The following is a 53,848-nucleotide window of genomic DNA, read 5'->3' on the forward strand; positions in this document are numbered from 1 at the left end:
CGAAGCCGGCTAGCAACACGCCCCCCCCCAGAATCGACGGAGGAATAAATCGCACCGCGATATACATCTCCGCGATGCCAACCACGATCAAACTCCATCTCATCCATCGAGGAAAATTCCCATCCTCGATTAGCTTAATTTTTCGCACCGCTTCCTCCAGCACTCCCGGCAGCAGCCTTCACGACTCCCTGCCAATAAGAATTTATAATTCCCTGGATCTTATTCGAACGATCGCTGTTATTCATAGTACTGGACACCCCATTGATAACCGGACCTAGAAGAGGATTTTTTTCCGATGCGGCATTCGACACCATGTTGAGCACGCCGCTGACTCCGTACTGTCCGACGTTCGGATTTACCATTTGCCCGAGAGCGTCGGCGCCAACGCCGATGGCGGTTGCGCCAGACGCAATCTGTGTGAACGCCGGAGCGAACGGAGTCGGAGCAGACGCCAACGCGCCGCTCATCGAGCCGACCCATCCGGCGGTCATTGAGGTAGCCGACGCCAGATCGCCTATCGTCGACTTGACGTAATTCAAATCGGACTGGTTCGGCAGCCGCGTGAAAGGCCCGGTCAGCGTAAAGTCGTACCCGGAGCTCGACGGTCGGTCGTAGGTGACCATACTCGGCACACCGCCGGGTGTCACCTTGTTGTAATTGTCCAGGATGTACGCTTGAACCAGTGGATCAGGTTGCGCAGTCTTTTGCGTCAGCACCGTTTGTCCATCGGCCGTCGGCTTCGCACCTATCCACTGCGCCCCGCTATCCGTAGGCACTTGCCCCACCAGTATCGCCGGCGCACCAGATTCATGTTGCATCCCAATCGATGCTCCCATGATTCGCATCTGCTCTTCGATCTGCGCCTGCGTGTATTTGCCCTTGCTCTTCTCCGCCAGTTGCTTCGCCAGCGTCCGCTCCTTCGCCTTGCTGTCCTCGTGCAACTGCCTGTTGTACAGATCGGCATTCAATGCCCCGCCCGCACCGGTCATCGCTCCAGCAGAACCACCGAGCGCCCCGCCTGCAGCCGCGCCGGCCAATCCCGCCGCCACATTCGACAGCACCTTGCCGCCGACCGTGTCGCTCAACGCGCCGGCTGCGGCATTGCCGACAAGGTCGCCAGCAATCGTGCCGCCAACGGCACCCGCCACGTTGCCGCCCCCCATCGCTGCGCCAAGGCCCGAGACGGCCGCATGTGATGCGATGCGGGCTGCGCCGTTCTCACTCCACAATGCCATCTGCTGCTGCGCTGCCGTCATGTCAGCCTGCGCCTGAGCCGCCCCAGCCTCGTCACCGGCGGCCTTTGCGTCCTTGTTTGCCTGATTCGCCTTGTCGAACGCCTTGCTTGCCCGATCTTTCAGCGCAGTCGCCACATCCCCCACCACCTGCATCCCAACCTGGCCAACGCCCTGCTGGACCGCCATGTCGTTCTGCACCTTCTGCGCATCGAAGGTGTTCTGCACCGCGCCATTCGCATGCGCGGTATCGCGGCTCATGCCCGCCGCGCTATCCCGACCGGTGCCCGCATCACCGCGCACCGTGATCATCCCGGGGCTCACCGCCGCATACGTCGTGCCGGACGCGTCGCTGCTCGTACCGGCAACGGAGAAGCCCGTCGGCCCAAGCCCCTGCGAATTCTGCGGCCCTGGAAATTTGTTTGCAATCCGACTTATCGGCGTCTTGAATGTGGCACCGTCCTTCGCGCTCGTACCAAAACCACCGCTCACGCTAAAGCCGATCGTGTCGCCCGAATAACTCGCCTGGTTCTTCAGGTTCGTATAGTCGAAGGTCTGTGTCGACAGGGTGTTCTTGTCCGTGCTGGCCGTGCTCGCGATCACCCCGCCATCCAGCTGGGTGTGATTCCCGACGTTGACATTGAACCCGCCGTTCCCCGCGTAAATCCCGCTCTGCTGATTGACCGACTGGTAGTTGGCCTTGATGTTCTGCTGGCTTGCGCTCGCGCTGCCGCTGACCGTCTGACCGTAGCAGAACGGCGGCACGCAGATGCTCGCCTGGAATCCGCCGCTCGATTGCCTGCTGTCGTATGTGCTCGTATCCTGACGGCTCTGGATGTTCAGGTCACGCCCCACGCTTGCGTCGACCGTGTTACCCGCGACTTCCGCGCCACGCAGATTGGTATCCCGACCGCTTGCCATCGACAGCGTATTGCTGGCGTTGATCTGCGTAGCCAGATCGCACGTATTCGCGCGTACAGAACCCCTGCAGAAGCTTGCCATCGTCGAGAGCCTGCGCCGGCAAGGTCATGTGGTTGCGGTCACAGGCGACGGCGTGAACGATGTTCATGTCCATCGCGACGGCTTCGATCTCTTTGCACCGTTCGACGCCGAGCCAGTCAAAGAACGGGCGAATCGCTTCCCGGCTGCGTCCTTCCCCGACCCACAACACGCGGCGCGTATCGGCGTCCATCACCACGGTGGCGTAACGGTGGCCCTTGTAGAGCGCAAATTCGTCCATCACCAGCCGACTCGGCCGTGCCTCGGGCAACGCATCAAGACGCGCCTGCAAGCGTCGCGTATCGATGCGCCGGACGGTTTCCCAATGCAGCCCCGATAGCTGGCAGACGTGGGCGACCGGCAGTTTCTCGCACCAGTGCCCGACGAATTCGGCCAAGCGCCGGGTGATTCGGGCGTGCCGATCCAGCCAGCTCACGCGCTCGGTGCGTGGCCCGCAGTCGGCGCACCGTACCCGGCGCAGACGCACACGTAGCCAAACCGCATCGCCCAATATCGGCAGGTCGCGAATCGTGCGCCAGCCTTGTTCATGCACGCGCTCGCTGCGCTGGCCGCAGCCCGAGCATCGAGCCGAATTGCCGACTTCGGGCAGCAAGGTGATGCGCGTCACGCCAGGCGTGCGCTCGAGTTCGGTAACGGTAAAACCTTCCCAGAACGGGAGGTCGAGTTTATGATCGGCCATGAAAGCGGTGGTCGTTGGAATTGTCTGATTGGTCGCACAACCAGTCTATTCCTTCGGGCACCGCTTTCCTTTTTGGGCGCCGCCTTCACGCTAATCCGTGAAGAACCTATTTTTTAGAATGTCGCGCTCCTCGGTCACCCGCTTGAGCTCGGCCTTCAGTCGCCGTACCTCGGCGCTTTGGTCCAGCTCTGCTTGCCGCACGACATCCGGCTTCCCGAACTTCGCTCGCCAGGCATACAGGCTATGCGTCGTAATGCCCAATCGCTGGGCCACGTCTGCCACCGAATGACCTCGCTCCGTCACCTGCTTGACTGCCTCGATCTTGAACTCATCCGTGTACCGCTTGCCGCTCATACTGACCTCCTCGGTTGCCATAAATTATGGCTCGAAGATGTCTACGAAAGGCTGGCCGGTCCACTCACTCTGATGCAACTGCCGGTTGTACAAGTCTATCCACACGCGCGTTTCAGTTTGATTGCCCGCTTTTGCGATACTTCCTCACGGCCACTACGCCCCATCCGATGGCTTCGATTGAAAGCGCAATGATGAATGCAACCCTATAAATCGACACGATTGTGCCGTGGCTTGCTACTTGGCGTGCAGACATGGGCGTTAGACCCCAATGTTTAGAACCCCACGCAATGGCATCCGGAAGGTAGACAAGTCCGATATAGACGAGGACCACCAGCGTTACTCGGGCACAAGCTCCTTTCCAGCTTCTGCTCTGCAAGAGTCGGTCAAATCGTGATTGCTTCATTTCATTTTGGTGCTGGTTGGCTGGGAACGAAGGACGTCATGCGCCTCGATCCTTTGGATCGCGCATGCCTGATTGCTTGTCTCGCGGAATGGTCCTGCTTGCGCTACCTGATCGGATGCGCTGCAACGGACGCGGAAAGAGGAACGAGCGCAGGCCTGACGGACTCGACGCTGAACGGTGCGGCGGTCGCGATAACTCTCAGTATCGCGAGCCGCTCAATGGCGTTTGTTTTTGGCATTATTAACCCGGAGCCACGAAGGCTATTTTTTAATATTGACTGCAGCGACGTAATGCATTTGCGTCACAGGTGTTTATCGGTCGCAGGCGGCGCCCTTTCGGGTCTTTGTGCCGTTTCCAATAGTCCATGCAACCTGTTCCGCATGACCCATATTCCGTATTTCGGCAGCCATTCCGAAATCTTTAGGGAAGATCTGCAAAACATTCCTTAACGGCTCTTAGAAGGATCAGACTTCATCTGTTAAGTGTGTTTGCAGCCCGCTCATAAATATCACATTTGAAAGCGGGTTAATAATATCGCCAGACAATGTAGGGTAAGGCTGATAAAAATTACAGGGGCTGCATGATTGGCCAGCCGTCGTGGCTTGCCGCTCGGTTGTCAATCCAGGCGGCATTTCGTCAAATCAGGCGCTGATGGATACCGATCACGCGTCGGTGACCTGGGACGCCCCCGACGCCCCTGATGCACCCTAACCGCGTGCTGCCCCGTAGCCACGGCTGCAGCGTGAAGCGGTAGTTCACTGCATCGCCTCAGGCCCGCAACCACCTCAATGAGACCATCTGGCGAACGATCTCCATTCCGCCCGCGACGCGGCGCCGCAGCGGCGTCAACCGTGGCGCCGGCACACCGGCGGCCGGCCGCAGCCCGAGGCCCCGGATTCCCTCGATTCCCCGGATTGCGCGGGCGGCGTCGCAAACCAGCTCCGCACGGTGTCGTACGAATAGCGGGTCAGGCCGGCGTGGCGCGCGTGCGGCGCGAGCAGCTGCACCGACAGCGGCTCCGCCCAGCCCCAGAAATCGGCGCGCAGCGCATTCGGAAAACCGACGTCGTCGAACGCGTGCCACAGCTGCACCAGCCACAGCTCCCGCCCTTCCTCGTCGAGCAGCAGCGGCAGCCCCGCGCCCGCCGCGAGGTGCGCGTGGCGCTGGCTGTAATAAAGCGGCCCGCCGCACGATTCGACGACGAAGTCCGCGACCCGCTCGACGATGCAGTCGAAACACCCGCCCGCGCGGGCGAACAGCGGCGTCGTCTTCAGGCGGCGCATGTGATGCCGGACCAGATCGCGCAGCCCGGCTTCCGCGCAGATCGCGAGCAGACGATGCGGCGGCGCCGGCAGCGGCGGGCAGACGGCCGGCGCGCCGGACTCGCGTCGTTCGGGGGGGCGATGCGTGACCGGCCACTGCAGCGTCCGGTAGCAGGCGCGCGTGCAGGGCGTCCAGCGCGCGCGGGGCGGCTTGCCTGGGATCGTGTCCATGAGCGTGTCGTGCTCCTTGTTCGGTTTGTCGGTTATATACCGACGTATACAACGGTTCCCATGACAAAGCACGTTCCGTGCCGCGCGCCCCTACTCCGGGCCGAAGCAATGAACGTAATCTGAGCACGCGCCGCAACTGGGCGCGCGGCACACGAACAGCCCCTCGCGCTCGCACAACTGCTTGTAGAAGAACTTCTTCCACTTCATGTCGTGCGCGTTCTTCGCCGCGAGCTGCGGAAACCAGCGTCCGATCAGCGCGGACAGCTCCCGCCGCGACGGCAATCCGAGGTCCTGCCACAAATGGTTGTCGCCGCCGCATGCGCTCGCGAGCAGGCAGGCGACCCAGCCTGCCTCGTCGCGCCGGCCCGCGTGCGGGTCGGCGTGCTCGACGAACAGCGCGACCAGATCGTCGAATTCATCGCCGCGCGCCGCGTCCGGCGGCGACGTGGCGGCGGGCTGCGCGCCGACCGCGAGCGCGAGAGCCGCGCCCGGAAACCAGCGGTCCAGCATGCGGCGCGTGCGCGGCTCGTCGAGCCCGCCGATCGGCCAGGCGCGCGCGCCGCCGCGATCGAGCGCGGGCGCGAGCACGCCGGCGAAGGCGAGCGCCGTCGGATCGCGCGCGTCGAGCGCGCAGCGCATCAGGATCGAGCGGGCGTCCATCGTCGGCGCCCGTCACACCTGCGCCGCCGCGTGCGTGTAGCACTTCTTCGGGCAGATCTTCGCGCACGCGGTGCAGCCGATGCACAGCGCCCGGTGCGCGATCGTCATCACCTTCTTCTCGTACTCGTCGTCTTCGTCGTCGCCGTCGAGCGCGATATGCGCGCCGTCCTCGTCGACGCCGACCAGCTCGAGCACGCCGCGCGGACACACCCGAAAGCACCGCCCGCAGCCGATGCATTTGTCCTCGTCGAGCGTGGACACGAAGGTCGGCGTCCAGGTCTCGCCGCTCGGCAGTGTCACGCTGAAGGTTTCGCTCATGTCGGGTTCCTCCGTCACGCGGCGGCGGCCGCCGCCTTGCGGGCTTCCATCAGCGCGGCGTGCGCGTCGTGGCAGCGCTGCGCGACCGACAGGATCTGCTCCCAGTGGGTCGGCAACTCCTCGGACAGGTCGTGCAGGTCCATCTTCGCCTGCGTCGCCTGCGCGTTGAGCTTCTTCAGGCGCGCCTTGAGTTCGTCTGCGTCGTTCGTCATCGGTTGCTCCCTGTCATGCGCCGTACTGCGCGACGGCCGGATACGCGCGGATCATCTCGACCGCCTCGTTCAGGAATCTGCCGCCCGCGTCGGCGAGCTTCGCGAGCGACGGGAAGCCGAAGCGGTGCACGTCGCGCAACTGCTTGTTGACGACAACGAGCCGCCCCGCGATCAGCACCATCCGGCCGAAGCCCTCGTGGCTCATCTTCATCATCGGCGACACCATCTGCCGCGTCTCGCGCTCGATCGCGACCGCGATCGCGTTGTAGAACAGTTCGAGCCGCCACAGCGTCTCGGGGTCCGGATCGCCGATGATCGGGATCGCGCGGCGCTCGTCGCTCGTCAGGATGTACGGCTTGAGCAGCTGCAGGTCGCTCTTGCGATCCCACGTGCCGTGGGTGTCCTGCGCGCGCAGCTGCTTGACGAGCTGCTGGACGAACGGCGTCGCGAGCAGTGCGTCGTCGCCGTCGTCGCCGGCCGTGTCGGAATGCGTGTCGATGATGGCGTCAGCCATGGGATACCTCGTCGTCTTCGAAATCGAATGACCGCTCGCCGTCCTTCGCGAGCGCCTTGCGCAGCCACGGCGGCGGCGTGCCCTTGAGCACCTGCTGCAGCTTCACGAGGATTTCCTCGATCGGCTCCGGCTGCGGCACCTTGATCGGGTGGATCTTCAGCGCGACGACCCGCGCCGCGCCCGACCCGCCGATGGCGGCCACGTAAAGAATCGCGCAATCCCTGATCGCGTCGAGCTTCGGCGCGAGCTTGTCCTCGTCGCCGTCCTCCTCGAGCTTGCCGTCGAACTCGAAGGCCTCGACGAATGCGTAGCCGGCGGGCGTCACGTCGTACGTGACGATGCTCTTCGCCCAGCCGAAATGCGCGTCGACCTGCTGCTTGTCCTGCGTCGCGAATGCGATCTTCATGCTGTGTGCTCCTTCTCGAATACGGGGGATGCCGCGACGACCGGAATGTCGATCGCGCGGGCCGGGTCGCGCGCGGCGAGATCGACGGCCTCGGGCGGCAGCGGCCAGTCGCCCGGGCCGTGATGCGGAATCCGCTCGATCATCAGGTTCGCGATCTCGAAGATCAGGTTCATCGTGCCGCGATAGCCGACCTGGCAGCGGTGCGCGTTGCCGACGCGGTCGAACACCGGAAAGCCGACGCGCATCAGCGGCCGGTCCAGCCGCGCCGCCATCTGCCGGCCGTGCGAATGGGTGATCAGCAGGTCGCAGCCGGCCGCGCCCTGCTCCATGTCCTCGAGGTCGCCGAGCAGCACCTGTGCCGCGGGCAGCCACGCATGCGCGGGCGATGCGGTCGTGCTCACGCAGCACTGCAGCTCGGCGCCCATCTCGTGCAGCAGGCCGCCGAGCGCCAGCAGGAGATCCGGCTCCGCGCCGATCGCGACCTTGATGCCGCCCGTGTGGAAGTGGCCGTCGAGCATCGCGTCGAGCAGGCGGCTGCGCTGCCGGCGGTACTTGTCCGGCACCGGCCGGCCCGCGAGCTGCGCGAGCCGCACCAGCAGCCGGTCGTTCGGCTCGACGCCCGTGAGCCGCTCGAAGATCTCGAACGGCGCGCCGGTGATCGCGTGCAGCGCGTCGGCCGCCGTGCGGGTCTGCTCGCCGACGCCGATCGTGAACGCCGACGCGCCCGCCGCGCGAATCTGTTCCAGCGTCGTCCCGCCGAGCGTCGTGCCGCGCCAGTCCGGCGGAATGTGGCCGTCGAGCGAGCCCGAGATGTCAGGCAGCACGATCGCGTCGAGCCCGAACGCGCCGACGATCTCGCGCAGCTCGTCGATGTCGGCGGGCGACAGGTGGCTGCCCGGCAGCAGCGTGACCTGCCGCGGGTTCGCGGGCAGCGGCTTCACAAGCGCGCGCACGATCGCCGCGACCGCGTGCCGGTAACCGTCCTCGAAGCCGCCGACGTAGTCCGGCGTCGACACGTAGACGATCTCGGTGCCGTCCAGCTCCGGTTTGCGCTGGCGCACCCGCTTCAGGTAGCCGTCGACGTCGTCGCCCTTGGTCTCGGTGAGCCCCGTCGAGCAGATCGCGATGATTCTCGGCGCGGCGCGCGTGTGGATGTTGAGCAGCGCCGTCTCGATGTTCTCGTAGCCGCCGAGGATCGTCGTGACCTCGTTCATCGCGGTCGTCTGCAGCGGGATCGCCTCCTTGAAGTGGCGCACCAGCAGCACGAGGCCGAACGACGTGCAGCCTTGCGAGCCGTGCATGACCGGCATGCACGCGTCGAGCCCCATGAACGCGAGGCTCGCGCCGAGCGGCTGGCTCATCTTGAGCGGATTGACCGTGCAGGCCTTCTTCGATTCCACGACTTCAGCCATTGCGATTCTCCGGTGGCGGTTCAGGCGGGCACGCCAGGTTCGAGGCCCATCGCCCACGCATGGACGCCGAGCGGCATCGACGCCGGCGCGGCGCCAGCCGGCACGTCGGCGTCCCGCGGCGCGACGGCCACCGCGCCGAGCGTTTCGCCGTCGTCGCCCCACGGCGCGGGAATCCGCACCTGCTGCCACACCGGGTTGTGGATCGCGCGGTCGATCTCGTGCACCAGCTCGACGATGCCTTCGTAGCCGGCGTACGGATGGTGCCGCTCCTGGTTGATGTCGAGCCACGGCATGCGCGCCTTCAGCGCGACGAACTGCGAGCGGCCGCCGGACAGCATGATGTCGGCCTTCGCGTCGCGCAGCATCCGGTACATCTCGCGCGGCGTCATGTCGTCGATCATGTGCGCGTCGTCGCCCATGATCTCCTTGATCCGTTCCTTGTCTTCCTTCGTGCTTTTCTTGACGCTCGTGCCGACGATCTCGAGCCCCGCCTCCTGCAGCGCGGCGACCACCGACCACGACTTCACGCCGCCCGTGATGAGCAGCACGCGCTTGCCCGCGAGACGTTCGCGATAGCGCGCGATGCGCTGCCACGCGCGCGCTTCCTCGGCTGCGATCAGGCGCTCGGTCCGCTCGATCAGGCCGGCGTCCGCGCCTTGCCGCACCAGCAGCGTCGCGATCTGCCGCAGGGTGTCGCTCATGTCGCCGATGCCGTAGAACGAGCCTTCGAAGTACGGGATGCCGTAGCGCGACTCCATGCGCGTCGCGATGTTGATCATCGACTTCGAGCACACCATCATGTTGACCTTCGCGCGATGCGCGCTCGCGATCTCGTCGTAGCGGCCGTCGCCGGAGATGCACGACAGGACGCGGATGCCGAGCGCGTCGAGCAGCGGCTTCGTCTGCCACAGCTCGCCCGACAGGTTGTATTCGCCGATGATGTTGATGTCGTACGGCGTCGTGCGCCCGGGCTCGCGCGTGCCGATCACGTAGTCGAGGATCGCCTCGCCGCCGAGCTTGTTGCCGAGGTTTTTCGGCCCCGCGAAGCCGGGCGCGTTGACGGGGATCACCGGCTTGCCGAACTTCTCGGTCGCGCGCTTGCAGACGGCTTCGATGTCGTCGCCGATCAGCGCGGTCACGCAGGTCTGGTAGACGAACACCGCGGGCGGATCGTATTTCTCGATGATCTCGCGCACGCTCCGGAACAGCCGCTTCTCGCCGCCGTAGATCACGTCCAGCTCGTTGATGTCGGTCGTGAAGCCGGTGCGGTACAGCTGCGAGCCGGACGACGCCGCGTGCCGGTTGTCCCACGAATTGCCTTCGCAGGCGATCGGCCCGTGCACCAGGTGCGCGACGTCGACGATCGGCTGCAGCGCGATCTTCGCGCCGTCGAATGCGCAGCCGCCGGCGGCAGCGCCCGGCGACAGCTGCTTCGTGCAACCTTTCTTGCGCGCCTTGTCGCTCTTGCCCTGGTTCTTGTCGCAACCGGGCTCGTCGAATACCTCGGCGATCTTGGCTTTCAGCGATGCGGACATGTCGGGCTCCTCGCGGTGTCGGGTATCTGCTCAGTCGCAAGTTCCGTACCATTCGCGCCAACCCCGCCGGCGCCGCGCGGCGCGGCGCGTTCGACGCTTGCGGCTGTCGGCATCGAGACGCGCGTTGAACGGTTTGAACGGATTGCGACAATCGGCGGGCGGCGGAACGGGCGCTCGTCCTGACGAGCCCCCGTTCCGTCATGGCTGCCGCCGCTTCAGCGGATGATGTCGAAGCTGTAGTCGGTCTCCGCCGGCACGATGGTGTTCGCATCGAGCGTCTCGAAGAATTCGTCGAGCAGCATCACGAGAATCCGCAGCGCGCCGGCATAGCCCCAGGTCGGATAGCGGTGGTAATGGTGGCGATCGAAGATCGGGAACACCAGGCGCACGAGCGGCGTCTTCGTGTCGCGCTCGAGATACTTGCCGTAGGTGTTGCCGATCAGGAAATCCACCGGCTCCGTGTACAGCAGCGAACGCATGTGCCACAGGTCGCGCTTCGGATACACCTTGCAGCCCACGCCGTACGGCGACGCGTCGAACAGCGCCTGCACCTTCGCCGCCCAGGCGTCGTTGCCGTTGGTCGCGAGCACGTGCGCCGGCTCGGCGCCCAGCTCGAGCAGGAACTGCGTGTAGCCGAGCATCTGGTCCGGGTCGCCGTACAGCGCGAAGCGCTTGCCGTGCAGGTGCGCCTGGCTGTCGGCCATCGCGTCGACGAGCTGGCCGCGCTCCTTCTCGAGCTCGGCCGGGATCGGCTTGCCGGTCACGCGCGAGATCTCCATCAGGAACTGGTCGGTGCCGGCGACGCCGACCGGCGCGTTCAGCACCACGACTTCCTGGCCGTGCTCGGCGATGAACTTGCTGGTCTTCTCGCTGCAGTATTCCTGGAACACGAAGGTCGCCTTCGCATGCAGCGCGCGCTCGACCTCCTCCTTCGTCGTGCCGCCCTCGTACATCCGGAACTCGCCGTCGGTCGGCGTGTTCCAGGTCTCGGACGGGTCGCAGAGGACGTTGACCGTCACGCCGAACAAATCGAAGATCCGGCGGATTTCCTGCATGTTGCCGACCACGAAGCCGTCGAAGCCGCCGATGAAGTTCACGCTGTCGTCCGGCACGCGCACGAGCGGCGCCGTGGTGCCGGCCTTGCCGTCCCAGAAGTGCTTGAGGATGCCGAGCAGCGCGTTGTCGTAGCCGGTCACGTGGCTGCCGACGAACGCCGGCGTGTGCGCGAACGGCACGTCGTAGTCTTCCGGCACGCTGCCCTTCTGCTTGCTGTTCTTGATGAACGCGTCGAGGTCGTCGCCGATCACCTCGGCCATGCAGGTCGTCGACACCGCGATCATCTCGGGCTTGTACAGGTTATAGGCGTTGGCGAGGCCGTCGATCATGTTGTTCAGGCCGCCGAACACCGCGGCGTCTTCCGTCATCGACGAGCTGACGCACGACGTCGGCTCCTTGAAGTGGCGCGAGAAGTGCGACCGGTAATACGCGACGCAGCCCTGCGAGCCGTGCACGAACGACAGGGTCTTGTGAAAGCCGTTCGCGACGTACACCGCGCCGAGCGGCTGGCAGGCCTTCGCCGGGTTCACCGTGAGCGAATCGCGCGCGAAGTTCTTCTGCTTGTAGTCTTCCGTCTTGGTCCACTCGACGATCTGCTTGACCGTCTCGTCCGGGTGGTTGAACTCGAAGTTTTCCTTCTTCGACTGGAAAATGGCCTGATACTCGGGCTCGCGGAACAGCAGTTCGTGATCGAGAATCTTGTCGGCGGATTGAGGCATGGCGTACTCCTGATTCGATAATCCAATGGGGCGGCGGCCGGCGCGGCGCTCGTCGGGCGCCGGCCGCGGTCGTGCAGTGCGATGCGGCGCGCAACGCTCAGGCGGCTTGCTTCCACGGCGTCTTCGCGAGGCCCCAGATCGGGCTCGAGATCGCCATGTCCATGTCGCGCGCGAAGATCGCGAAGCCGTCGTAGCCGTGGTACGGGCCGGAGTAGTCCCAGCTGTGCATCTGGCGGAACGGCACGCCCATCTTCTGGAACACGTACTTCTCCTTGATCCCGGAGCCGACGAGGTCCGGCTGCACCTGCTCGACGAACTTCTCGAACTCGTAACCCGTCACGTCGTCGTAGATCAGCGTGCCGTCCTTCACGTAGTGCGTCGTGCGCTGGTAGTCGTCGTTGTGGCCGAACTCGTAGCCGGTGCCGACCACCTCCATGCCGAGGTCCTCGTAGGCGCCGATCACGTGGCGCGGCCGCAGCCCGCCGACGAACAGCATCACTTTCTTGCCCTGCAGGCGGGGCTTGTATTTCGCGATCACCGCGTCCACCAGCGGACGGTACTTCGCGATCACCTTCTCGGCATTCGCCTTGATGGTGTCGTCGAAGTGGCTCGCGATTTCTCTCAGGCTCTTCTCGATCATGCTCGGGCCGAAGAAGTTGTATTCGACCCAGGGGATGCCGTACTTCTCTTCCATGTGGCGGCTGATGTAGTTCATCGAGCGGTAGCAATGCAGCACGTTGAGCTTCGCCTTCGGCGTGTTCTCCAGCTCGGCGATCGTGCCGTCGCCCGACCACTGCGCGATCACGCGCAGGCCGATCTCCTCGAGCAGGATGCGGCTCGACCAGGCGTCGCCGCCGATGTTGTAGTCGCCGATGATCGCGACGTCATACGGCGTCGACACGAATTCGGGGCGCTTGGCCGGATCGGTCTTGTCGAACACCCAGTCGCGGATCGCGTCGTTCGCGAGATGGTGGCCGAGCGACTGCGACACGCCGCGAAAGCCCTCGCAGCGCACCGGCACGATCGTGTGGTTGCCGTACTGCTGGCTCTTGCGCTTGGACACCGCCTCGATGTCGTCGCCGATCAGGCCGATCGGGCATTCGCTCTGGATCGAGATGCCCTTGTTGAGCGGGAACAGCTCCTGGATCTCGTCGATGATCTTGTCGAGCTTCTTGTCGCCGCCGAACACGATGTCCTTTTCCTGGAAGTCGGACGTGAACTGCATCGTGACGAAGGTGTCGATGCCGGTGGTGCCGATGTAGTAGTTGCGGCGCGCGGCCCACGAATACTGGCCGCAGCCGACCGGGCCGTGGCTGATGTGGATCATGTCCTTGATCGGCCCCCAGACGACGCCCTTCGAGCCGGCGTACGCGCAGCCCCGGATCGTCATCACGCCGGGCAGCGACTTGATGTTGGATTTCACGCCACAGTCGGGCTTGCCTTCCTCGAAGGTGCCCAAATGCTTGGCGCGCCGCTTGGCCATCTTCTCCGGATAGGCCTTCAGCACTTCGTCGATCAGGGCCTTGTTCGCGGCCTTGCGCTCTTCAACCGTGGCGGTCATGGGATGCTCCATAGGTGAGAAATGTCATCGCCTGGGACGGGCCGCCGCCCGCGTGGCGCGGCGGCCCGTCGCCGGGCGCTCGTCAGGCAGTCAGCTCCGAGGCTGTCTTGCCGACTTGCGTTTCGTCGATCGCCTGCATGATCCCGTGCTCCATCAGCAGGTCTTCGAGCTGGTCCATCGTGATCGGCGTCGGGATCGTGCCGTTGCCGGCGTTGTTGTGGACCTTGCTCGCGAGCTGGCGATACTCGTTCGCCTGCTTCGAATCGGGCGCGAATTCGATCACGGTCATGCGGCGCAGCTCCGCGTGCTGCACGATGTTGTCGCGCGGCACGAAGTGGATCAGCCGGGTGCCGAGCATGCCGGCGAGCGCTTCGGCGAGCTCGAGCTCCTTGTCGGTCTGGCGCTCGTTGCAGACGAGGCCGCCGAGTCGGACGCCGCCGCTGTTCGCGTACTTCAGGATGCCCTTCGAGATGTTGTTGGCCGCGTACATCGCCATCATCTCGCCCGACATCACGATGTAGATTTCCTGCGCCTTGTTCTCGCGGATCGGCATCGCGAAACCGCCGCAGACCACGTCGCCGAGCACGTCGTACGACACGTAGTCGACGCCGTCATACGCGCCGTTTTCCTCGAGGAAGTTGATCGACGTGATGACGCCGCGCCCCGCGCAGCCGACGCCCGGTTCCGGGCCGCCCGACTCGACGCAGCGAATGTCCTTGTAGCCGATCTTCATCACGTCCTCGAGCTCGAGATCCTCGACCGAGCCGGCTTCCGCCGCGAGCGACAGGATCGTGTCCTGCGCCTTCGCGTGCAGGATCAGGCGGGTCGAGTCGGCTTTCGGATCGCAGCCGACGATCAGGATTTTCTGGCCGAGCTCGGTCAGTGCCGCGAGCGTGTTCTGCGACGTGGTGGATTTGCCGATGCCGCCTTTGCCGTAGAAGGCGATTTGCCGAAGTTGAGACATTGCGTGCTCCATTGAGGAAAAAGGTTGAAACCAGGGTTGCGAAGTCGCGACCATGTCAGCCTGCCGTGTTCGTATCGCCGTTGGTCTTCTTCTGTCGAACCACGCATCGGCCAGTGAGTGTCCGCGCCGAGCCATCAGTGCAGCTTTCGTGCCAAGCCGGCCCGGTTGCGCCGAAACGCCCGCCGGCAAGGGATTCGCGCGCATTTTCCCGGGGCGTTCGCGGTGTCGCCGAAGGCCCTCGAGTCGTGTCGGCTTCCTGACAATCGCTGCGCGCTTCGTCGCAAACGGCACGCGCCGCGCAGGCGATCGAAGCGGTTTTGTCGCGTTCTTCCACGCCGCGCGAGGCGGTGTTCGCCTGGTACGGTTGTTGCACGAAGGTGCGATGCGCAGGCCCCGTTCAACATTGACGACACCAAGGACTCACCATGACCGAAACGCTCACCCGCAAGGCGCTCGACGACACCGCATTCGCCCGTCTCGAAGCGGAAGGCCGGCTGCTCAACCCCGTGCTCAAGGGGCTCACGAACACGCCCGGCCGGGTCGGGTTTCGCGGCGAGCTTGCGTTGCGCTTCGCGCCGCACCTCGCCGACGAGGCCCGCCCGCCGGAACTGTCCTGCGAGCAGGCGATGGCGATCGCGACGGGCGGCGACGCGCATCTGCCGTTCTTCGCGGGCTTCCTGCTGAGCTTCGAGTACCTGAAGGACGTCGCCGACGTGCTCGGCGACACGCTGACGGCCGGCGGCAAGTACTTTCTGTTCTGCGACAACATCGACCTGAGCAAGCGCTACCAGGTGCCGTACAAGGGCGCGATGTTCTACGTGCTGCCGATCCTCGAATCGACGGTCTACAACGAGATGCTCGACCTGCTGTACCTGGAGAAGGGCGAGCTGAAGAAGAAGGACACGGCAGGCAAGCTCGACGCGGTCGCCGACGCGGCGCTCAAGTTCGACGTCACGTTCGACACCCTCACCTACGCCGAAGGGCTCGAACTGATGGGGCCGGTGCGCAACCCGAACGAGAACCGGCCCGTCTGAACGGACAGGCCCGCACCGCCGCCGCGCGGCCGATGCGGCGCGCGGCGGCCGGTTCCACGCATGCCCGTCATCCCGGGCCGGAGTATCGACATGTCCCTGCACTCTCATTCCGTTCCCGTCGCGCGCGAGCGCAGCGTGCGACGCGCGGCGCGCGACGACGACGCACCGCGCGCCGGGATGCCGGCCGCGCTCGCCACCTGGCTCGCGTGGCACGACTTCCCCGATCCGTATTCGCGCGGCGTCGACGGCCTCACGCCGCTGATGCTCGCGGCGCTTCAGGGCGAGGACAGCGTGGTGAACGCGCTGCTCGCGGACGGCGCGCGGGTCGATGCGCTCGACGACGCCGGCAACAACGCGCTGTGGTACGCGTGCGTCGGCGGCGCGCCCGCGCCGGTCCTGCGCCTGATCGGCGCGGGGATCGACGTCGATCACGCGAATGACGACGACATCACGTGCCTGATGCAGGCTGCCGCGAGCGGGCGTGTCGAAGTGATGCAGCTGCTGCTGGCGCAGGGCGCGTGCGACACGCTGTGCGCGCCGGACGGCCGCACCGCGCTCGACATGGCCGCCGACCGCGGCCTGCAATTGCTGCATGCCGCGCGGCGGCTCGGCGGACGCGGAACCGGCGCAGCCGGAGAGGAACACGCCCGATGAAAGGTCAGCGCGTTTTCCGGCGCCTGACGGTCAACGAGCTCGACGCATGGCGCGGCCGCCATCCGGACGCGCTGGTGCTCGACGCGCGCGACGCCGACAGCCATGCGCGAACCGGCTGGCCGGGCGCCGTGCTGCTGTCGCGCGACAACCAGGACGCGCTGCTGCTGCGCACGATGCGCCGCCGGCCGATCCTGATCTACTGCTACCACGGCAATGCGAGCCAGACCTGGGCGCGCATGTTCGCGGACTTCGGCTTCACCGAGGTGTGCGACCTGATCGGCGGCCATGCGGCGTGGGCCGCGCGCGTCGCCGGCGCGGACCCGGGCGGCCAGCCGCCTGATCCTGAGCCTGAGCCTGGAAAGGAACACCCATGACCCATGTCACGTTTTACGAAAAGCCCGGCTGCGGCGGCAACGCGAAGCAGCAAGCGATGCTCGTTGCGGCCGGCCACACGCTCGACGTGCGGAACCTGCTGCGCTGGCCGTGGACGCCGAAGACACTGTTCGCGTTTCTCGAGCCGCTGCCGGTGGCCGAGTGGTTCAACCGCGCGGCGCCGGACGTGAAGTCCGGGCGGCTCGTGCCCGAGTCGTTCGACGCGGCGAGCGCGTTGGCGCGGCTGCTCGCCGAGCCGCTGCTGATCCGCCGGCCGCTGATGGAGGCGAACGACGCGCGGATGGTCGGTTTCGACGTCGATCGCGTGCACGAATGGATCGGGCTCGATCCGGCGCTGCGCGCCGGCGTCGCGCACGGCCGGCTCGAGGGCTGCGCGGCCGCGACCGCGGGTTGCGCCGCCGCGTCGTCACACTGAGAGGAGGATCGGCAATGCCGCTATACGACTATCTGTGCCGGGACTGTGGCCGGCCTTTCGAGGCGCTCGTCAGAACGGGCACGACGCCGGTTTGTCCGCACTGCGGCAGCACCGCGCTCGACAAGCAGGTGAGCGCGCCGGCCGCGCCGGGACGCAGCAAGGAGATCATCGCCGCCGCGCGGAAGCAGGCGGCGAAAGAAGGCCACATGAGCCATTACTCGGCCGCGGAGCGGGCGAAGTTGTTGCGTTAGGGGGCCGTTGCCGCCGGCCTCCGCCAGCGGCGCTCTCCTCCGTCAGACGAAGCTCAGCAGCTCGACCGTCACCGGTTCCTCGCCGAGCACGGCCTGGCACGCGAGTCGCGACTTCGAGCCGACGCCGACGATCGAGTCGAGCTTTTCGTTTTCCGTGCGCTGGGTTTTCGACAGGCTCTTGCGCCCGTCCTGGACGAACAGATGGCAGGCGCCGCATTCGGCCTTGCCGTCGCACTTGTGCGCGATCGGCTCGCCGGCGCCGAGCAGCGCCTGAAGCAGCGTCGCGCCTGCCGCGACGTCGTAGGTGTGGCCCGAAGGCAGGACAGTCAGTTTGGTCATGGTGTGGTTCTCTCAACGGAAAAAAACATCGAATGGGTACGGACGCCCGGCGCGACGCGCGCGGCTTCGCGCCACCGTCACGCGGCCAGCGCCGGCCGCAACGCGCCGGCCAGCGCATCGGCGAACGCATCGAGCGGCATCGCGATCCGCTCGATGCGCTGCTCGTCGAGAAAGCGCGCCTCCATGCGCGTCGGCTCGTCGGGCAGGACGGCCCAGTGCGTGTCGGACGAGCGCTTCATGATCTGCCGCGCGAAGCTGCGCGTGAGCTGGTCGTCGAAGCGGCAGCCGATGAACAGGAAGCTGCGGCCGCTGCGCCAGGCCTGCACCGCGGGCGGGATCGGCGTCTGGATGTCGATTTCGGTCAGCACCTCGACGAAGTCGCTGTCGGACACCAGATAGTTCGCCGCGGGCGAATGCGAGCCGATCGGCTTGTAGAGCAGCGTGCCGGCGGCCGGCACGTCGGGCAGCGGCGCGCCGTGCGCGTCGTACGCGCCGAACCACTGGCCGAAGTGCTCGGACTGCGACAGCCCCTGCACCTGCGCCCAGCCGCCCGGCCGCATGCGCGCGAGCGCCGCGGCGAAGGTGTCGTCGTACCACGCGTCGACATACAGGCCCGCGCCGCTTGCCGCGAGCGCGAGATGCAGGCGGGACGGCGCGGGCGTCGCGGCGAACGCGTCGTTCATCAGGCCGACGACCGACTTGCGATGCTTGAAATTCTCGATGAACTGCGCGGCCTGCGTGAGCCGCCGGCGGATCTTGTGCGGCACGGTGACCTTCTCGGTCAGGATCACGGCGAGCGCGTCCGGGGTCGCCGGCACGCGCGCGTCCGCGCACAGCGAGAGCAGCCCGGGGCCGAGATAGGGAATGACGCCGCCTTCCTCAATCAGGCTGGCGAGATGCTGAACCGACATGCTCATGGACGATTTCCTCACAGATAGATCGCGGCCCCCGCGCCGACATTCGTCGCGGTGTCCTTCAGGGTCTTGACGATGTACTTCACCTGGTCCGCGTCGAGCCGCGTATGCAGCGGCAGCGCGAGCGCGCGGTCGCCGATGCGCTCGGTATCGGGCAGCAGGCCGCGCTTGCGGCCGATCGCGTCGCCCGCATGCATGTAATGGAACTGCTCGTGCAGCGGATGGCTGTATGCGGCGGTTTCGATCCCGCACGCCTTCATGTCGTCGATCATCTGCGTGCGCGCGCTTTGCGTGAAGCGCTTGCCGAGATGGACGACGTACAGCATCCAGTGCACCTCGTCGACGTCCTCGGCCAGGTAAGGCGGCTTGATCCCTTCGAAGCTCTGCATCTGCTCGTGGTACCAGGCCTCGACTTCCTTGCGCCGCGCGAGGCGCTCGTCGAGGCTCGCGAGCTGCGCGAGGCCGAGCGCGGCGGTCAGCTCGCTCATGCCGGCCTGCAGCGGCACGCGTGCGCCGACCGATACCGAGCCGCGATCCGCTACCCGCCGCGCGCGCAGGTAGCGCAGTTCGCGTGCGAGCGCGTCGTCGTCGGTGACGAGCATCCCGCCCTCGCCCGCGCACAGCACGGACGGCGCGGAGAAGTCGAAAATCGCGACGTCGCCGAACGTGCCGACGCTGTGCCCGCGGTAGCGCGAGCCGACCGCCTCGGTGCTGTCTTCGAGCAGCGCGAGCCGGTGCGCGCCGGCCAGCTCGCGCAGCGGACCCCACGCGGCCGGATGGCCGTTGGTGTTGCCGGCGAGGATCGCGCGCGTGCGCGGGCCGATCCGCTGCGCGGCCTTGGCGGCGCTCAGGCAGCCGCTCCAGTAGTCGATGTCGGCGAACACGGGCGTCGCGCCCGCGAGCGTGACCGCCTGCGCGACCTGGTGCCACGCATGCGATGCGCAGATCACCTCGTCGCCCGCGCCGATGCCGAGCGCGCGCAGCGTGATCCATGCGCCGAGCGTGCCGCTCGCGACCGCCACCGCATGCGCGCGGCCCGCCCAGCCGGCGAACGCGCGCTCGAACGATTCGCCCATCGGCCCGTCGCTCCAGCGCGACGCGTTCAGCACCGCATTGACCAGCGCGGTCTCGTGCGCGCCGCACGCCGGCTCGGCCAGCGCGATCTCGTCAAGCTCCATGTCGACCTCCGTCTTCGGTCAGGATCAGCGCGTTCGCTTCGTCCGCATGCGGCGTGATCGACAGGCACATGCCGGCCATGCGCACGAAGTAGACGTTGCGCGCGCCGACCCGCAGCGCGGGCGTCTCGCCGTGCATGTCGGCCGGGCTGAGCTGCATCGTCCGCACGCCCGGAAAGCGCGCGCGCCAGCGCTCGGCCGCGTCGTGCAGCGTCGGCGCGGCACCGATCACGTCGGCGACGGCCTGGACTTGCTCGGTGGACAGGCTCATGTCATTCCTCCGCTGCGGCGATGCGCCGGGCCTCGACCGTCACGGGCAGCGTCGTGGCGGCGTCCATCTCCGGCAGCTCGAGCTGCCAGCCGTTCGCGAGCGTGACGCGCCCGCCCCAGATCCCGGGGTCCGTCATCGCGACGATCGGCTCCTCGAGATCCTTCTTCGGCACATATGCGCTCAGCGTGCCCTTGCTGTCCCTGCGGATCATGACTTTCATGGTTCTGGACTCCGAAGATTCAATGGTTTCAGGTCGGTTGCACGGCCGATTCGGCCAGCAACGGCAACAATAGCGGGGGCAGCGCGGCGAGCAGGTATTCGATGTCGCGCGCCGTGGTGGCCGCGCCGAGCGAGAAGCGCACGGCGCACAGCGCTTCGTCGCGCGGCACGCCCATCGCGACCAGCACGTGCGACGGCGCGCTGCCGCCCGACGAGCACGCCGAGCCGGACGACGCCGACACCCCGATCTGCTCGCACCGCTGCAGCACGGTGTCGGCTGCCAGCAGGCCGACCCGCAGGTAGCTCGTGCCCGGCAGGCGCGGCGCGGCCGCGCCGTACACGTGCACGCCGGGCAGCGCGCGGCGCAGGCCGTCTTCGAGCGTGTCGCGCAGCGCGCCGATGCGCGCGGCCTCGGCCGCGACGTCGGGCAGGCGCTCGAGCGCCGCGGCGAAGCCGGCGATCGCGGGCAGGTTCTCGGTGCCGCCGCGGCGATGGCGTTCCTGGCTGCCGAGGAACTGCGGCGAGACCGGCACGCCGTCGCGCACGAGCAGCACGCCGACGCCCTTCGGGCCATGCAGCTTGTGCGCGGACAGCGACACGGCGTCCGCGCCGAAGGCGGCGAAATCGAACGGCCGCTTGCCGACCCACTGGGTCGCATCGACATGCAGCAGCGCGCCCGCCGCGTGCGCCAGCGCGCGCACCCCGGCGACGGGCATCAGCACGCCGGTCTCGTTGTTCGCGGCCATCAGCGACACGAGCGCGACGTCCGGGCCGATCGCGCGGGCGGCGCTGTCGGGATCGAGCGTGCCGTCCGCGCGCACCGCGATGAAATCGACCGGATGGCCCTGCCCGGCGAGCGCGTGCGCGAGCTTCAGGTGCGCCGCGTGCTCGACCGCGCCGAACACGAGCCGCCGCCGCTCCGGCGCCGCATGCGCGGACAGGCCGAGCACCGCGAGATGGTTCGCCTCGGTCGCGCCGCTCGTGAAGATCACTTCCTTCGGCTTGCAGCCGAGCGCGCCCGCGACCGTCGCGCGCGACGCGGCGAGCGTGCGCTTCGCCTGTTGCCCGGACGGATGCTGGGACGACGGGTTCGCCCACACGTCGGTCAGCACGGCGAGCATCGCCTGGATCGCCGCCGGCGCGGGCGCGGTCGTCGCGTTGTGGTCGAGATAGATCATCGCAGGCTCCTTCGTGCTCGCATCACGGCCAGAACACGCGCTCGGCGTCGACGCACAGCGTGTCGAGCAGCGCGTCGAGATCGGCGCTTTCCTGCCACCAGCTCCAGCGGCGCGCATGATGGTCGCGCGCGTAGAGCCGCCAGATGCCGGCCGCGCCCAGCGCGAGGCGCGCGATGTCGATCACGCCGCCCGCCGCATCGACGTTGCGCGAGCAGCACGGGCTCTCGATCCGGAAGCCGTCAGCGTCGCGCAGCACGCGCGGGCTCACGTAACGGTAGCGCGCGCGCCGGCTCAGCGCCCGCTCGATGCGCCGCAGCGTGAGGTCGACGACGGCCGCCCCGAGCGGGCCGCCGCGCGAGGCCGCGCGCGCCGTCGTCATCGCGCGGCCTCCTCTTCGTGCACCGGCAGCAGGCCGGCGGGCGCGGGCGCGATCTCGTCCTCCGTGCAGCCGATCACCTGCCGTCCGTCGAATTCGACGAGATAGACGGGCTCGCCGGTGTCGACGACGCGCCCGACGTTGACGATCTCGCCGACCGTGCCGGCTTCGACGAGGCACGCGTCGGCCGCGCGGTCGGGATAGCTGCCGTCGTTGACGAGATCGTCGAGCGCGACGACGCGCATGCCCCACGCATAAGCGGGTTGAACCGGTTCGATGCTCACGATGCCGCCTCCTGTTCGTCGCGCGGCGCGTGCGCGCCGCCCCGGCCGAGATCGGCGAGCCGCGCCGCGCGCTCGCCGAGTTGCGCGAGCACGTCGTCAGGCAGGTTGTCGAGCGTGCACAGCTCTTTCGCGCGCATCCCGACCCGGTGGCCGGTCTCGATGAACTCGACCGCATAGATGTAGAACTGCTGCAGGAACGTGCCGATGCTCGTCACGTAGCCGATGTCGCCCTTGCCGACCAGCACCTCGCCGATGTCCTTGCCGGTGTAGGTGCCGTCGTTGCGGATCACCGTGCGCGAGATCACCCGCTCGCCGAACGCGAAGCGCGGCGGGCCGGCGATTTCGACGACGTCGTTGTCGCGATTGATGTCAGTCATGGTCGGCTCCGGTGTCGAGTTCAATCTGTTGCGACGGATCGTCGGAATGCAGCCGCCGCCGCGCGAGCGCGCGTACTTCATCGTCGGCGTCGTCGAGCAGCAGCACCACGACGCCCGGATGCGCGCGCCGCGCGAGCTCCCAGCGCACGCGCCAGTCCGTATCGCCGAGCAGGCGCCCGAGCAGCGCGGCGGGCAGGCGCCTCGCGACGATGCGGCGCACGTCCGCTTCGGCGTCGTCGGCCATCCGCAGCAGCGCCGGCATCTCGATCCGCTCGGCGACGCGCGTGCGCACGCCGCGATCGGCATCGCGCGCCATCGACGCCAGCAGCGGCGCCGGCAGGCGACGCGCGACGCACTCGCGCACGCCGTAGTCCGGATCGTCGCGCATGCCCGCGAGCGCGGCGGGCTCGAGGCGCTGCGCGACGCGAATCCGCACCTCGCGATGCGGGTCGGCGGCGAGCCGCGCGAGGTACGCATGCGGCAGCCGCAGCGCGAGCTGCAGGCGCACCGTCTCGTCGGGATCGTCGATCATCGCGGGCAGGCGGAACACGTCCGCGTAACGCGCGGCGATCGCCCGCACCTCGAAGTACGGATGCGCGAGCTGTTCGTTGGCAAGCGCCGGATGCCAGCGGAAAAACCGGTCGATGCGGCGCGCGTATGCGTCCTGCATGCACGCGTGGCCCGGCTCGCAGCCGTCGCGTCCCGGCGCGGCGCGCAGCTGCGCGTACGCGCAGCGCGCGCAGTCCACCGGCCCGCCCTGCCAGAAACGCGGCGGGATGTCGCCCGCGGGCGAGCGCGGCGCATCGGGCCCGCTCATGGCCGCGTCTCCGTCCAGCCGCGCGCCGGATGCGCGATCAGCGTCGCGTCGTCATCGTCGTCCGCGTGGCGCTCGTGGCGCGTCAGCACGTGCATCAGCACCGCGCCGCCCACCCGGTCGTCCGGATCGAGGCGGCGCAGCTCGTGCAGCAGCGCGCGTGCCGCGCGCGGCTCGCCGAGCCGCAGGTTCAGGTACGCGAGCCCCTTCAGCGCGAACAGCAGGAACCGCACCGCCGCGTCGTGGCGCACCGCGTCGCTGTCCGGCCGCGCATCGGCGTAGCGCGGGGCGAGCGCCGTACGCGCGAGCGCCAGCGCCGCCTCGCCCGCCGCGCGCGCCTGCGCGAGCCGATGGCCGTAGAAATGAAAGCGGTACAGCGCGATCAGCGGCGCGGGATGCCCGGGCGCCGCGCCGCGCGCCCGTTCGAGCAACGCGAGCGCGTCGTCCGGCCGGTCGCGCAGGCGGCCGGCCGCCTCGATCCAGCCGGCGACGTCGTCCGGCAGGCCAGCGCCGAGCGCCGAACCGCCGAAGTCGGCGAGGCCGTCGTCGAGTGCGCTGGAGTCGGCGGGCATGGCGGGCCTCCACCGGTCACGACAGCGCGGGCGGACGGCCGCGCCCGATCGCGTCGATGCCGATCTTCGCGACGCCGGGCTCGACCGGGCCGCTGCTGCTGCACGCGCACGGCGCCTGGTTCGGGTTGACGAACGTGAGGCCCGACTGCGTCGGCGTGTCGACGAAATCGATCGTCACGCCGTCGAGCAGCATGCGGCTCTCGGCGGCCAGGAACAGGCGCAGGCCGTCGACCTCCAGGACCTGCTCGGTCGGCCCGGGCGCCGCCTCGGCGCTGAATTCGGCCTGATAGCCCGAGCAGCCGCCCGGGCTGACCGCGAGACGGAAGCCTGCGCCGGCCGGCAGCCCGGAGAAGCGGACGATGCGGCGCATGAACTTGTCGGCCGCGGCGGTGATGGTGACATTGGGCAGCATGATCCCGACTCACTCCTTGTCGTTGGACTCGATCGCGACGCGCGAGGCGCGCGTCACACGTGGACGATGCAGCCGTCGACCGGGCACACCGCGATGCATTGGGGGCTGTCGAAATGCCCTTCGCATTCGGTGCATTTCTTCGGGTCGATCGCGAACACGCCGCCTTTCTCGCCGATGGCGACGTTCGGGCATTCCGGCTCGCAGGCCGAGCAGCCGGTGCAGGTCGAGGCGATGATCTTCAGGGCCATGGTGATGCTCCTTAGGGATGAGGGTTGTGTGTTGAGGGCCGCGCGTCAGGCCGCCGCCGCGCCGCCGGTGAACGCGCCCTGCCGGATCGCCGCGTCGCCGCGGTCCGCATGCGCGATCGCGCCGGACGCGACGCGGCCGCGGTAATCGTCGAACCACGCGAGCGCGGCCTTCTCGATGAAGTCGCCCGCGTACTGGTCGACCGGTTCGATGCCCGCTTGCGACAGCTCGTCGCGCGGGCACGCGCCGATCTTCGCGACGAGCACCGCATGGCAGTCGTTGATCGCGCGGACCACGGACGGCAGCTGCTCGTCGTCGCCGTAGCCGCCCTGGCAATACAGGTCGACGCGGCGGTGGCCGACGAAGATCGCCTCGGCGGCCGACACTTCGAAGATCTGGAATTCGGTCACGTGGCCGAAGTGCTCGTTGACGCGCCCGCCGCCCTTGGTCGCGACGGCGACCAGCACCTTCAGGCCGTCGGCGGCGCCGAGCGCGCGCGAGGCCTCGAGCGCTTCCTGCTTCGCCGCGTGCTGCGCGTGGCGCTCGGCCTCGACCTGGCTCTGGTATTCGCGGCGGCGCTCGAGGTCGTAGACCACTTCTATCTGGTCGATCCTGTCGAGCGTGAATTCCTCGCTGCGGTCCTCGCCGAGCAGGCCGACGGCGTCCGCGCGGCACTGCCGGCAATGGCGCATCAGGTTCGCGCCGCCCATGCACGCGTCCTGCACCGCCTTCAGCTCCTGCGCGGTCGGCCCGCGCTGGCCGGTCAGACCGAAATGGGTGCCGTGCTCCGCCTCGGAAATCAGCGGCATGATGTTGTGCAGGAACGCGCCGCGCTTCTTCACCTCGCGGTTCACGTCGATCAGGTGCGTGTCGTTGACGCCCGGGATCAGCACCGAGTTGATCTTGGTCAGCACGCCGCGCGCGGTCAGCATCTCGAGGCCCAGCATCTGCCGCTCGTGCAGGATCTTCGCGGCCTCGTAGCCGGTCACGCGGCGGTGATCCCAGAAGATCCACGGATAGATCTTCGCGCCGACGGCCGGGTCGACCATGTTGATCGTGATCGTCACGTGGTCGATGTTGTACCGGCAGATCTCGTCGACCAGGTCGGGCAGCGCGAGGCCGTTCGTCGACAGGCACAGCTTGATGTCGGGCGCCTGCTCCTGCAGCATCCGGAACGTGTCGAAAGTCTTCTTCGGGTTCGCGAGCGAATCGCCGGGGCCGGCGATGCCGAGCACCGTCATCTGCGGGATCTCGCTGGCGACCGCCACCACTTTCTTCACCGCCTGCTCGGGCGTGAGCTTCTGCGACACGACGCCGGGGCGCGACTCGTTCGAGCAGTCGTACTTGCGGTTGCAGTAGTTGCACTGGATGTTGCAGGCGGGCGCGACCGCGACGTGCATGCGCGCATAGTGGTGATGCGCCTCTTCCGAATAGCACGGGTGGTTCTTGACCTTCTCCCAGATTTCCGGGGGCATGTCGTCCGGGCCGTCCGACGAGCCGCAGCTCGCGCGGCCGTCGCCGCCTTGCGTACCGCAACCACCGCCCGCGGCCGGCACGTCGAGCGGCGCGCCGAGCGGTTTGATCTGGCCGATGCCGATATAGGCCGACGACGGGGGCGCGCTTGCGTTCTCGTGACTTTGCATGAATCTCTCCTGGAAACCGGCAGGGATGACATGCGAAGTTAAAAGCCAGAACCGTGCCACGCGCGAAAACACGTGCAGGAAGGGGCACGTGGCGCGCCGGATGTCCGGTTTGTCGGGGATCGCCGGCATGCGAAGGCGACAACGCGGGCGAAGGCTGTCAAGGTTGCGACAAAGTGCACACTGCGCATGCGGCGTGCGAGGGATAGACGGACGGAGCGGGGACACGCGGGCGCGACGGTGCGAGTACGGCAGGCCGCGAGAGCATTGGCGTCAGGACATGAACCGCATGCTTCGCCCGATTCGCATCGCGTGAATCCTCTGCATTTGATTCGTCATGCAGAGCATTTCAGGAGGGAAAAGACCGGATCGTTGCGGAAGGAAGTAGATCGACGCCCGGGCGGTGGAACCCGCCCCCGGCGGCTCAGAACCGCCGCACTTCGATCCCGTACTTGTGCAGCGCGTATCCGATCTGGCGTGGCGTGATCTTCAGCAGGCGCGCGGCCTTCGCCTGCACCCAGCCGCACCGCTCCATCGCCCAGATGAGCCGTTCGCGCTCGCCATCCGGCTTGCCGTCGTCGCTCACGTCGTCGTGCATCGCGAACGGGTCGTCGTGATCGAACGCGTAGTCGCCTGCCGGCAGGCCGGCCGGGTCGTCGTGCGGCGCGGCGGCATGATCGCCGCCACGCGTCCCCGGCACCTCGCAGACGGGGATGTCCGCCAGGCGCGCGGGCCGCACCGCGTCCTCCCGCTCAATGTGATGCAGCACCTTCGTCAGGCAGCGATCCTCCTGGCACAGGAACGCGAGGCGGTCGATCGTGTCGTGATGCGTCATCGTCGCGGTGCGCTCGACGCAGTTCTCCAGCTCGCGCACGTTGCCGGGCCAGTAGCAGCTCGTCAGCACGCGCATCGCATCGGGGCTGAAGCGCAGCGCGCGCTCGTTGTCGCGGTTGAAGCGGTCGAGAAAGAACTGCGCCATCGCCGGGATGTCGTCGCGGCGCTCGCGCAGCGGCGGCAGCTGGATGCTGACGACGTTGATCCGGTAATAGAGGTCCGCGCGAAACTCGCCCTCCTTCACCATCCGTTCGAGATTGCGGTTGGTGGCGAGAATCAGCCGCACGTCGACCTTCACCGGCGCCGTGCCGCCGACCCGCTCGAATTCGCGCTCCTGCAGCACGCGCAGCAGCTTCGCCTGGAACGACGGCGAGATGTCGCCGATCTCGTCGAGAAACAGCGTGCCGCCGTGCGCCAGTTCGAAACGCCCCTTGCGCAGCCCCTGCGCGCCGGTGAACGCGCCCTTTTCATGGCCGAACAGCTCGCTTTCGAGCAGCGTCTCGGTCAGCGCCGCGCAGTTCACCGAGATGAACGCGTGCTCGCGGCGCGTCGAGCGCCCGTGAATCGCGCGCGCAATCACCTCCTTGCCGGTGCCGCTCTCGCCGCGCAGCAGCACCGTGGTGCGCGCGGGGGCGACCTGATGCACCTGCGAGAACACCTCCTGCATCGCCGCCGACACGCCGACGACCTGATCGAGCTGCTGCACCGGCCGGATCGCCTTCTGCATCCGGCGCACCTCGTCCTGCAGCCGGTCGTGCGCGGAGCTGACGCTGCGATGGAGCAGCAGCGCCTGGCCCATCAGCGTCGCGACGATCTTCATCAGATGCAGGTCGTTCGCGAACACCCGCTTGCCGTCCGGATTCGGGCAGAACGCGACCAGCACGCCCAGCGTGCGCTGCTCGTGCCGGATCGGCATGCCGAGCAGCGCGACCGGCCCGTCCTCCGGCTCGCCGGCGCCGCCGGTGCGGTCGAGGAACAGCGGCTCGTCGCGCACTTCCGGCACGATCACCGGCGAGCCGCTCGTATAGATGCGCCCGACGATGCCCTCGCCGGGCAGGAAGCGCACGCGCTCGCGCCAGTCGTCCGGCAGCCGCACGCTGCAGAGGCCGCGCAGGCAGCCGCCCGGCTCGGTGACCGCGACGAACGCGGAGCGCCAGCCGAGCGTGTACACGAGGTAACGCAACGACGTGTAGAACGTCTGCGTGACGTCCAGCGACGAGATCAGCGTCTTTCCCACTTCATAGACCACGTCGAGATCGCTTGGACTCTCGCTGGCATGGGTATTCGGCATGGCATTCGCTCCTGCGATGGCTCGCCCGCACTGGCAACGCGCCGGCACGACACTATGGCGAAGCAATATCTGCGCCCGAGCCAGCCCGCTCCGGTGCGCGCCGGAGCCCGCGTGTCGACAAAGCCGACAAAGGCGACAAGACCGCGGCGTCGATGCCGGCATCGACCGACAAAGACAACAACGCAGCCTCGCCATCCACGATATCAAGCGAAAAAAAACCGTGGCACGGATGTTGCGAAATCCTCGACGTCAATCACGCCGTCGAGGAGCCCGCGATGCCGTACGCCAGCCACGATCAGGACCGCCGGAGCCAGCCCGTCTATCTGGATTACGCCGCGACCACGCCGGTCGATCCGCGCGTCGCCCACCGGATGCTGCCCTACATGACGCGCATCTACGGCAACCCCGCGAGCCGCTCGCACGTGTACGGCTGGGCCGCCGAGGAAGCGGTCGAGCTGGCGCGCGAGCAGGTCGCGAGCCTCGTCAACGCCGATCCGCGCGAGATCGTCTGGACCTCCGGCGCGACCGAATCGAACAACCTGGCGCTCAAGGGCGCCGCGCAGTTCTACGCGTCGCGCGGCCGCCGCATCGTCACGGTCGCGACCGAGCACAAGGCGGTGCTCGACACGGCCCGCGAGCTCGAACGCGACGGATTCGAGGTCGTCGTGCTGCCGGTGCGCGCGAACGGCCTCGTCGATCCGGAAGCGTTCGCGGCCGCGCTGACGCCGGGAACCGTGCTCGCGTCGGTGATGCACGTGAACAACGAGACGGGCGTCGTGCAGGACATCGCGGCCCTCGGCGCGCTGTGCCGCGCGCGCGGCGTGCTGTTCCACGTCGACGCCGCGCAGGCGGCCGGCAAGGTGCCGATCGACCTCGACGCGCTGCCGGTCGACCTGATGTCGTTTTCCGCGCACAAGGCGTACGGCCCCAAGGGCATCGGCGCGCTGTACGTGCGGCGCCGGCCGCGCGTGCGGCTGGCCTGCCAGATGCACGGCGGCGGCCACGAGCGCGGGATGCGCTCGGGCACGCTGCCGACCCACCAGATCGTCGGCATGGGCCATGCGTTCTGGCTCGCGCGCGAGAACATGACGCACGACAACGAACGCATCCGCGCGTTGCGCGCGCGGCTTTGGGCCGGCATCGCGGCGATCGACGCGGTCGCGCTGAACACCGATCTCGAATGCAGCGCCCCGCACTACCTGAACGTGAGTTTCCACTACGTCGAAGGCGAATCGCTGCTGATGGGGCTGAAGGACGTCGCCGTGTCGTCCGGCTCCGCGTGCACGTCCGCGAGCCTCGAGCCGAGCTACGTGCTGCGCGCGATGGGCCGCCCCGACGAACTGGCGCACAGCTCGATCCGCTTCTCGCTCGGCCGCTTCACGACCGAAGACGAAATCGACCTGACGATCGCCCGGCTCGCGGGAACCGTCGGCCGCCTGCGCGCGATGAGCCCGCTGTGGGACCTCGCCCGCGCGGGCGTCGACCTGCAGTCGATCCAGTGGGCCGCGCACTGAGCGCCGCCCTCCTCGTTTTCCCGCAAGGAGTCCGCGATGGCATACAGCGACAAGGTCCTCGACCACTATGAAAACCCCCGCAACGTCGGCGGGTTCGACGCAAACACGGAGGGCGTGGGTACCGGCATGGTCGGCGCGCCCGCGTGCGGCGACGTGATGCGGCTGCAGATCCGCGTCAACCGCGACGGCGTGATCGAGGACGCGAAGTTCAAGACCTACGGTTGCGGCTCGGCGATCGCGTCGAGCTCGCTCGTGACCGAATGGGTGCGCGGCCGCACGCTCGACGAGGCGCTCGCGATCAAGAACACCGACATCGCGGATGAGCTCGCGCTGCCGCCCGTGAAGATTCACTGCTCGATCCTCGCCGAGGACGCGATCAAGGCGGCGGTGGCCGACTTCCGCGCGCGCCATTCGGCGGCCGGCCGCGACGCGAGCGCGGCCGGCGCGGACACGCTCGCCGAACAGCCGGTCTGCAAGTCCGGCGCATAACCGACCGTTTCATTCATCTGAGGAGCGCCCCATGGAAATCCTGTCACCGATGCCCGCCGAGCCGTCCGAACCGATGCCCGCCTTTCTCGATTTCACGACCCGCGCCGCCGCGAAGGTCGCGTCGCTGATCGAGGCAGAAGGCAACCCGCAGCTCAAGCTGCGGCTTTACGTGTCGGGCGGCGGCTGCTCGGGCTTCCAGTACGGCTTCGCATTCGACGACCAGCCCGCCGAGGACGACCTGCAGATCGTCACCGACGGCGTCGCGCTGCTGATCGACGCGATGAGCCAGCAGTATCTCGGCGGCGCCCGCGTCGACTACGAGGAAGGGCTCGAAGGCTCGCGCTTCGTGATCCAGAACCCGAACGCGCAGAGCACGTGCGGCTGCGGCAGTTCTTTTTCCGTGTGAGGGCGCGATGGCCATCTCCCTGACTCCGGCCGCCGCGCGCCACGTCGAGAAAGCGCTGCTCAAGCGCGGCGGCGGCATCGGCCTGCGCGTCGCGGTCACGACGAGCGGCTGCTCGGGCTTCGCGTACGCGCTCGAATTCGTCGATGCGCCGAATCCCGACGACCATTGCTACGACGCGCATGGCGTGACCGTCGTGGTCGATCCGCGCAGCCTGCCGATGCTCGACGGCACCGAGCTCGACTTCGTCCGCGAGGGCCTCAACGAAGGCTTCAAGTTCCACAACCCGAACGCGACCGCGAACTGCGGCTGCGGCGAGAGCTTCGCCGTCTGAGCGCGGCGGCGCTCCCGCGCCCACAGAACGAACCGACCGAACGAGGACCGACCATGGCCCTGCTGCAGATCGCCGAACCCGGCCGCGCCGCCGCGCCGCACCAGCACCGGCTCGCCGCCGGCATCGACCTCGGCACGACGAACTCGCTCGTCGCGACCGTGCAGAGCGCGCTCGCGCGCGTGCTGCCGGACGCGGCGGGCGACGCGCTGCTGCCGTCGATCGTCCGCTACCTGCCGTCCGGCGGCGTCGAGGTCGGACGCGACGCGCATGCGTGCCAGGTCGACGATCCGCAGAACACGATCGTGTCGGTGAAGCGCCTGATGGGCCGCAGCCTGCCGGACGTCGCCGGCGCCGACGCGCTGCCGTACCGCTTCGTCGACCGCCCCGGCATGGTCGCGCTCGACACCGCCGCCGGCGAGCGCTCGCCGGTCGAGGTGTCGGCCGAGATCCTGCGCACGCTGCGGGTGCGCGCGGAGGCGTCGCTCGGCGGCGAGCTGGCCGGCGTCGTGATCACGGTGCCCGCGTATTTCGACGATGCGCAGCGCCAGGCGACCAAGGACGCGGCGCGGCTCGCCGGCCTCACCGTGCTGCGCCTGCTGAACGAGCCGACCGCCGCCGCCGTCGCGTACGGCCTCGATCGCGGCGCGCAAGGCGCGTTCGTCGTCTACGACCTTGGCGGCGGCACGTTCGACGTGTCGGTGCTGAAGCTCGCGAGCGGCGTGTTCGAAGTGCTCGCGACGGGCGGCGACTCCGCGCTCGGCGGCGACGACTTCGACCACGCGATCGCCGAATGGCTGTGCCGCGCGCACGGCATCGCGGGCGTCGCGGCGCTCGCCCCCGGCGACCGGCGCGCGGTGCTGGCGGCCGCGCGCGCCGCGAAGGAAGCGCTGTCGCGCGGCCCGACGGCGGACATCGCGCTCAGGCTCGCGAGCGGCGACGCGTTGCGGCAGACGCTGTCGCGCGCGGCGTTCGCCGGGCTCGCGGAGCCGCTCGTCGCCCGCACGCTCGCGGCGACGCGGCGCGCGCTGCGCGACGCGCAGCTCGGCATCGGCGACGTGGACGGCGTGATCCTCGTCGGCGGTTCGACGCGGATGCCCGTCGTGCGCGACGCGGTGCGCGGATGCTTCGGCCGCGACCCGCTCGACGACATCGATCCCGACCAGGTCGTCGCGCTCGGCGCGGCGAAGCAGGCGGACGCGCTTGCCGGCAACGCCGGCGGCGACGGCTGGCTGCTGCTCGACGTGTGCCCGCTGTCGCTCGGCATCGAGACGATGGGCGGGCTGGTCGAGAAGATCATTCCGCGCAACTCGACGCTGCCGGTCGCGCGCGCGCAGGAATTCACGACCTTCAAGGACGGCCAGGCCGCGATGTCGATCCATGTCGTGCAGGGCGAGCGCGAGGCGGTGGCCGACTGCCGCTCGCTCGCGCAATTCGCGCTGCGCGGCATCCCGCCCGCCGTGGCCGGCGCCGCGCGCATCCGCGTCACGTTCCAGATCGACGCCGACGGCCTGCTCGCCGTCACCGCGCGCGAGCAGCGCACCGGCGTCGAGGCGCGCGTCGAGGTCAAGCCGTCGTACGGGCTCAGCGACGCGCAGGTCGCGTCGATGCTGCGCGACGCGATCGACACGTCGCGCGACGACATGCAGCTGCGTGCGCTGCGCGAAGCGCAGGTCGACGCGCGGCGGCTGCTCGACGCGACCGAGGCCGCGCTGGAGGACGACGCGGCGCTGCTGTCCGCCGACGAGCTGGCGGCGATCCGGCAGCGCACGTTTCATGTCGCCGACGCGCTCGGCACCGGTGCGCCGCTCGACGCGCTGCGCGACGCGGCCGGCGCGCTGTCGCGCGCGACCGAGGCGTTCGCCGCGCGCCGGATGGACGCGTCGGTCCGCCACGCGCTCGCCGGGCGCGCGCTCGACAGTCTCGCCTGACACACGCGATGCCGCGCATCAGCATCCTGCCCCATCCGTCGCTCTGCCCTGACGGCCGCGTGTTCGACGCGCCGCGCGGCGCGTCGCTGTGCGAGAGCCTGCTTGCCAACGGCATCGCGATCGAACACGCGTGCGAGATGGTCGCCGCGTGCGCGACCTGCCATGTCCATGTCCGCGCCGGCGGCGCGTCGCTCGCGCCGCCCGACGATGAAGAGAGCGACCAGCTCGACCATGCGTGGGGGCTCGACGCGCAGTCGCGTCTCGCCTGCTGCGTGAAGCTGCGCGACGCGGACCTGACGGTCGAGTTGCCGCTGCATACCCGCAACCTCGCGCGGGAACGCTGAAGGCCGCTGCTGCGCGGCCGGTTTGCGATCCCGCGTACACAACACGCATGGGTTTCGCTCGTCGCGATCCGTCCGTCATTTCCGGCCTCGCCTCGTTCACGGGGCTTGCGCGCCGCTCGCATCCGGTGAGAGGCGTCGCCGCATCGCCCTCCTCCACTCAACGACCCTGCGCGTGCTGCCAGAACATCGCGCGCACGGCCGACGCGGCACTGCATATGCGGCCACTGTGGCGCTCGCCGAGCGGCAGACACGACAAAACGCCCACGATCGTCCGACCGTCCGCTGTCCGAAACAGGACATTCACGACAAGCCCGCGAGCCGATGCCGCCACGCGCGCGACCCGAGCGCCGCGCGCGCGCGCGCTGCGGCGCGGTTTCGCGGCCTGGCCAGCGGTTGGCACGGCCCTTGCGATCAAGCATCGCAACGACCCGAGGAATCGCACCATGTCCACTCCGATCATCAACGACACGACCCTGCGCGACGGCGAGCAGACTGCCGGCGTCGCGTTTACGGTCGCCGAGAAATGCGCGATCGCGACCGCCCTGTCGCGCGCCGGCGTCCCCGAGCTCGAAATCGGCATTCCGTCGATGGGCGACGACGAGATCGCCGGCATCCAGGCGGTCGTCGACCTGAATCTCGATGCCGGGCTGATGGTCTGGGGGCGGCTCACGCCCGCCGACCTGTCCGCCGCGCTGCGCTGCAATCCGGACATCGTCCACCTGTCGGTGCCGGTGTCGGACATCCATCTGCAATACAAGCTGCGGCAGCCGCGCACCTGGGTGTTCGCGCAGATCAAGCGCGTGATCGGCGAGGCGGTCAGGAGCGACCGCAAGATCTCGCTCGGCGCGGAAGACGCGTCGCGCGCGGACCCGGCGTTTCTCGCCGAGGTCGCGCTGCTCGCGCAGCAGTGCGGCGCGCAGCGGATCCGCTTCGCGGACACGCTCGGCGTGCTCGATCCGTTCTCGACCTACGAGGCGATCGCGCGCCTGCGCGACGCGGTCGACATGGAGATCGAGATCCACGCGCACAACGATCTCGGGCTGGCGACCGCGAACACGCTGGCCGCGCTGCGCGCGGGCGCAACCCACGCGAACACGACCGTCAACGGCCTCGGCGAGCGCGCGGGCAACGCCGCGCTCGAAGAGGTCGTCATGTGCTCGCGCCATCTGCTCGGCTCGGACGCCGGCATCGACACCACCGCGCTCGTCAGCATCTCGCGACTGGTCGAGCACGCGTCCGGCCGGCATGTACCGTTCAACAAGTGCATCGTCGGCAGCGGCGTGTTCACGCACGAATCGGGCATCCACACCGATGGCCTCGCGAAGAACCCGTCCACCTACGAGAGCTTCGATCCGGCCGAGCTGGGCCGCGCGCGCTCGCTCGTGCTCGGCAAGCATTCGGGCTCGCAGAGCGTGCGCCAGGCCTACGACGCGCTGGGCCTGCCGGTCAGCGAACGGCTCGTGCCGGTGCTGCTCACGCGCATTCGCGACCATGCGACCCAGCACAAGCAGGCGCCGAGCGCGAGCGACCTGTACCGCTTCCTGATCGAGGCGCGCGACCTGCTCGGGGAGCTGTCATGAGCGACATCCAGCGGGCGGCGTCGCCCGCCTCGAACCGTCGGCTCACGCGCGCGCCGCTGCCGTCAGCCCCCTTCCGTCCGGAGTGAATCGCCATGAACAGCTTCGTCGAACGATTGAAAACCCTGTCCTCGGCCGAGGATTTCCTGCAGTTCTTCGGCATCCCGTTCGACCAGAAAGTGGTCGACGTGAGCCGCCTGCACATCCTCAAGCGCTTCTTCCAGTACATCCGCCAGGCGGCACCGCCGCAGGACAACGAACTGGCGATGTTTACCGCCTATCACGACCTGCTCGCGCAGGCGTACGCCGACTTCGTCGCGTCGACGCCCGCCGAGGAAAAGGTCTTCAAGGTGTTCCAGGACGTCGACGGCCGCCAGCACGTGTCCGTCGACAGCCTGCGCGCCTCGCTGCCGGCCCGCAACGCCGCCTGACGAGCCCAGCCTCAAGGAGACTGTCCATCATGCACATCGTCGTCTGCATCAAGCAGGTGCCCGATTCGGCCCAGATCCGTGTCCATCCGGTCACGAACACGATCATGCGCCAGGGCGTGCCTGCCATTCCGAACCCCTACGACCTGTTCTCGCTCGAAGAGGCGCTGCGCCTGAAGGACCGCTTCGGCGGCAAGGTCACCGCGCTCTGCATGGGGCCGCCGCAGGCCGAGGACGCGCTGCGCAAGTGCATCAGCTACGGCGCCGACGACGCGGTGCTCGTCACCGACCGCGCGTTCGCCGGCGCGGACACGCTCGCCACGTCGTATGCGCTCGCGGCCGGCATCCGCCAGATCGCGCGCGAGCAGGCGGTCGACATCGTCTTCACCGGCAAGCAGACCATCGACGGCGACACCGCGCAGGTCGGCCCCGGCATCGCGAAGCGCCTCGGCATGCAACTGCTGACCTACGTGTCGCGCATCGTCGAGACCGATCCGGACGCGCGCACGATCGTCGTCGAGCGGCGCGCCGAAGGCGGCGTGCAGGTGCTGAAGACGAAGCTGCCGTGCCTGATCACGATGCTCGAGAACACCAACGAGCTGCGCTTCGCGGCGCTGCCCGCGATGATCCACGCGGCCGGCTACCCGGTGCGCAAGTGGAACAAGGAGCAGGCCGGCATCGAGGACCTGACGAAGATCGGCCTGAAAGGGTCGCCCACCGTCGTCAGCAAGGTGTTCGGCCCGACGCCGCGCAGCGAGAAGGCGGAAATGCTCGACGTCGACACGTCCACGCTGCGCGACGTGTCGCTGAACCTGCTGCAGAAGATCTTCACGCGTCACCCGACGCTCGAAGCCGACCTGTCGACGAAGGAAGCATCATGACCACGACGTCCGCCGCCCCCGATGGCAAGCCCGCCGCGCCCGTGAAGAAGGCCGGCGGCCGCAATCTCGAACTGCCCGAGCACCTGAAGGCCTACAAGGGCGTCTGGGTGTTCGTCGAGCACGACCGCGGGCACGTGCACGGCGTGTCGTGGGAACTGGTCGGCGAGGCGCGCAAGCTCGCGGACAAGCTCGGCAGCGACGTGTCGGTCGCCGTGCTCGGCGGCCCCGACGAGCCGCTCGAGCGATTTGCCGCGGAAGCGTTCCACTACGGCGCCGACAAGGCCTACGTGGTCCACGATCCGGTGCTGCTCGGCTACCGCAACGAGCCGTTCACGAAGGCGCTGAACGATCTCGTCAACCAGCACCAGCCCGAGATCCTGCTGCTCGGCGCGACCTCGATGGGCCGCGACCTCGCCGGCTCGGTCGCGACGACGCTGCTCACCGGCCTCACCGCCGACTGCACCGAGCTCAACATCGACCCCGCGACGCGCGCGCTCGCGGCGACCCGGCCGACCTTCGGCGGCTCGCTGCTCTGCACGATCATGACGCTCGCGTACCGGCCGCAGATGGCGACCGTGCGGCCACGCGTGATGGCGATGCCGCGCGCGCAGCCCGAGCGCACCGGCGAGATCGTGCAGGAGACGCTCGGCATGGTCGAGACCGACATCGTCACGAAGCTGCTCGACTTCATCGCCGATGCGAACAGCAACCGGATCAACCTGCCCTACGCGGACGTGATCGTCAGCGGCGGCAAGGGGCTCAAGCACCCCGAGAACTTTCGCCTGGTGTTCGAGCTCGCCCGCGTGCTCGGCGGCGAGGTCGGCGCGACGCGCCCGTGCGTGCAGGCCGGCTGGGTCGAGGCGGACCGCCAGGTCGGCCAGACCGGCAAGACGGTGCGGCCGAAGCTGTACATCGCGGCGGGGATCTCCGGCGCGATCCAGCACCGGGTCGGGATGGAGAGCGCGGACGTGATCGTCGCGATCAACACCGATCCGAACGCGCCGATCTTCGACTTCGCGCATTACGGAATCGTCGGCAACGCGATGCAGGTGCTGCCCGCGCTGACGCAGGCATTCGCCGAACACCTGTCGGTACGCGGCAAAGCGGCCGCGTAAGGAGAATCGAGATGAGAAAACCGTCGCAATTCGATGCGATCGTCGTCGGCGCGGGGCCGTCCGGCAACGCGGCCGCCTACGTGATGGCCAGGGCGGGGCTGAAGGTGCTGCAGATCGAGCGCGGAGAATATCCGGGCAGCAAGAACGTGCAGGGCGCGATCCTCTACGCGAACGCGCTCGAGGAGATCATCCCCGAGTTTCGCGACGACGCGCCGCTCGAGCGTCACATCGTCGAGCAGCGGATGTGGATGCTCGACGACACGTCGTTCGTCGGCACCCACATGCGCAGCGACGACTACAACACACCGCCGTACAACCGCTACACGATCATCCGCGCGCAGTTCGACAAATGGTTCTCGTCGAAGGTGCGCGAAGCCGGCGCGCTGCTCATCTGCGAGACCACCGTCAGGCACCTGATCCTCGACGGCGACCAGGTGGTCGGCGTGCAGTGCGACCGCGAGCAGGGCGACGTGTACGCGGACGTGGTCATCCTCGCGGACGGCGTGAATTCGACGCTGGCGAAGAAGGCCGGCTTTCACGGCGAGATCGAGGCCGGCAACGTCGCGCTCGCGGTCAAGGAGATCCTGTTCATGCCGGAGGACACGATCCGCCAGCGCTTCAACATCGGCGAGGAAGAAGGCGTGGTGATCGAGATGGTCGGCCGCATCACCGACGGGATGATGGGCACCGGCTTCCTGTACACCAACAAGGAGTCGCTGACGATCGGCGTCGGCTGCATGCTCGCCGATTTCAAGCGCAACGCGAACCGCACGAGCCCGTACACGCTGCTCGAACAGATGAAGCGCCACCCGGCGATCGCGCCGCTGATCCAGGGCGGCGAGATGAAGGAGTATTGCGCGCACCTGATCCCGGAAGGCGGCTTCCACGCGGTGCCGCAGGTCTACGGCAACGGCTGGATGATCGTCGGCGACTCGGGCGGCTTCGTCAACGCGGCGCACCGCGAGGGCTCGAACCTCGCGATGACGACCGGGCGCCTCGCCGCCGAGACCGCGATCGCCGCGAAGGCGGCGGGACGCGGGTATCGCGCGGGCGACCTGAAGGCGTACAAGACGGCGCTCGACGCGAGCTTCGTGATGAAGGACCTGCACAAGTACCGCGACATGCCGGGCGTGCTGCATCGCAATCCGCAGTTCTTCACGACGTACCCGGATCTCGTCGCGAACGCCGCGCGCACGATGATGACCGTCGACGGCGTGGACAAGAAGAGCAAGGAGCGCGCGATCCTGTCGAGCTTCCGCAAGAGCCGCTCGCTCACCGGCCTGGTGGGCGACGCCTACAAACTTTGGAGGGCATTCCGATGAACGCCATCGCCGTCAATGTCGAGGAAAAGCTGTTCCAGAACCGCTACCGCGTCGATGCGGGGCGGCCGCACATCCGCATCAAGGACGCCGACATCTGCGTCAACGCGTGCGAGCAGAAGAGCTGCACGTTCGTCTGCCCAGCATCGTGCTACAAGGCCGAAGGCAACGGCTCGGTGACGCTCATCACCGATGGCTGCCTTGAATGCGGCAGCTGCCGCATCCTGTGCTCCGACCATGAAAACATCGACTGGGACTACCCGCGCGGCGGCCACGGGATCCTGTTCAAGTTCGGTTGAAGGAGGCGCTTGCGATGTCACGTCCTGTCCGACATGTATTCGTCTGTACGCAAAACCGGCCACCGCAGCATCCGCGCGGCTCGTGCGCGGGCGGCAAGGGCTCGACCGCGCTGCTGCAGGCGTTCTGGGCCGAGCAGCAGAAGCGCCAGGCGTTCGACACCGTCGCGATCACCTACGCGGGCTGCCTCGGCCCGTGCGATCGCGGCGCGAACGTCGTCGTCTATCCCGAGGCCGTTCTCTACAGCGGCGTCACGCCGGCCGACGTCGAGGAGATCTTCACGCGCCACCTGGAGGGCGGCGAGCCCGTGGCGCGCCTCGTCGCGCCGAAGGAGATCTGGTGAACCTGCTGACCGGCACCGAATCGGCCGAGCTGTTCGGCGGCGACGCGCCGCCGTCGGTCCGGCACCTGATCGACTCCGTGCGCGGCGCGGCGCGCGACGAAATCGGCGCGGCACTGTGGACCGCCGTGCTGAGCGCGCCGCGCAGCCTGCCCGCGTATTACCTGCTCTACAAGTTCCATGCGGGCGCGGGCGAGCTCAACGAAGCGCATCAGGTCGCCAGCAAGGCGCTCGCGGTCGCCGCCGAGCAGGCCCGGCTCGCGCGCGACTGGCGCATGGTACGCGCGGACGACGCCGATTTCTCGCGCCCCGGCCCTGCCCGCTTCTGGCTGTTCACGCTGAAGGCGCTCGCGTTCATCCACTTGCGGCTCGACGAGCGGGACGAAGCCCGCGCGCTGCTCGGCAAGCTGCGCGCGATCGACCCGCTTGACCGGGTGGGATTCGGCGTCGTCGAGGCGCTGCTCGCGCGCGTTGGCGGCGGATAACGACAACAACAAGAAACGGGTGCCATACGGGCAACTGGAGGAGCGCGTCGCGGAGCCTGCACCGTGCCGCACGCACGGGCATGACCGCCGGGTCAGTCGTCTTTTGTCGCCATGAGGAAAGGAAGCCAATGAAAGCAACGATCAAACATACGGGGAAGGGCATCGCGGTGCTGCTGGCGGGCGCACTGCACGCGGGGGCCGGTCATGCGCAGAGCAGCGTCACGCTGTACGGGCTGATCGATGCGTCGATCACTTACGCGAACAACCAGACCAGCACCGGCAAGGCGCCCGGCTCGAGCGGCTGGGCGATGAACTCCGGCAACCTGAGCAGCTCGCGCTGGGGCATTCGCGGCAACGAGGATCTCGGCGGCGGGCTGGCGGCCGTCTTTACCCTCGAAAACGGCTTCTCGGTGAACAACGGCACCTTCAACAACGGCGGCGACCTGTTCGGCCGGCAGGCGTACGTCGGCCTCTCGTCGTCGCAGTACGGCGCGGTCACGTTCGGCCGCCAGTACGACTTCATCATCAACTTCGTGACGCCGCTCGGCGCATCGGGGCCCGGCTGGGGCGGCAACCTCGCGATGCATCCGTTCGACAACGACGACTCGATCCAGAACCTGCGCGTCAACAACGCGGTCAAGTACGTGAGCCCGAACTATCACGGCGTGACCGTCGGCGCGATGTACGGCTTCTCGAACGCGCCGGGGCAATTCTCGAACAACAACGCGTTCAGCGCCGGCATCTCGTACGCGAACGGCCCGCTCGCGCTGGCCGCCGCGTACCTGCAGGTCAACCGCGACTCGAACCCGAACAACGTGAACACGACCGGCGCGTTCAGCACCGTGGACGGCGACTCCACGATCAACGGCGGCCGCGAGCGCGTGTGGGCGCTGGGCGGCCGCTACACGCTCGGCGCGGCCTCGTTCGGGCTCGCGTGGTCGCACTCGACGACCGACGACGTGACCGGCGTCTGGCAGGGCGGCAAGACCGTCGGGCTGAGCGGCCGGACGCTGACGCTGGACAACTACTCGATCGACGGCCGCTACTTCTTCACGCCGGCGCTGAGCGCCGCCGTCGCCTACACGTTCACCGACGGCCGCTTCGACGCCGGCAAGCAGTCCGCGCGGCCGAAGTGGAACCAGGTCGTGCTGCAGGGCGACTACGCGTTCACGAAGCGCACCGACGTCTACGTCGAAGGCGCGTACAAGCGCGTGAACGGCGGCAACGGCATCACGGCGTTCAACGCGTCGACGTACAGCCTCGCGCCGTCCGCGACCAACACCCAGGTCGTCGTCTCCGCCGGGCTGCGACACCGCTTCTGATCGCGCACGGCGTCCCGTCGCGCCGCCACCGCCTGACGCGACCGTGTCAGGCGGTGGCGGGCCGGGATGCGGGTGACACAAACTATTCACAAAAAATCATTTGCCCGTTACAATGGCGACCCTCGTGCTCAGGTGGCGAAATTGGTAGACGCACTATCTTGAGGGGGTAGCGCCGCGAGGCGTGGGGGTTCAAATCCCCCCCTGAGCACCATCCTTCAGCGGCCGTCGCGCCGCGATCTCCCCGAAAGCCGTCATCCGCCCATCGCCGGCTGTCTTCAGCCTGGCGCGAGGTGCGCGTGTATTTCCGCCCTGTTGTCGTCAGCCCCCCGTGCGCGCCAGTTCGCAGTGCAGAGCACCGACCTCTTCGGCGCGCTCAAGATTTCGTGCGACGGCGGCCCTTCAACGCGCGCAGCACGCCGTCGAGCAGCGACAGCGGCACATCGAGCGGGCCCGCAACGCGTCGTTCCAGGTCGGTACCGGCGCATGCGGGGCACTCGAGAGGCACGATCAGCACATCGCTGCGCGGCCGGTACACGTGATGCCAGCCGCACGCACGGCACGTGACCTTGACGGGGGAAGCAGGGACGGGCATGAGCGCACCGGCTCCAGGCGCGACGTCAGACTGCGTGTGACGCGCCGTTGGCGGCGTCACGACGCACCTTTTCGATGTACTTGCCCATCGCGACCGTCGATACGATGCCGACCACGAAGGTAATCGCAAATGCGGCAAGACTCTCGAGCGGCGAATTGTTGTTCAGCATGACGATGATCTCCGAAAGGGGGTGAGGCGAATGCCGGTTCCGGACGAACCGGCGTCTCACATCTGAACCCGTGGCGACTATAGGCAGCCATCGGGACATTTCATGTCTCGATCCGCATCCGGTGCGTAGCGGCCGTTCACCGGCCGGCTTGATCCGATGCGGCGACATTCATCGTCGCCAGTCAAACATCCGTTTGCCGGACACGCGCCGCCATCCGGGCGACCGTGCCACTCGCTCCCGCCGTGCGTGTTACGTTACATCCTTGAATGATTTCGATACGGCGCGCATGCGCGAGCTGACGCGACACGGGCCGGAACACCCGTCAGCATGATCGCCCGGCTCCCCCGAAACCGCCTGCGGGCGGGCCTGAGCGGTCATCGCCAAGACATCCGCCGGTCGTTGCGCGGCCATGCCCGTCGACGCTGGTACGGAATCTGCATTGCATCGGGCACAAGAGCCGCGCCGCCGACCGGTGCGGATACAGGCCAACCGCCGCGCGCGTCCACCGGACACGCTCGCCCAACCGCAGAACGGGGCAGAAAAACATGGATGCGCTCCCGAACCAGTCCGACGTGCAATTCAAGCTCTTCCTGGCCCGGCTGCTCGAGCAGCCGCGGTCGGTCTGGAGCGAAAAACAGCAGATCGAGCTCGACATGGCGCGTGCGCTGTCTGTCGAGATGCTGCACCTCGCGGAGCGCATGCGCGCGAACACGGCGGATCTCGAATCCTGCCTGGTGCTGCTCAAGTACGCGAAGGTGCTGGAGTTCATCCTGGCGTCGCTGTCTGCGCGCCGGGACATCAATCCCAGGACGCTGCGCACCATCTTCAGGCTCGCCGACATCAAGGTCCACGACGGCTATCCGGACTGAGCCGGCACCGAACGACGCCGGCAGGCATTAGCGGCCGGCGTCGCCTGGAGACGGGCTCGCTGCGACGGCCGCCGCGCGCGAAGGAACGTTTCACGGTCGAAACAATGGCGCCGGCACCGCTGGCAGCCGATCAGGCAAACGGGCCAGAGCGGCGGCCGCCCGATCCGGCGCGGCAAGCCGCGTTCATGCGACAGGCTGTGCGCCAATCAGGGCGCCGGCGTGCCGCCCCACGCCGGCGCATGGATCGAATCCGCCGCTGGCGCCGTTTCATTCCCGATACATGAAACGATGGTGCGAGCACGCAGCGGCACCGCGCGCGTCACGGCACGCGCCCCCCCGAGCGCGGCCGCCGCGCGCACGCGCACGCCCGCGCACGCCCGCGCACGCCCGCGCACGCCCGCGCACGCGCACGCCCGAGCGCGCTCAGTCCGCCACGTCCCCGCCCTTCGGCACCTGCTTCAGCGCCTTTCTCCCCGGCAGCGGCGACCACGCCGGACGGGTCTTGCGCTGCGAGTCGATCACGACGATATAGCGTCCCGCAAGCGGCGTGACTTCACGCCCCGGATGCAGCACCCAAAGCGATCGCCCGGACGCGACGAGCGCCTCGTATTCCGCGTCGAGGATCCCGTGGCGATCGATGAACTCGTTCAGCGACGCGGCGATCCGCACGCAGCCCTTCGAGTGGCGGATGCCGAGCAGCGGCTCGAGCCGATCGGGATCCGTCGCGTGCATCTGGAAGCGCATCTTCGATGTGCCGCCCTTGCCCCAACCGCGTTCGCCGTCCACCCAGCCGAGATCGTAGATACGCATGTCGTGCCGCCCGTAGCCGCGAATGCCGTTCTGGTTCATCGTGCCTTCGGCGCGGAAGTCCATGTTGCTGGGCGTATGCTCGAACACGCCGAGCGGCGTCAGGAAGTGGTCATACGTGCCCGGCAGGCCCGTCGCGACCGGCGACGCGCCGATCAGGGTCCACGCATTGCCGCGCGTCGTGCGGAAATAGATGAACAGCGCCTGCACGGTCGCGGCACGGTCGACCAGCACCACGTATTCCCCGGCGAGACCGGCGAGATCGTACTCGGCGAGCGTCTGCTGCAGGCGCACACCGTACGCGTGCTGCACGTCGGCGGGAATCGTCAGCCGGCGCGTGACCTCCTGCGCGAAGGTCTGGCGCAGCGCGACCGCGCGCAGCATCGCGCTCGCGGCCTCCTCCGCTGACAACGGCGGTCGACGCGGCGGTGTAACGGCTGCGGCCGGGCTGGCCGGTTCGCCAGTCCCGGCGCTCCCGGCGTTCACGCTGGCCGGCGCGGCGGACGCGTCCCAATCCAGTTGTTCCGCATGGAGCGGATTCGCGGCGCAAGCGATCAGCAGCGCCGCAATGCGCGCGCGAGCACCGGCGCGATCGAACGCCGGCCACCCCAATACGGGCACCCAGGTTTTCTGTCTGTTTTTCATTCTGCGCGCGTGCCCGAATACCGGCCGGACAACGGCGCATATCCCTGCGAACACAAGCCCGCGCCGATCAGGCGGAGCGAAACACGGAAACGGATGCGGCACGTGCCGCGATGCTGACAGTCCAGACTCATTGATCGATGCGGCCAAAACGACGAAGCCGATATTGTAGAGACAGCGGACTGGCTGAAGCGACGCAATCGTCAATCCGCGTACATCTCCCCGCGCATCAGCTGACGCACGCGCGACATGTCGGCCTCGACGTGGCCGGTCCGCTCGAACAGCTCCGCGAGCCAGTCGACGAACGCGCGGACGCGCGGCGACACGTGACGCCCCTTCACGTACGCGACCGACACCGGCATCGCGACCGGCTTCCACTGCGGCAGCACCTCGCGCAGCAGCCCCGCGTCGAGAAGCGGCTGCGCGGCGATGCGCGCGGGCTGAATCAGGCCGAGCCCTTCGAGCCCGCAGGCCAGGTACGCGTGCTCGTCGTTGACCCGCACGAAACCGTCCACCTTCACGGTCAGCGCACGGCCGCCCACGTCGAAATCGAAGTCGACCGCGCGCCCGTTGTGCGACGACATGCAATTCACCGCGACGTGGCCCGCCAGATCGTCGAAGCGCTGCGGCACGCCGTGCCGCTCGAGATAGGCGGGACTCGCGCAGGTGACGTGCTCGATCATGCCGACGCGGCGCGCGGCCAGCCCCGAATCGGGAAGCGGACCGAGCCGGATGCTGCAATCGACCGCCTCGCCGACGAGATCGACGACGCGATGGCTCACGCCGATCGCAAGATCGATGCCCGGATAGCGCGCATGGAAATCGCCGAGCGCCGGCAGGACGATCGACGTCGCGACCGCGCCCGGCATCTCGACGCGCAGCGGCCCGCTCGGCGTGCCGCCGCCTTTGCGCAGGCTGGTTTCGAGCTCGTCGATGTCGGCGAGAATCTGCGCGCACCGCTCGTAATACGCGGCGCCTTCCGGCGTCAGGCTGACACGGCGTGTCGTGCGCGCGAGCAGCGTCGTGCCGAGCATCCCCTCGAGCTGCTGGATGACGGTCGTCGCGGTCGCGCGCGGCATGTCGAGCGATTCCGCGGCGCGGGTAAAGCTGCTGGTCTCGACGATACGCATGAACGTGCGCATCGCCTGAATACGGTCAATCACGGAATCCTCCTGCGCGAACGAAGCGATCGCGCCACAGCGCCGGCACGGACGCGCGGTGCGCGCCCTTGCTCCGGCAGCGCGCGATGCAATGCATGGACGATGCGGAATTTACCGGCCAGGATGGCCATTGACTAGGTGGCTGAATCGGCAAGGGTCTATGAACCCGATTCATGAATGCCGCGCGAGGTCGCGCATGCCCTGCGAGAACATCAACGATTCGGACAGGCAGATGGCGGTCGCCGGCGCACCGGCCGGCTTCGCGAAGCGCGCGGTCGCATGCGGCATCACGCGGCGCGCGCACGCGCGCCGCCGCCCGCCGTCACCGCGAGATCGCTTCGAGCGCGATGCCCTTCGTGCGCGGCCCCATCAGGCCGATTGCCGCAATCACGATCACCATCGCGCCGGCGATGAACATGAACACGCCGGTCGTGCCGAAGCCCTTCAGCACGGCGGCGATCACGAACGACGTGAAGATCGCCGAGAAGCGGCTCCACGAATAGACGAAGCCGACGGCCCGCGCGCGGATCGCGGTCGGGAACAGCTCGGCCTGGTACGCGTGATAGCTGTACGACATGATGTTGTTCGCGAGCGTGAGTCCGATGCCGAGCACGATCAGGAGCGCCGCCGCCGAGGTCTGGCTGAACAGCAGCCCGCAGACGATCGCCATGCCCGCCATCGCGACGATCACGGTCTTGCGCTCGAAGCGGTCGGCGATCGCGAGGCCGATCAGCGGGCCGACCGGCGCCGCGAGCGCGATCACGCTCGAATACATCAGGCTCGTCGTGACCGTGATGCCCTGCTTGATCAGCAGCGTCGGCACCCAGTTCGCGAAGCCGTAGAAGCCGACCGTCTGGAACACGTTGAAGATCGTCATCATCACCGCGCGCTTGCGGTACGGCGGCACCCACATGTCGGTGAAGCTGCCGCGCGCGGGCACCGGCTCGGCGGGCGCGGGCGGCGGCAGTGGCCGGCCGTATTCGGCCACGACCTTCGCTTCCAGCCCACGCACGATGCGGTCGGCCTCGTCGAGCCGGCCCTGCTGCGCGAGCCAGCGCGGGCTTTCCGGCAGCGCGCGGCGAATCCACCAGACGAAGATCGCGCCATGCGCGCCGATCAGCACGACCCAGCGCCAGCCGTCGAGGCCGAACAGCGCGCGCGGCACGAGCAGGTACGCGAGGAACGCGACCACCGGCACCGCGAGAAAGCCGACGGCCTGCTCGCACGCGAACGCGCGTCCGCGAATCTGCTTCGGCACCAGTTCGGAGATGTAGGTGCCGATCGTCACCATCTCGACGCCGAGCCCAAGCCCGACGACGAAGCGCCAGAAATTCAGACCGGCCGCGGTGTCCTGAAACGCCATCACGACGTTCGCGGCGGTGTACCACAGCAGGGAATACGTGAAGATCGCACGGCGTCCGAAGCGATCGGCGAGGAAGCCGCACGCGATCGTGCCGATGAACAGCCCCGCGAACAACGCGGCGATGAAGCTCGCGACGCCCGTCGTGCCGAACAGGCCGTGCGTCGTCGCGGTGAGGATGCCGCTCTTGACGAGGCCGGGCGCGACATAGCCGCTGTACAGCAGGTCGTAGAGTTCGAAGAAGAAGCCGAGGCTCAGCAGCACGACGAGCTTCCAGATGCTGCGGGTGGGCGGAAGGCGGTCGAGGCGGGCCGAGATCGCGCCTGCGTCGAGCGGCGCGGCGGATGCGGGCGGGGAATACGAGGGAATGTCCATCGAGGCCATGAGGTGCGCGTCTCCGAATGTGTTTTTTCGTTCTTGCTCGCCCGGTGCGGCGCGGGCGAGTCCGCGCAATTGTACGGCGCATGCGCGCGCCGCGCACGCGCAGGCTCCGGAGTGGCGCATCGACGATCGGGTGGATCGCCGCGCATCGCACGAACGCGTCCCGGCATGGCCACCGGGACGACGGAAGCCGCCAGTCGGCGGCCTCCGTACACGCGTCAGACGTCGAACTTCACGCCCTGCGCGAGCGGCAGTTCGCGGCTGTAATTGATCGTGTTGGTCGCGCGACGCATATACGACTTCCACGCGTCCGAGCCCGACTCGCGGCCGCCGCCCGTTTCCTTCTCGCCGCCGAACGCGCCGCCGATCTCCGCGCCGCTCGTGCCGATGTTGACGTTGACGATCCCGCAGTCGCTGCCCGCCGCCGACATGAACTGCTCGGCCTCGCGCATGTCGTTCGTGAAGATCGCCGACGACAGGCCCTGCGGCACCGCGTTGTGCACCGCGAGCGCATCCTCGAAATCGTCGTAGACGAGCACGTAGAGGATCGGCGCGAACGTCTCGCGCTCGACGACGGCCGTCTGCTTCGGCATCCGAACGATCGCCGGGCGCACGTAATACGCATCCGCGTGGCCCATCTCGACCCGCTCGCCGCCCTTCACGTCGCCGCCCTGCTCGCGCGCGTCGGCGAGCGCCTTTTGCATGGCGTCGAACGACGCGCGATCGACCAGCGGGCCGACCAGCGTGCCGGCTTCGAGCGGATCGCCGACCTTCACCGACGCGAACGCCTTCTCGAGACGCGGCAGCAGCTGATCCGCGACGCTGCGATGGACGATCAGGCGGCGCAGCGTCGTGCAGCGCTGGCCGGCCGTGCCGACCGCGGCAAACGTCACCGCGCGCACGACGAGATCGAGATCCGCGCTCGGCGCGACGATCATGCCGTTGTTGCCGCCGAGTTCGAGGATGCTGCGCGCGAGGCGCTGGCTCAGCACCTTCGCGACTTCGATGCCCATCCGCACGCTGCCCGTCGCGCTGACGAGCGGCACCTTCTTCGACGAGGTCATCACCTCGCCGACGTCGCGCGCGCCGAGCACGAGCTGGTGCAGGCCTTCGGGCACGACGCCCGGATGCGTCTTGTCGAATTCGCGCACCGCCTTCGCGAGCAGCGCGTGGCACGCGATCGCCGTGAGCGGGGTTTTCTCGGACGGCTTCCAGACGACGGGGTCGCCGCAGACGAACGCGAGCGCGGCATTCCACGCCCACACCGCGACCGGGAAATTGAACGCGGAGATCACGCCGCACACGCCGAGCGGGTGCCAGGTCTCCATCATCCGGTGGCCCGGCCGCTCGGACGCGATCGTCAGGCCGTACAGCTGGCGCGACAGGCCGACCGCGAAATCGCAGATGTCGATCATTTCCTGCACTTCGCCGAGCCCTTCCGACGCGATCTTGCCCGCCTCCAGCGTGACGAGGCGGCCGAGCGCGGCCTTGTGCTCGCGCAGCACGTTGCCGAACACGCGCACCAGCTCGCCCCGCACCGGCGCGGGCACCGTGCGCCACTTGAGGAACGCCGCGTGCGCGGCGTCGATCTTGCGCTCGGCGTCGGCGGGGCCGTCGACGGCGAGCGTCGCGAGCGTTGCGCCGTCGAGCGGCGAGCGGGCGGTCAGCGCATGGCCTTTCCACTGGTCGAGATCGACGCCGAGCTCGGCGAGAATGTCGTTGAATTGCATCACTTCCTCTCAGGGACAGGTTGATCGGTGCGGCAAGGCCGCTCTCATGATTCGATTGGAGCGCGTTCGCAGGCTGCGCGCAAGCGCGGCACGCAGTCGATGCGAGGGTGGCAAGCGTTGCATTGTCGGCGGCCGAAAGCCGTGCGGCTATTGATATTAACTCACGACTTCATTCCGGAAACGCATCAACTGGCGCCGGCGGCAATATCGCCCCCGCGGTGCGCCGATGGTTCGCGCATGGCTTGCGCGTCGCCGCGTGCCCGTCAGACAGGCCGCGCGCTCGCCAACCCGTGCTCATCGTCATACTTAATGAGTCGAATGCATGATGTAATTCATAAAACTCGTTTGCGACGAGAGTTTTGACTCACCACAATGCGCCTGACGCCTAGGTGTGCTAAATGCGCATCCGGCAAACTCACGGTACGCACCGCGTCACGCGCGTGCAGCCGGATGACAGACGAAGTCGACGCGACATGCGCACCGGCCGGGCCGGCGCTCACCGCATGCGTCGACGCCGCGATTCCGACGGCGGGCGGATGGTGCCGCGCTTCGTATTCCAACCATCATGGAGATAGCGCCCAGCCCCCGTCATGCGTTCAACTGCCCAACCCGATTCGGCGAGCCCCTCCGGCGCGCCCGTCCCAACGCCCTCCCTCCACCGCGCGCTGCAGGCGCGCCACCTGCGCATGATCGCGATCGGCGGCTCGATCGGCACCGGCCTGTTCGTCGCGTCCGGCGCGTCGATCTCGCAGGCCGGCCCCGGCGGCGCGATGCTCGCTTACGTGGTGATCGGCATGATGGTCTATTTCCTGATGACGAGCCTCGGCGAGATGGCCGCGTTCATGCCGGTGTCGGGCTCGTTCGCGACCTATGGCGCGAAATACGTCGACGAAGGCTTCGGCTTCGCGCTCGGCTGGAACTACTGGTACAGCTGGGCGGTGACGCTCGCGGTCGAGCTGGTCGCCGCGCAGCTCGTGATGCATTACTGGCTTCCGGACGTGCCCGGAATCTGGTGGAGCGCGCTCTTCCTCGCGCTGATCTTCGCGCTCAACGCGCTGTCGGTGCGCGGCTTCGGCGAGGCGGAATACTGGTTCGCGCTGATCAAGGTGCTGACGGTGCTCGCGTTCGTCGCGGTCGGCCTGCTGATGATCTTCGGCATCCTGAGAGGCGGGCCGAGCACCGGCTTGAGCAACTTCACGATCGGCGACGCGCCATTCGCGGGCGGCTGGCCCGCGATGCTCGGCGTCGCGATGATCGCGGGCTTCTCGTTCCAGGGCACCGAGATGATCGGCATCGCGGCCGGCGAGTCGGAGAATCCGCGCACGACGATCCCGCGCGCGGTGAGCCAGATCTTCTGGCGCATCCTGCTGTTCTACGTGCTGGCGATCTTCGTGATCGGCATGCTGATTCCCTATACCGACCCGAACCTGCTGAAGAGCGACGTGACCGACATCGGCGTCAGCCCGTTCACGCTGGTGTTCCGTCACGCCGGCCTCGCGTTCGCGGCGGGCGTGATGAATGCGGTGATCCTGACGGCGGTGCTGTCGGCGGGCAACTCCGGCATGTATGCGTCGACGCGCATGCTCTACAACCTCGCGGTGGAAGGCCGCGCGCCGAAGCTGTTCGCGAAGCTGTCGCCAGGCGGCGTGCCGCGCAACGCGCTGTATGCGACGACGGCGATTGGTGCGCTGTGTTTCCTGACCTCGCTGTACGGCGACAAGACGGTCTACCTGTGGCTGCTGAACACGTCGGGCATGGCAGGCTTCATCACGTGGCTCGGCATCGCGGTCACCCACTACCGCTTCCGCAAGGGCTTCATCAGGCAGGGCTACCGTCTCGAGCAGCTACCGTACCGCTCGAAGTGGTTTCCGTATGGCCCGTTCTTCGCGTTCGCGCTGTGCATGGTCGTCGCGCTCGGCCAGGACTACCAGGCGTTCGCCGCGGACAGGATCGACTGGGTCGGCGTAGCGGCAACCTACATCGGCATCCCGTTCTTCCTTGCGATCTGGATCGGCTATGCGGTGGTCCGCAAGTGCCGGCTCGTCCGCTATGAGGACATGGAGATCGCGCCGTGGATCGAGCGCGGCGCGATGCCGGAGCCGGCCGCCACGCACGGCGCCGGCCATCCGTCCTACGCTGTCCGGCGCGCGAATTCGGCGCCGGCGACGCCGGGCGCGTGACCCGGCGTGCCGCGCCGCCGCGCACCGAGGCCGGCGGCCGGCACCTTGCCGTAGATTCGACGCGACGCGCGCGTTCTGGCAGGATCGACGCGCGTCGCATGTTTTTCCGTCTTCATGAGTGATCGAACCGCATGCAGAACTACTACGAAGCCACCGTTTCCCGCCAACCCTACCCGCAGCTGTCCGGCACGACCGACACGCAGGTCTGCATCGTCGGCGGCGGGCTCGCGGGCCTGTGCACGGCGCTCGGGCTGGTCGAGCGCGGCGTGCGCGACGTCGTCGTGCTCGACAGCGAGCGGGTCGGCTTCGGCGCATCGGGCCGCAACGGCGGTTTCGTGTTCGGCGGCTACAGCCTCGACAACGCCGACCTGCTGCGCACGCTCGGCCCGACCGAGGCGCGCCGCCTGTACGGGCTGACGGTCGACGCGGTCGACCTGATCCGCGCGCGGATCGCGCGCTACGGCATCGCATGCGACATCGTCGATCGCGGCGTGATGCTCGCGAACTGGTTCGACGATCCCGCGCGGCTCGACGACGCGCGGCAATTGATGAAACGGGAATTCGGCGTCGAATGGGAGCCGGTCGATGCCGCCGCACTGCGCGAGCGCCTGAAGACCGCGCGCTACCACGGCGGCCTGTTCGAGCCCAACGCGTTCCATTTCCATCCGCTCAAGTACGTGCTCGGCGTCGCGGACGCCGCGACGCGCGGCGGCGCGCGCATCTTCGAGCAATCCGCCGCGCGCGCGATCGAGCGCGACGGCGCCGCGTTCGTCGTGCGCACGCCGCACGGAGCCGTGCGCGCGAAGGACGTCGTGTTCGCGGGCGGCGGCTATGCGCGCGGCGTGTCGCCCCGCATCGAGCGCGCGGTGCTGCCGATCGCAACCTACGTGATCGCGACTGAGCCGCTCGGCGCACGCCTCGCGGACGCGATCGACGCGCCGTATGCGGTCTACGACACGCGCTTCGCGTTCGACTATTACCGCCCGCTGCAGGACACGCGCGTGCTGTGGGGCGGCCGGATCTCGGTGCTCGACCGCGGCCCGGACGCGATCGCGCGGCTGCTCAAGCGCGACCTGGCGCGCGTGTATCCGCAACTGGCGGACGTGAAGGTCGACTATGCGTGGGGCGGGCTGATGAGCTACGCGCGGCACAAGATGCCGCAGATCGGACGCGATGCCGACGGCGTCTGGCACGCGATCGCGTTCGGCGGACACGGAATGGCGCCGACCACGGTGGCCGGCGAAGCGCTCGCCGCCGCGCTCGCCGAAAGCCGGCCCGTGCCGCAAGGCTTCGCGGCGTTCGGCCTGACCCGCACGTTCGGGCTTGCCGGGCTCGCCGCCGCGCAGCTCACCTACAGCGCGTACCAGGCCCGGGACGCCCTCGCCGCGCACCGCTGCAAAGCGGCCTGACACGGCCGTTCCGGCCTGCGGAATCGGGCCGGAACGGCACGCCCCACATGCTAGAATGCGCTGTCCAAGCCGCCGCGAAGAGCCACAATAACATCAGATGAAAACAGGAAGCAGGGGTGTCGCGCCCGACAGCCGCGCGGTTCCGTCCGATACGCGGCGCAAGTACGATCCCGAACAAACCAAGCGCAACATCCTCGACGTCGCCACGCAGGAATTTTCCGCGATGGGGCTCGCCGGCGCGCGTGTCGACGCGATCGCCGAGCGCACCAATACGACGAAGCGGATGCTCTACTACTACTTCGACAGCAAGGAAGGCCTGTACGAGGCCGTGCTGGAGAAGGTGTACGGCGACATCCGCGCACTGGAGCAGGAGCTGCACATCGGCGAGCTGGAGCCGGGCGCGGGCCTGCGCCGGCTGGTCGAGTTCACGTTTGACTATCACGACAAGCACCGCGATTTCGTTCGCCTCGTGTCGATCGAGAACATCCACGGCGCGAAGTATCTCGAACAGCTCAAGTCGTTCAAGAACCGCAACGTCAGCATCCTCAAGACCATCGAGGAACTGCTCGAGCGCGGCGCGGCCAGCGGCGCGTTCCGCAAGGACGTCGACGCGTACGACCTGCACCTGCTGATCAGCTCCTTCTGCTTCCACCGCGTGTCCAACCGCTACACGTTCGGCGCGGCGTTCGGCCGCGATCCGTCGTCGCCGCGCCTGCGCACGCGGCACCGCGACACGATCGTCGAAGCCGTGCTGCGGTACGTCGCGGCCTGAGCACCGCCATGCGGGCGATGCTTCATCAAGCGTGCGTCGCTGGCGAGCGCGTAGCAGGCATGGTTCAAGCCGTCACCTCCGGGCCAGGGCCAAACAGTGGCCTCGTGGCGTAGTAGCGGGCCCGGTCACAATAGACGCCGCGCGGGTCGTGCAGCGCGCATGGCCACGAAGTAAAGTGCGCGACCGAGTCGTGAACGTGTTCAGACAGCAGACCGTCGACCGCAGGCGGTAGGGCGGAGGGGATGTCCCACGCAGACAGGATGAGATCTTCATACGCAGTCCGCTTGCGTGGTTCGGGAGGCGGCCAGTCGCGATGACCATGACTGCCTTCGACCGGATGGCGCAGAAAGGCAACCCTTTGCACCAGCCGTCGCTGCTCGCCCAGTAACTGAATTGCCTGCTTCTCCGGGCTGGGCGGGACGGCATACGTCCATTCGCTCGGGTCACATTCGGGGTGATCCTGGTCAGTGGCCGCCGCGATGGCCTGACAAGCCGCCGCGGACACGCCGCGCTTGCCGTACAATTGTCCGAGCACGCGGGTGTCGTCGCCCCTTCGCGCGAGTCCGCCGCGCCACTGGAACAGCAGGCGCCGATGTGCCTGAATCAGTGCTTCGACTTCGGGCTTCACCGGGGGCAGGCTGTCCATGTAGTCCTGATACAGCGTCACTAGCGGCTCGTCCTCCGCGAGGAGAAAATGAATTTTCCGGTTTGCAAGAATTCTGTCGAGCGACCACAGCGGCACGCCGACCTCAAGCGCCGCCGCGTACATGTGAC

60 protein-coding genes, 1 tRNA gene and 2 pseudogenes (2 of these 63 cut by a window edge) are annotated in these 53,848 nt (G+C 68.0%); 26 read left to right on the forward strand and 37 right to left on the reverse strand.

The window, feature by feature from the left end:
* From LIG30_RS16475 to LIG30_RS16490, 4 genes and pseudogenes are all read right to left on the reverse strand, one after another.
* Positions 1-85, reverse strand: partial view of a hypothetical protein gene (locus LIG30_RS16475; protein ID WP_152986122.1) — the 5' portion only. It extends 128 nt beyond the left edge of the window; only the first 85 of its 213 coding nucleotides appear in the window; it begins with the start codon at positions 83-85; the stop codon falls past the left edge of the window.
* Positions 86-134: 49 nt separating this feature from the next.
* Positions 135-2,183, reverse strand: a pseudogene (locus LIG30_RS27295) (hemagglutinin repeat-containing protein); the annotation flags it as partial.
* Positions 2,104-2,931 (reverse strand): transposase, encoded by an 828-nt coding sequence (locus LIG30_RS25430; protein WP_235510322.1) that lies wholly within the window; start codon positions 2,929-2,931, stop codon positions 2,104-2,106. The gene LIG30_RS25430 and the pseudogene LIG30_RS27295, both read right to left, overlap by 80 nt.
* Before the next feature lie 111 nt (positions 2,932-3,042).
* Positions 3,043-3,285, reverse strand: a pseudogene (locus LIG30_RS16490) (transposase); the annotation flags it as partial.
* 390 nt (positions 3,286-3,675) lie between these two features.
* On the opposite strand from LIG30_RS16490, the gene LIG30_RS26450 reads away from it, so the two are divergent.
* Positions 3,676-4,137: a hypothetical protein gene (locus tag LIG30_RS26450; protein WP_152986123.1), complete on the forward strand. Its 462-nt coding sequence runs from the start codon at positions 3,676-3,678 to the stop codon at positions 4,135-4,137.
* Between the two features lie 396 nt (positions 4,138-4,533).
* Here LIG30_RS26450 and LIG30_RS16495 read toward each other — a convergent pair whose 3' ends face one another.
* The 11 genes from LIG30_RS16495 to nifH form a co-directional block, all read right to left on the reverse strand.
* Positions 4,534-5,181 (reverse strand): oxygen-binding protein, encoded by a 648-nt coding sequence (locus tag LIG30_RS16495; protein WP_051995054.1) that lies wholly within the window; start codon positions 5,179-5,181, stop codon positions 4,534-4,536.
* A 90-nt stretch (positions 5,182-5,271) separates the two neighbouring features.
* The gene (locus LIG30_RS16500; protein WP_038713667.1) at positions 5,272-5,841 is read right to left on the reverse strand and encodes a nitrogen fixation protein NifQ; all 570 of its coding nucleotides are present in this window, start codon (positions 5,839-5,841) and stop codon (positions 5,272-5,274) included.
* A gap of 12 nt (positions 5,842-5,853) precedes the next feature.
* On the reverse strand, positions 5,854-6,159 hold the full coding sequence (fdxB, locus tag LIG30_RS16505) for a ferredoxin III, nif-specific (RefSeq protein ID WP_038713743.1): 306 nt from the start codon (positions 6,157-6,159) through the stop codon (positions 5,854-5,856).
* A 14-nt stretch (positions 6,160-6,173) separates the two neighbouring features.
* Entirely contained in the window at positions 6,174-6,371 is a 198-nt protein-coding gene (locus tag LIG30_RS16510; protein WP_038713668.1) for a CCE_0567 family metalloprotein, read from the reverse strand.
* A gap of 13 nt (positions 6,372-6,384) precedes the next feature.
* On the reverse strand, positions 6,385-6,885 hold the full coding sequence (locus LIG30_RS16515; RefSeq protein WP_038713669.1) for a NifX-associated nitrogen fixation protein: 501 nt from the start codon (positions 6,883-6,885) through the stop codon (positions 6,385-6,387).
* Complete coding sequence (gene nifX, locus LIG30_RS16520; RefSeq protein ID WP_038713670.1) at positions 6,878-7,291, reverse strand: nitrogen fixation protein NifX; 414 nt, start codon at positions 7,289-7,291, stop codon at positions 6,878-6,880. Before nifX ends, LIG30_RS16515 begins: the two co-directional genes overlap by 8 nt.
* Positions 7,288-8,703, reverse strand: coding sequence for a nitrogenase iron-molybdenum cofactor biosynthesis protein NifN (gene nifN, locus LIG30_RS16525; RefSeq protein WP_038713671.1), 1,416 nt, complete (start codon positions 8,701-8,703; stop codon positions 7,288-7,290). The genes nifX and nifN overlap by 4 nt, the downstream gene beginning before the upstream one ends.
* Positions 8,704-8,723: 20 nt before the next feature.
* Positions 8,724-10,238 carry a nitrogenase iron-molybdenum cofactor biosynthesis protein NifE gene (gene nifE, locus LIG30_RS16530; RefSeq protein ID WP_038713672.1) on the reverse strand — a complete coding sequence of 505 codons (1,515 nt, stop codon included), beginning with the start codon at positions 10,236-10,238 and terminating at the stop codon, positions 8,724-8,726.
* Positions 10,239-10,453: 215 nt separating this feature from the next.
* A complete protein-coding gene (nifK, locus tag LIG30_RS16535) occupies positions 10,454-12,013 on the reverse strand; it encodes a nitrogenase molybdenum-iron protein subunit beta (protein ID WP_038713673.1) in 1,560 nt (519 codons plus the stop codon).
* Between the two features lie 97 nt (positions 12,014-12,110).
* A complete protein-coding gene (gene nifD / locus LIG30_RS16540; protein ID WP_038713674.1) occupies positions 12,111-13,574 on the reverse strand; it encodes a nitrogenase molybdenum-iron protein alpha chain in 1,464 nt (487 codons plus the stop codon).
* Positions 13,575-13,656: 82 nt separating this feature from the next.
* On the reverse strand, positions 13,657-14,538 hold the full coding sequence (gene nifH, locus LIG30_RS16545) for a nitrogenase iron protein (RefSeq protein WP_038713744.1): 882 nt from the start codon (positions 14,536-14,538) through the stop codon (positions 13,657-13,659).
* A gap of 425 nt (positions 14,539-14,963) precedes the next feature.
* Between nifH and LIG30_RS16550 the strand changes: the two genes are divergently transcribed.
* The 5 genes from LIG30_RS16550 to LIG30_RS16570 all read left to right on the forward strand — a co-directional run bounded on the left by LIG30_RS16550 (position 14,964) and on the right by LIG30_RS16570 (position 17,285).
* Complete coding sequence (locus LIG30_RS16550) at positions 14,964-15,572, forward strand: hypothetical protein (RefSeq protein WP_038713675.1); 609 nt, start codon at positions 14,964-14,966, stop codon at positions 15,570-15,572.
* A 90-nt stretch (positions 15,573-15,662) separates the two neighbouring features.
* Positions 15,663-16,226 carry an ankyrin repeat domain-containing protein gene (locus LIG30_RS16555; RefSeq protein WP_051995055.1) on the forward strand — a complete coding sequence of 188 codons (564 nt, stop codon included), beginning with the start codon at positions 15,663-15,665 and terminating at the stop codon, positions 16,224-16,226.
* Positions 16,223-16,600, forward strand: coding sequence for a thiosulfate sulfurtransferase GlpE (locus tag LIG30_RS16560; protein ID WP_083494066.1), 378 nt, complete (start codon positions 16,223-16,225; stop codon positions 16,598-16,600). The genes LIG30_RS16555 and LIG30_RS16560 overlap by 4 nt, the downstream gene beginning before the upstream one ends.
* Positions 16,597-17,034, forward strand: a complete 438-nt coding sequence (locus LIG30_RS16565; protein ID WP_038713676.1) for an ArsC/Spx/MgsR family protein — start codon at positions 16,597-16,599, stop codon at positions 17,032-17,034. Before LIG30_RS16560 ends, LIG30_RS16565 begins: the two co-directional genes overlap by 4 nt.
* A 14-nt stretch (positions 17,035-17,048) precedes the next feature.
* Positions 17,049-17,285, forward strand: coding sequence for an FmdB family zinc ribbon protein (locus LIG30_RS16570; RefSeq protein ID WP_038713677.1), 237 nt, complete (start codon positions 17,049-17,051; stop codon positions 17,283-17,285).
* A gap of 42 nt (positions 17,286-17,327) precedes the next feature.
* On the opposite strand, the gene LIG30_RS16575 is transcribed toward LIG30_RS16570, so the two are convergent.
* The 15 genes from LIG30_RS16575 to nifA form a co-directional block, all read right to left on the reverse strand.
* A complete protein-coding gene (locus tag LIG30_RS16575; RefSeq protein WP_038713678.1) occupies positions 17,328-17,624 on the reverse strand; it encodes a 2Fe-2S iron-sulfur cluster-binding protein in 297 nt (98 codons plus the stop codon).
* Positions 17,625-17,701: 77 nt separating this feature from the next.
* Positions 17,702-18,541, reverse strand: a complete 840-nt coding sequence (locus LIG30_RS16580; RefSeq protein ID WP_038713679.1) for an SIR2 family NAD-dependent protein deacylase — start codon at positions 18,539-18,541, stop codon at positions 17,702-17,704.
* An 11-nt stretch (positions 18,542-18,552) separates the two neighbouring features.
* Entirely contained in the window at positions 18,553-19,716 is a 1,164-nt protein-coding gene (locus LIG30_RS16585; protein WP_038713680.1) for a DegT/DnrJ/EryC1/StrS family aminotransferase, read from the reverse strand.
* A complete protein-coding gene (locus tag LIG30_RS16590; protein ID WP_038713681.1) occupies positions 19,706-19,984 on the reverse strand; it encodes a hypothetical protein in 279 nt (92 codons plus the stop codon). Before LIG30_RS16590 ends, LIG30_RS16585 begins: the two co-directional genes overlap by 11 nt.
* Position 19,985: 1 nt before the next feature.
* Positions 19,986-20,204 (reverse strand): putative nitrogen fixation protein NifT, encoded by a 219-nt coding sequence (gene nifT / locus LIG30_RS16595; protein WP_038713682.1) that lies wholly within the window; start codon positions 20,202-20,204, stop codon positions 19,986-19,988.
* 28 nt (positions 20,205-20,232) lie between these two features.
* Positions 20,233-21,381, reverse strand: coding sequence for a cysteine desulfurase family protein (locus LIG30_RS16600; protein ID WP_038713683.1), 1,149 nt, complete (start codon positions 21,379-21,381; stop codon positions 20,233-20,235).
* 22 nt (positions 21,382-21,403) lie between these two features.
* Positions 21,404-21,760 (reverse strand): DUF3024 domain-containing protein, encoded by a 357-nt coding sequence (locus LIG30_RS16605; protein WP_038713684.1) that lies wholly within the window; start codon positions 21,758-21,760, stop codon positions 21,404-21,406.
* The gene (locus LIG30_RS16610; protein ID WP_038713685.1) at positions 21,757-22,041 is read right to left on the reverse strand and encodes a nitrogen fixation protein NifZ; all 285 of its coding nucleotides are present in this window, start codon (positions 22,039-22,041) and stop codon (positions 21,757-21,759) included. The genes LIG30_RS16605 and LIG30_RS16610 overlap by 4 nt, the downstream gene beginning before the upstream one ends.
* On the reverse strand, positions 22,038-22,418 hold the full coding sequence (locus LIG30_RS16615) for a nitrogen fixation protein NifZ (protein ID WP_038713686.1): 381 nt from the start codon (positions 22,416-22,418) through the stop codon (positions 22,038-22,040). The genes LIG30_RS16610 and LIG30_RS16615 overlap by 4 nt, the downstream gene beginning before the upstream one ends.
* On the reverse strand, positions 22,411-23,235 hold the full coding sequence (locus tag LIG30_RS16620; protein WP_038713687.1) for a 4Fe4S-binding leucine-rich repeat protein: 825 nt from the start codon (positions 23,233-23,235) through the stop codon (positions 22,411-22,413). The genes LIG30_RS16615 and LIG30_RS16620 overlap by 8 nt, the downstream gene beginning before the upstream one ends.
* Complete coding sequence (locus LIG30_RS16625; protein WP_038713688.1) at positions 23,232-23,804, reverse strand: hypothetical protein; 573 nt, start codon at positions 23,802-23,804, stop codon at positions 23,232-23,234. Before LIG30_RS16625 ends, LIG30_RS16620 begins: the two co-directional genes overlap by 4 nt.
* A 16-nt stretch (positions 23,805-23,820) precedes the next feature.
* Positions 23,821-24,216 carry a HesB/IscA family protein gene (locus LIG30_RS16630; protein WP_038713689.1) on the reverse strand — a complete coding sequence of 132 codons (396 nt, stop codon included), beginning with the start codon at positions 24,214-24,216 and terminating at the stop codon, positions 23,821-23,823.
* Positions 24,217-24,269: 53 nt separating this feature from the next.
* On the reverse strand, positions 24,270-24,464 hold the full coding sequence (locus LIG30_RS16635) for a 4Fe-4S binding protein (protein ID WP_038713690.1): 195 nt from the start codon (positions 24,462-24,464) through the stop codon (positions 24,270-24,272).
* Between the two features lie 45 nt (positions 24,465-24,509).
* The gene (nifB, locus tag LIG30_RS16640) at positions 24,510-26,105 is read right to left on the reverse strand and encodes a nitrogenase cofactor biosynthesis protein NifB (protein ID WP_038713691.1); all 1,596 of its coding nucleotides are present in this window, start codon (positions 26,103-26,105) and stop codon (positions 24,510-24,512) included.
* 421 nt (positions 26,106-26,526) lie between these two features.
* Complete coding sequence (nifA, locus tag LIG30_RS16645) at positions 26,527-28,227, reverse strand: nif-specific transcriptional activator NifA (protein WP_038713692.1); 1,701 nt, start codon at positions 28,225-28,227, stop codon at positions 26,527-26,529.
* 275 nt (positions 28,228-28,502) lie between these two features.
* Between nifA and LIG30_RS16650 the strand changes: the two genes are divergently transcribed.
* The 16 genes from LIG30_RS16650 to LIG30_RS16725 all read left to right on the forward strand — a co-directional run bounded on the left by LIG30_RS16650 (position 28,503) and on the right by LIG30_RS16725 (position 41,214).
* Complete coding sequence (locus LIG30_RS16650) at positions 28,503-29,741, forward strand: IscS subfamily cysteine desulfurase (protein ID WP_051995056.1); 1,239 nt, start codon at positions 28,503-28,505, stop codon at positions 29,739-29,741.
* A 36-nt stretch (positions 29,742-29,777) separates the two neighbouring features.
* Positions 29,778-30,230, forward strand: a complete 453-nt coding sequence (gene iscU, locus LIG30_RS16655) for a Fe-S cluster assembly scaffold IscU (RefSeq protein WP_038713693.1) — start codon at positions 29,778-29,780, stop codon at positions 30,228-30,230.
* A 31-nt stretch (positions 30,231-30,261) separates the two neighbouring features.
* Positions 30,262-30,636, forward strand: coding sequence for an iron-sulfur cluster insertion protein ErpA (erpA, locus tag LIG30_RS16660; protein ID WP_038713694.1), 375 nt, complete (start codon positions 30,262-30,264; stop codon positions 30,634-30,636).
* A gap of 7 nt (positions 30,637-30,643) precedes the next feature.
* Positions 30,644-30,967: an iron-sulfur cluster assembly protein IscA gene (gene iscA, locus LIG30_RS16665; protein ID WP_038713695.1), complete on the forward strand. Its 324-nt coding sequence runs from the start codon at positions 30,644-30,646 to the stop codon at positions 30,965-30,967.
* Between the two features lie 53 nt (positions 30,968-31,020).
* Entirely contained in the window at positions 31,021-32,895 is a 1,875-nt protein-coding gene (hscA, locus tag LIG30_RS16670) for a Fe-S protein assembly chaperone HscA (RefSeq protein ID WP_038713696.1), read from the forward strand.
* A gap of 8 nt (positions 32,896-32,903) precedes the next feature.
* Positions 32,904-33,239 carry a 2Fe-2S iron-sulfur cluster-binding protein gene (locus LIG30_RS16675; protein ID WP_038713697.1) on the forward strand — a complete coding sequence of 112 codons (336 nt, stop codon included), beginning with the start codon at positions 32,904-32,906 and terminating at the stop codon, positions 33,237-33,239.
* Between the two features lie 443 nt (positions 33,240-33,682).
* Positions 33,683-34,819 carry a homocitrate synthase gene (gene nifV / locus LIG30_RS16680; RefSeq protein WP_038713698.1) on the forward strand — a complete coding sequence of 379 codons (1,137 nt, stop codon included), beginning with the start codon at positions 33,683-33,685 and terminating at the stop codon, positions 34,817-34,819.
* A gap of 92 nt (positions 34,820-34,911) precedes the next feature.
* Positions 34,912-35,247: a nitrogenase stabilizing/protective protein NifW gene (gene nifW, locus LIG30_RS16685; RefSeq protein WP_038713699.1), complete on the forward strand. Its 336-nt coding sequence runs from the start codon at positions 34,912-34,914 to the stop codon at positions 35,245-35,247.
* A 29-nt stretch (positions 35,248-35,276) separates the two neighbouring features.
* Positions 35,277-36,125 carry an electron transfer flavoprotein subunit beta/FixA family protein gene (locus LIG30_RS16690; RefSeq protein WP_038713700.1) on the forward strand — a complete coding sequence of 283 codons (849 nt, stop codon included), beginning with the start codon at positions 35,277-35,279 and terminating at the stop codon, positions 36,123-36,125.
* Positions 36,122-37,240: an electron transfer flavoprotein subunit alpha/FixB family protein gene (locus LIG30_RS16695; RefSeq protein WP_038713701.1), complete on the forward strand. Its 1,119-nt coding sequence runs from the start codon at positions 36,122-36,124 to the stop codon at positions 37,238-37,240. The genes LIG30_RS16690 and LIG30_RS16695 overlap by 4 nt, the downstream gene beginning before the upstream one ends.
* An 11-nt stretch (positions 37,241-37,251) precedes the next feature.
* On the forward strand, positions 37,252-38,562 hold the full coding sequence (locus tag LIG30_RS16700) for an FAD-dependent monooxygenase (protein WP_038713702.1): 1,311 nt from the start codon (positions 37,252-37,254) through the stop codon (positions 38,560-38,562).
* On the forward strand, positions 38,559-38,858 hold the full coding sequence (locus tag LIG30_RS16705) for a ferredoxin family protein (protein WP_038713703.1): 300 nt from the start codon (positions 38,559-38,561) through the stop codon (positions 38,856-38,858). Before LIG30_RS16700 ends, LIG30_RS16705 begins: the two co-directional genes overlap by 4 nt.
* A gap of 14 nt (positions 38,859-38,872) precedes the next feature.
* A complete protein-coding gene (locus LIG30_RS16710; RefSeq protein WP_038713748.1) occupies positions 38,873-39,199 on the forward strand; it encodes a (2Fe-2S) ferredoxin domain-containing protein in 327 nt (108 codons plus the stop codon).
* On the forward strand, positions 39,196-39,681 hold the full coding sequence (locus LIG30_RS16715; RefSeq protein WP_038713704.1) for a hypothetical protein: 486 nt from the start codon (positions 39,196-39,198) through the stop codon (positions 39,679-39,681). The genes LIG30_RS16710 and LIG30_RS16715 overlap by 4 nt, the downstream gene beginning before the upstream one ends.
* 128 nt (positions 39,682-39,809) lie before the next feature.
* Complete coding sequence (locus LIG30_RS16720; protein ID WP_083494067.1) at positions 39,810-41,003, forward strand: porin; 1,194 nt, start codon at positions 39,810-39,812, stop codon at positions 41,001-41,003.
* Positions 41,004-41,129: 126 nt separating this feature from the next.
* A tRNA-Leu gene (locus LIG30_RS16725) sits at positions 41,130-41,214 on the forward strand.
* Between the two features lie 162 nt (positions 41,215-41,376).
* Here LIG30_RS16725 and LIG30_RS26455 read toward each other — a convergent pair.
* Together LIG30_RS26455 and LIG30_RS27010 are read right to left on the reverse strand one after the other, a co-directional pair.
* The gene (locus LIG30_RS26455) at positions 41,377-41,595 is read right to left on the reverse strand and encodes a hypothetical protein (protein ID WP_152986124.1); all 219 of its coding nucleotides are present in this window, start codon (positions 41,593-41,595) and stop codon (positions 41,377-41,379) included.
* A 25-nt stretch (positions 41,596-41,620) separates the two neighbouring features.
* Positions 41,621-41,764 carry a hypothetical protein gene (locus LIG30_RS27010; protein ID WP_200929694.1) on the reverse strand — a complete coding sequence of 48 codons (144 nt, stop codon included), beginning with the start codon at positions 41,762-41,764 and terminating at the stop codon, positions 41,621-41,623.
* A 545-nt stretch (positions 41,765-42,309) separates the two neighbouring features.
* On the opposite strand from LIG30_RS27010, the gene LIG30_RS16730 reads away from it, so the two are divergent.
* A complete protein-coding gene (locus tag LIG30_RS16730; protein WP_038713705.1) occupies positions 42,310-42,633 on the forward strand; it encodes a hypothetical protein in 324 nt (107 codons plus the stop codon).
* Positions 42,634-43,056: 423 nt separating this feature from the next.
* On the opposite strand, the gene LIG30_RS16735 is transcribed toward LIG30_RS16730, so the two are convergent.
* From LIG30_RS16735 to amaB, 4 genes are all read right to left on the reverse strand, one after another.
* Positions 43,057-44,085, reverse strand: coding sequence for a L,D-transpeptidase (locus LIG30_RS16735; protein WP_235510323.1), 1,029 nt, complete (start codon positions 44,083-44,085; stop codon positions 43,057-43,059).
* A 200-nt stretch (positions 44,086-44,285) separates the two neighbouring features.
* Entirely contained in the window at positions 44,286-45,245 is a 960-nt protein-coding gene (locus LIG30_RS16740; RefSeq protein WP_038713706.1) for a LysR family transcriptional regulator, read from the reverse strand.
* 319 nt (positions 45,246-45,564) lie between these two features.
* Positions 45,565-46,977, reverse strand: coding sequence for an MFS transporter (locus LIG30_RS16745; RefSeq protein ID WP_152986130.1), 1,413 nt, complete (start codon positions 46,975-46,977; stop codon positions 45,565-45,567).
* 224 nt (positions 46,978-47,201) lie between these two features.
* Positions 47,202-48,713 carry an L-piperidine-6-carboxylate dehydrogenase gene (amaB, locus tag LIG30_RS16750; protein ID WP_038713708.1) on the reverse strand — a complete coding sequence of 504 codons (1,512 nt, stop codon included), beginning with the start codon at positions 48,711-48,713 and terminating at the stop codon, positions 47,202-47,204.
* A 590-nt stretch (positions 48,714-49,303) separates the two neighbouring features.
* Here amaB and LIG30_RS16755 point away from each other — a divergent pair.
* From LIG30_RS16755 to LIG30_RS16765, 3 genes are all read left to right on the forward strand, one after another.
* Entirely contained in the window at positions 49,304-50,893 is a 1,590-nt protein-coding gene (locus LIG30_RS16755; protein ID WP_038713709.1) for an amino acid permease, read from the forward strand.
* A 131-nt stretch (positions 50,894-51,024) separates the two neighbouring features.
* Positions 51,025-52,302 carry an NAD(P)/FAD-dependent oxidoreductase gene (locus tag LIG30_RS16760; protein ID WP_038713710.1) on the forward strand — a complete coding sequence of 426 codons (1,278 nt, stop codon included), beginning with the start codon at positions 51,025-51,027 and terminating at the stop codon, positions 52,300-52,302.
* 97 nt (positions 52,303-52,399) lie between these two features.
* Positions 52,400-53,074, forward strand: coding sequence for a TetR family transcriptional regulator (locus LIG30_RS16765; RefSeq protein ID WP_038713711.1), 675 nt, complete (start codon positions 52,400-52,402; stop codon positions 53,072-53,074).
* A 64-nt stretch (positions 53,075-53,138) separates the two neighbouring features.
* On the opposite strand, the gene LIG30_RS16770 is transcribed toward LIG30_RS16765, so the two are convergent.
* Positions 53,139-53,848, reverse strand: the 3' end of a protein-coding gene (locus tag LIG30_RS16770; protein WP_038713712.1) for a T6SS phospholipase effector Tle1-like catalytic domain-containing protein. 907 nt of this gene lie beyond the right edge of the window; 710 of the gene's 1,617 nt are visible here — the last part of the coding sequence; its start codon lies off the right edge, out of view — the gene reads right to left on this strand; it ends in the stop codon at positions 53,139-53,141.

Origin of the sequence: Burkholderia sp. lig30, from assembly GCF_000687455.2 — a bacterium.
Classification (GTDB): Bacteria; Pseudomonadota; Gammaproteobacteria; order Burkholderiales; family Burkholderiaceae; genus Burkholderia.

Bases quoted from the DNA above. Each gene is read 5' to 3' on its own strand.
- LIG30_RS16565 (WP_038713676.1), top strand. From the start codon at position 16,597: ATGACCCATGTCACGTTTTACGAAAAGCCCGGCTGCGGCGGCAACGCG.
- LIG30_RS16710 (WP_038713748.1), top strand. From the start codon at position 38,873: ATGTCACGTCCTGTCCGACATGTATTCGTCTGTACGCAAAACCGGCCA.
- LIG30_RS16580 (WP_038713679.1), bottom strand. From the start codon at position 18,541: ATGAGCATGTCGGTTCAGCATCTCGCCAGCCTGATTGAGGAAGGCGGC.
- LIG30_RS16730 (WP_038713705.1), top strand. From the start codon at position 42,310: ATGGATGCGCTCCCGAACCAGTCCGACGTGCAATTCAAGCTCTTCCTG.
- iscU (WP_038713693.1), top strand. From the start codon at position 29,778: ATGGCATACAGCGACAAGGTCCTCGACCACTATGAAAACCCCCGCAAC.
- LIG30_RS16675 (WP_038713697.1), top strand. From the start codon at position 32,904: ATGCCGCGCATCAGCATCCTGCCCCATCCGTCGCTCTGCCCTGACGGC.
- LIG30_RS16695 (WP_038713701.1), top strand. From the start codon at position 36,122: ATGACCACGACGTCCGCCGCCCCCGATGGCAAGCCCGCCGCGCCCGTG.
- nifE (WP_038713672.1), bottom strand. From the start codon at position 10,238: ATGTCCGCATCGCTGAAAGCCAAGATCGCCGAGGTATTCGACGAGCCC.
- erpA (WP_038713694.1), top strand. From the start codon at position 30,262: ATGGAAATCCTGTCACCGATGCCCGCCGAGCCGTCCGAACCGATGCCC.
- LIG30_RS16635 (WP_038713690.1), bottom strand. From the start codon at position 24,464: ATGGCCCTGAAGATCATCGCCTCGACCTGCACCGGCTGCTCGGCCTGC.
- LIG30_RS16620 (WP_038713687.1), bottom strand. From the start codon at position 23,235: ATGAGCGGGCCCGATGCGCCGCGCTCGCCCGCGGGCGACATCCCGCCG.
- LIG30_RS16600 (WP_038713683.1), bottom strand. From the start codon at position 21,381: ATGATCTATCTCGACCACAACGCGACGACCGCGCCCGCGCCGGCGGCG.
- LIG30_RS16500 (WP_038713667.1), bottom strand. From the start codon at position 5,841: ATGGACGCCCGCTCGATCCTGATGCGCTGCGCGCTCGACGCGCGCGAT.
- nifA (WP_038713692.1), bottom strand. From the start codon at position 28,227: ATGCCGAATACCCATGCCAGCGAGAGTCCAAGCGATCTCGACGTGGTC.
- LIG30_RS16705 (WP_038713703.1), top strand. From the start codon at position 38,559: ATGAACGCCATCGCCGTCAATGTCGAGGAAAAGCTGTTCCAGAACCGC.
- fdxB (WP_038713743.1), bottom strand. From the start codon at position 6,159: ATGAGCGAAACCTTCAGCGTGACACTGCCGAGCGGCGAGACCTGGACG.
- LIG30_RS16515 (WP_038713669.1), bottom strand. From the start codon at position 6,885: ATGGCTGACGCCATCATCGACACGCATTCCGACACGGCCGGCGACGAC.
- LIG30_RS16745 (WP_152986130.1), bottom strand. From the start codon at position 46,977: ATGGACATTCCCTCGTATTCCCCGCCCGCATCCGCCGCGCCGCTCGAC.
- LIG30_RS16625 (WP_038713688.1), bottom strand. From the start codon at position 23,804: ATGCCCGCCGACTCCAGCGCACTCGACGACGGCCTCGCCGACTTCGGC.
- nifX (WP_038713670.1), bottom strand. From the start codon at position 7,291: ATGAAGATCGCATTCGCGACGCAGGACAAGCAGCAGGTCGACGCGCAT.
- LIG30_RS16575 (WP_038713678.1), bottom strand. From the start codon at position 17,624: ATGACCAAACTGACTGTCCTGCCTTCGGGCCACACCTACGACGTCGCG.
- LIG30_RS27010 (WP_200929694.1), bottom strand. From the start codon at position 41,764: ATGCTGAACAACAATTCGCCGCTCGAGAGTCTTGCCGCATTTGCGATT.
- LIG30_RS16630 (WP_038713689.1), bottom strand. From the start codon at position 24,216: ATGCTGCCCAATGTCACCATCACCGCCGCGGCCGACAAGTTCATGCGC.
- LIG30_RS26455 (WP_152986124.1), bottom strand. From the start codon at position 41,595: ATGCCCGTCCCTGCTTCCCCCGTCAAGGTCACGTGCCGTGCGTGCGGC.
- amaB (WP_038713708.1), bottom strand. From the start codon at position 48,713: ATGCAATTCAACGACATTCTCGCCGAGCTCGGCGTCGATCTCGACCAG.
- nifH (WP_038713744.1), bottom strand. From the start codon at position 14,538: ATGTCTCAACTTCGGCAAATCGCCTTCTACGGCAAAGGCGGCATCGGC.
- LIG30_RS16650 (WP_051995056.1), top strand. From the start codon at position 28,503: ATGCCGTACGCCAGCCACGATCAGGACCGCCGGAGCCAGCCCGTCTAT.
- nifV (WP_038713698.1), top strand. From the start codon at position 33,683: ATGTCCACTCCGATCATCAACGACACGACCCTGCGCGACGGCGAGCAG.
- LIG30_RS16690 (WP_038713700.1), top strand. From the start codon at position 35,277: ATGCACATCGTCGTCTGCATCAAGCAGGTGCCCGATTCGGCCCAGATC.
- LIG30_RS16510 (WP_038713668.1), bottom strand. From the start codon at position 6,371: ATGACGAACGACGCAGACGAACTCAAGGCGCGCCTGAAGAAGCTCAAC.
- LIG30_RS16590 (WP_038713681.1), bottom strand. From the start codon at position 19,984: ATGAGCCTGTCCACCGAGCAAGTCCAGGCCGTCGCCGACGTGATCGGT.
- nifW (WP_038713699.1), top strand. From the start codon at position 34,912: ATGAACAGCTTCGTCGAACGATTGAAAACCCTGTCCTCGGCCGAGGAT.
- LIG30_RS16560 (WP_083494066.1), top strand. From the start codon at position 16,223: ATGAAAGGTCAGCGCGTTTTCCGGCGCCTGACGGTCAACGAGCTCGAC.
- nifB (WP_038713691.1), bottom strand. From the start codon at position 26,105: ATGCAAAGTCACGAGAACGCAAGCGCGCCCCCGTCGTCGGCCTATATC.
- LIG30_RS16495 (WP_051995054.1), bottom strand. From the start codon at position 5,181: ATGGACACGATCCCAGGCAAGCCGCCCCGCGCGCGCTGGACGCCCTGC.
- LIG30_RS16720 (WP_083494067.1), top strand. From the start codon at position 39,810: ATGAAAGCAACGATCAAACATACGGGGAAGGGCATCGCGGTGCTGCTG.
- LIG30_RS16550 (WP_038713675.1), top strand. From the start codon at position 14,964: ATGACCGAAACGCTCACCCGCAAGGCGCTCGACGACACCGCATTCGCC.
- LIG30_RS16570 (WP_038713677.1), top strand. From the start codon at position 17,049: ATGCCGCTATACGACTATCTGTGCCGGGACTGTGGCCGGCCTTTCGAG.
- LIG30_RS16755 (WP_038713709.1), top strand. From the start codon at position 49,304: ATGCGTTCAACTGCCCAACCCGATTCGGCGAGCCCCTCCGGCGCGCCC.
- LIG30_RS16555 (WP_051995055.1), top strand. From the start codon at position 15,663: ATGTCCCTGCACTCTCATTCCGTTCCCGTCGCGCGCGAGCGCAGCGTG.
- iscA (WP_038713695.1), top strand. From the start codon at position 30,644: ATGGCCATCTCCCTGACTCCGGCCGCCGCGCGCCACGTCGAGAAAGCG.
- nifT (WP_038713682.1), bottom strand. From the start codon at position 20,204: ATGAAAGTCATGATCCGCAGGGACAGCAAGGGCACGCTGAGCGCATAT.
- hscA (WP_038713696.1), top strand. From the start codon at position 31,021: ATGGCCCTGCTGCAGATCGCCGAACCCGGCCGCGCCGCCGCGCCGCAC.
- LIG30_RS16735 (WP_235510323.1), bottom strand. From the start codon at position 44,085: ATGAAAAACAGACAGAAAACCTGGGTGCCCGTATTGGGGTGGCCGGCG.
- LIG30_RS25430 (WP_235510322.1), bottom strand. From the start codon at position 2,931: ATGGCCGATCATAAACTCGACCTCCCGTTCTGGGAAGGTTTTACCGTT.
- nifD (WP_038713674.1), bottom strand. From the start codon at position 13,574: ATGACCGCCACGGTTGAAGAGCGCAAGGCCGCGAACAAGGCCCTGATC.
- LIG30_RS16585 (WP_038713680.1), bottom strand. From the start codon at position 19,716: ATGGAGCTTGACGAGATCGCGCTGGCCGAGCCGGCGTGCGGCGCGCAC.
- LIG30_RS16760 (WP_038713710.1), top strand. From the start codon at position 51,025: ATGCAGAACTACTACGAAGCCACCGTTTCCCGCCAACCCTACCCGCAG.
- LIG30_RS16765 (WP_038713711.1), top strand. From the start codon at position 52,400: ATGAAAACAGGAAGCAGGGGTGTCGCGCCCGACAGCCGCGCGGTTCCG.
- LIG30_RS16700 (WP_038713702.1), top strand. From the start codon at position 37,252: ATGAGAAAACCGTCGCAATTCGATGCGATCGTCGTCGGCGCGGGGCCG.
- LIG30_RS16605 (WP_038713684.1), bottom strand. From the start codon at position 21,760: ATGACGACGGCGCGCGCGGCCTCGCGCGGCGGCCCGCTCGGGGCGGCC.
- nifN (WP_038713671.1), bottom strand. From the start codon at position 8,703: ATGGCTGAAGTCGTGGAATCGAAGAAGGCCTGCACGGTCAATCCGCTC.
- LIG30_RS16615 (WP_038713686.1), bottom strand. From the start codon at position 22,418: ATGACTGACATCAATCGCGACAACGACGTCGTCGAAATCGCCGGCCCG.
- nifK (WP_038713673.1), bottom strand. From the start codon at position 12,013: ATGCCTCAATCCGCCGACAAGATTCTCGATCACGAACTGCTGTTCCGC.